Origin of the sequence: Exiguobacterium sp. H66 (assembly GCF_018618705.1) — a bacterium.
In the GTDB taxonomy this organism is placed as follows: domain Bacteria; phylum Bacillota; class Bacilli; order Exiguobacteriales; family Exiguobacteriaceae; genus Exiguobacterium_A; species Exiguobacterium_A oxidotolerans.
In genome coordinates this window covers 461,374-519,044 of sequence record NZ_JACSMQ010000002.1, presented here as the reverse complement: position 1 = coordinate 519,044, position 57,671 = coordinate 461,374, and the positions used below count along the sequence as shown (strand labels likewise).

Here is a 57,671-nt window from a genome sequence, read left to right as displayed (position 1 = left end):
GTACGAAAACAATGAAGCTGTCTTATTAAATCAGCTTGTGACAATCAATCCACCGAGTCCAGTCGAAAAGAACTGGAAAGGGCAATGGGTTTAAGGTGATATTTGTAAGAGTTAGTAAAGAGAGTGAAATCGCACTCTCTTTTTTCTATGTTACCGCTTACAATATGAAAATATGGAAAACTTTATGGAAATTAAGCATGTTGATGTGTTATCGTAATTTACATAAAGAATGGAATAATAATTATATTATGGAAATATGAAAATAGACCTTAGGAGTGAATTTAATGAAAAGAGTAAAAAAAGCAGTAATTCCAGCAGCAGGACTTGGGACACGTTTTTTACCGGCAACGAAAGCGATGCCGAAAGAAATGTTACCAATCGTCGATAAGCCGACTATTCAATACATAATTGAAGAAGCGATTGAATCGGGGATTGAAGATATCTTAATCATCACTGGAAAAGGAAAACGTGCGATTGAAGATCACTTTGATTCAGTACCAGAACTCGAAGCAAACTTGATTTCAAAAAATAAATCGGAATTATTGTATCTTGTCGAAGAAACAACAAACATCAACATCCATTTCATTCGTCAATCTAAACCGAAAGGACTAGGTGATGCGATTCTTCAAGCAAAAGCATTCATTGGAAATGAGCCATTCGTCGTGATGCTCGGGGATGACATCGTCCAAGCAGACGTTCCATGTACACGTCAGCTGATTGAACAATATGAAATCACGAACAGCTCGATTATTGGTGTGCAACCAGTTGCCGATAAAGATACGCATCGCTACGGCATCGTTGATCCAAGCACAAGTATCTCAGCGCAACTACATAAAGTAAAATCGTTTGTCGAAAAACCTGCACCTGGGACGGCACCATCAAATTTGGCGATCTTAGGACGGTACTTATTGACACCAGAAATCTTTAAATACCTCGAAACACAAGAAGTCGGATCAGGTGGCGAAATTCAATTGACGGACGCAATTACGCGCCTCAATGAGATGCAGCGTGTGTTTGCTTATGAATTTGATGGAAAACGTTACGACGTTGGAGAAAAATTAGGGTTTATTCGGACGACTTTAGAGTTTGCATTAGCTAGAAAAGATTTGGGAGAAGATGTTAAGTTGATTATGGAAGAGTTATTACAAAAACAAACTGTAGAGACCAAGTAATAGGAGGGTTCATAATTGAATCAAGTTGATGAGACTAGCGTAACTTTAATTACTGACATAGAAAATGAACAACACATTGGTAATGACTTATTCACTAATAAAGATAACTTATCTTATGTATTATCTAAGAGGATTTTTGATATTATATTTTCCCTTTTAGCCATAGTATTTTTAGGAATTGCTATTCTGTTAATATATTTATTACTAAAAGTAAGTGATCCAAAAGGAAAAGTATTTTTTTCACAAAGTAGATTCGGTTTGAACAGCAAAAGATTTAAAATGTTTAAGTTTCGTTCAATGGTCTCTGACGCAGAGCAAAGGTTGAAAAGTAATACAAAGTTATATGAAAAGTATCTTATGAATAATTATAAACTTGATCCAGAAGAAGATCCTAGAATGACAAATATGGGAAGGTTTTTGCGTAAATATAGTATCGATGAAATTCCACAATTCTTTAATGTTCTTAAGGGTGAAATGTCAATTGTAGGACCAAGACCCATTGTCGATGAAGAATTATTTAAAGAATATGGGAAAGATAGTTCGTTATTCTTGTCTGTAAAACCTGGTATTACTGGTTATTGGCAAGCTAACGGAAGAAGCAATGTTGGTTATCCAGAAAGAAAAGCAATGGAGTTATTTTACATTAAAAATAAGTCTATAAAGATGGATATATTGATTATTTTCAAAACAGTAAAAAGTATTTTGTTAAAAGAAGGAGCATATTAAAAATGAGTAAAGAAGTACACACAAAAAAATATGATTACTTAATTGTCGGTGCAGGTATATTTGGATCTATATTTGCATATGAAGCTAAAAAAAGAGGAAAAAAAAGCCTTGTGATTGACAAGAGAAATCATATTGCAGGAAATATGTATACAGAAAGTATTGAAGGGATAAATGTACATAAGTATGGCGCTCACATTTTCCATACAAATTCTAAAAATGTATGGGACTATATTAATCAGTTTGCGGAGTTCAATAGATATACTAATGCTCCAGTAGCAATATATAAAAATGAACTGTACAATTTACCTTTCAATATGAATACGTTTAATAAAATGTGGGGCGTAACTACTCCAGAACAAGCAAAATCAAAAATAGAACAAGAGAGAAAAAATTCAAAAATTGAAAAACCAAGTAATTTAGAGGAACAAGCCATTTCCTTAGTGGGAAAAGATATTTATGAAAAACTAATTAAAGGGTACACAGAAAAACAATGGGGTAGAGACGCGAAAGACTTACCATCATTTATTATTAATCGATTACCTGTTAGATTTACTTACGATAACAATTACTTCAATGATAAATATCAAGGAATTCCTATAGGTGGTTATACACAAATTATTGAAAAAATGTTATTAGATATAGAAGTAGAGTTAAATGTAAATTATTTCTCTAATCGTGAACATTACGATAATATTGCTGAAAAAATTGTATTTACTGGAATGATTGATGAATATTATGAATACGAATACGGTATTTTAGATTATCGTAGTTTGAAATTTGAACACGAAAAATTAAGTGTTTCAAACTACCAAGGAAATGCTGTTGTAAACTATACAGAACGAGAAATTCCGTATACGAGAATTATTGAGCATAAACACTTTGAGTATGGTGATCAAGAAAACACCGTAATTACTAAAGAATATCCGGCATCATGGAGTAAAGGTGACGAGCCGTATTATCCAATCAATAATGACAAAAACAATGAACTGTATCGAAAGTATAAAGAGCTTGCAGATCAAGAAAAAGCTGTTATTTTCGGTGGGAGATTAGCGGAATACAAATATTATGATATGCATCAAGTAATTGCAGCAGCTCTGACTAAAGTAAACAAGGAGTTTGAAGAATAAAATTATGAAAACAGAAATTTATGTAGCTACTCATAAACAATATCAAATGCCAAATGATAGTATATATATGCCCATTCATGTGGGTAAAAAGAATAGTCAAAAAGATTTTGGGTATCTTGGTGATGATACCAACTACAATATTTCTGAAAAAAACAGTAAATATTGCGAACTTACTGCTCTATATTGGCTTTGGAAAAATAGTGATGCGGACATAGTTGGTTTAGTGCACTATAGAAGACTTTTCGTTAATAAAAAAGGAAATATTTTGAGTGAGTCAGAAATTAATTCTTTTTTAAACAAAGCTGATATAATTGTAGCTAAAAAAAGAAATTATTATATAGAAACAGTTGAAAGTCATTATTCTAATGCACATTTTAAAAAAGATTTAATTTTACTGAGAGAAGTTTTGGAAAGTGAAGATCGAGTATATTTTGATAACTTAATGAAACAAAGAGAGTTGCATCTATATAATATGGTTATTTGCAAAAAAGACATATTAAATGAATACTGTGAATGGCTATTTCCTATACTAGAAAAACTAGAATTTAAAATAGATACTAAAAATTATGACTCGTATCAAAAAAGAGTAATCGGTTTTTTAGCAGAAAGATTATTTAATGTATGGCTTATGAAAAAGTCTGAAACAATCAACATTATTGAAAAAAAAGTAATTAACCTTGAAAAAGAAAACAAAATTAAAAAAGGATTTAACTTAGTATTGAGAAAATATAAAACTACTAAAGTAAAATAAAAGGGAATTTTAAATGTTAAAAAAAGTAAAAATGATTGATACATTATTGATATTTTTTACGATTGTAATGTTCGTATTTGTGGTGTTAAAAACAAGTTATTTCTTTCATACGTTGTTTTTATTCGCATATGTGTTTTACTTACTTTGGTTGTTTAGCAATTACAAAAAGTTTTTCTTTATCTTCATTTTTATGATTTTGTATATGACATCAAATATATTTGGTGTATATGTAATTGAGATTAATTCGAATATGTATTTAAGTGAAATTGCTAAATTCTCTTCAAACAATAATTCTTTATTTCTACTTATTATTTATCATGTTATATTTTCTGAAGTTTTAAGATTGTTATATTCAAAATCTGAATTTAAATATATCAAGGTAGATTCTAAAAGTGAAGATAATCCGTTTAGAGTCATAAGAATAGTATCGATACTTATTTTTATAATTGTGACAGTATTATATATCAATGTAATTCAAAAGCCATACTTTTTATTGGGAATAGATAGATTTTTATATGAAGAATACTATTTAAATAGTTACATTATAAAAATAAACAACTTCATTTTTTATTTTCTTCCGGTAATAACATGTCTAATTCTTTATAGAAAAAATAAATATGATTTATGGATTGGATATAGTACGATTGCCTTATTTTCTCTGTATTTAATCTGGATAGGACATAAGTTTTCTATGTTGCTGATCATAGGATATTTTGTGCTTCTAGGATTGAATTTTTTAATCAACGACAAAGCTATAAATAAGTATTTAGGACGATTTTTTTTAGTCGTTACATGTCTGTTAATACTAGTAATGGTTCAAAGTAACATTGTATATGGCAGAGATGAAGAAGAAAATTTAGATTACTTAAATGCTCGCTTAGCACAACAAGGACAGCTTTGGTGGGCTCTTTATGGAAAAGAAAACCAACAGGAAACATTAAATAAAAATATAAGTGACGAAACTAAGACGTTTTACAAATTAAAAGATAATGAAGATAATGTAATGAAATCTGGTATGTACAAAATTATGAGAGAAGTAACACCTGAGAATATTTTTTTACAAAAAGTTTTTGTTAAGAAGAGTAGATATGCTTATTCAACTCCAGCATCTCTATATTTTTACTTTGGGGCTATAGGGGCTTTAATTTTTTCAGCATTATCGGCAGTAGTTTATTTTGTTATAATAAAAACTTTAATGAATGCTGTTTTACGTCGTCAATTACTCACAATGATAGTAAGTGGAAGAATGTTGTTTATAAGTCATTTTGTTTTAATGCAATCGGATTTCAACAAATTATTTTCCATAGAAGTACTTTTTATAATATTATTCTTTTCTTTGAAGTATTTGATAAATCTAAGAAAAAAAATGATTTGGGGTAATATGAATGTCTAAGGTATTCAAAAGAAAGTTATATATGTGCTCAACACCTTATCATTTACTATATGCTCTTGTAAAAGAAATTAATCATCAAGATGAAACGTGTATTTACTTATCATCATATGATCATAAAATTATGGATTACTATGAAAAGGTTTTGAAAAGTACATCTTTTGAAAAGATTAACTTTTTTACAAGAAGAAGAAAAAAAATAGAAGACTATTTATTTTTAGGGTTTTTGAAGGATCGCTTAGAATACAAGAAGTTATTTTTGGGAAAGTCAGAAGATGAATTGCTTATCTTTCCTTGGAATATAAATACTTTATATATTCATGTTAACTATTTTTTTAAAAAGCATAGTAATATAAGCTTCATTGAAGATGGAATTACTGCTCATCAAATAAAATCTAAAAAAAAATATTTTACATTTTTAAAAAAATATATTTATCGAATTTCTGACTACAAAGATTATAAAAAAGTTAATAATGTATTTGTTAATGATATTTCTAAATATGACGAAAAAATATTTGGATTGTGTAAAATGCATGAGGAGTCTTTTGAAGGTATTTTTAATTCAATTTCTAATGAAGATAAAGAAAAAATCTTTAACTTGTTTAGTGGAGAAATTTCTTATGAGAAAGAAATAAAAAAAAATTTTAATGGGAAAAGTATAATTATATTAACACAGCCTCTTTCTGAAGATGGATATGAAAAAGAAAGTAGTAAAAAAGAAATTTATAATAAAATTGTTAATAAATACCTTTCTATGGACTATGTGGTATATCTAAAAAAACATCCTAGAGATTTAAGTGAATATGCTGTTGAAAACGATATAAGGGTGACTGTATTAGATAAATTTCTACCATCTGAATTGTTGGCTGTTAGCAATATAGAATTTGATATCGCTTTAGGTATATGTACAAGTGCAATTAATAACATAAATGCAATTGATAAGATAAATTTAAAGCCAGATTATTTTTATAATCGGTAAAAAGGGAGTTATTTTATGAAAAATGAAATAAATTTAAACAACTTAACTATAGGAATGAAGTATAACCCAGTTGTAATTGCTGAAATCGGCATCAATCATGAAGGTGACTTAAATGTAGCTAAACAAATGGTTGATGCAGCACATAAAGCAGGTGCTGAAATTGTAAAGCATCAAACACATGTTGTAGAAGACGAGATGAGTGCAGCCGCTAAAAAAGTAATTCCTGGAAACACAGATGTATCTATTTATGAAGTAATGGAGCGTTGTGCATTAAATGAGGAAGACGAAACAGAACTTAAGCGCTATGTGGAAGAAAAGGGAATGATTTTCATTAGTACGCCTTTTTCACGTGCTGCCGCTGATCGTTTAGAAAGAATGGGCGTTCTTGCGTATAAAATAGGTTCAGGAGAATGTAATAACTATCCTTTAATCGAGCATGTAGCTTCTTTTGGTAAACCGATGATTGTATCGACAGGAATGAATGATATTGAAAGTATTGAAAAAACAGTAGCAATTTTAGAAAAATATAACGTGGAATATGCATTATTACACTGTACCAATGTCTATCCTACGCCGCCACATCTAGTTCGTTTAGGTGGAATGCAAGAACTTCAAGAAAAATTCCCGAATGCAATTATCGGTCTTTCGGATCACACCGTTAATAATAACGCCTGCTTAGCAGCAGTAGCATTGGGTGCTTCAATTTTAGAGCGACATTTTACGGATTCGATGGATCGTCCTGGTCCGGATATCGTTTGTTCAATGGATCCTAATAGTTTGACGGAATTGATTGAAGGAAGTCGCGAAATTTTCCAAATGCGTGGTGGAAAAAAAGAGGCAGCAGCTGAAGAACAAGTAACAATCGACTTTGCTTTCTCTACGGTAGTGGCGATCGCTGATATTGAAGAAGGAGAAGCATTCACGAAAGATAATGTTTGGGTAAAACGACCTGGAACAGGAGAAATTAAGGCTGAACATTATAATGATGTTATCGGTAAAACATCAACTCGTAAAATCTTGAAAGAAGACCACATCAATTGGAATGATCTAAAATAATGAATTCCAAAAAGCTTTTAGCATCTGGAGCCATATACACAGTTAGTAATATTTTTGTTAAAGGTATTAATTTTTTAACAATACCTATTTTTGCGGCAATCATGACTCAAGAAGCATTTGGAGGATTCTCTCTTTACGCTTCTTGGGTTGCAATTTTTTCAATTGTAATAGGACTTCAAACAAACAGTGTAATAAACATAGGAAAGCGGGATTATCCTAATGAATATAATCGTTATTTAAATACTGCTCTATCTATCTCTACTATCTTTTTTGTTATAGTTTTTTGGTTAATCTTTATATTTAAAAATTATTTATCAATTATGTTAAATTTTTCTCCTAATATAATTCTAGTATTATTTATCCAAAGTTATTTGTCATATATCTTCGTTTTCATCAATTCCTATTTTGTATTCGAAGAAAAACCAAAATCTTATTCAGTGGTTGCATTTATATACACACTGTTAAATGTATTACTTTCACTGGTTTTAGTATTGAATTTCGAAAATGATCAAATTGTTGCTAGAATTTACGGAATGTTTATCCCTTCTGCTATCCTTGCAGTAATTTTTTATTTTACTATATACAGTAAAACAAGAATTTTATTAGAAAAAAAATTCGTTTCAGAAATTTTTATTTTATCATTTCCAATTATTTTGCATGGATTAGGAAATCAAATTTTGATGCAATTAGATCGAATCATGATTTCAAGCTTTTTAGGTTTAAAAGCAAATGCACTTTACAGTTTTGGTTATAATGTAGCATTAATATTAAATGTAGTTTGGTCTAGTTTAAATAGTGCTTGGGTACCATGGTATTTTGAACAAGATCGTTTAGGAAATTTCGAAAAGATTAAAGAATTTGCCAAGAACTATATTTATATTTTTACATTTATTACTGTAATATTTTTATTTGTTTCACCTGAAATTGTTCAATTGATGGGGAATGAAATATATGAAAAGAGTAAAAACTTTGTACCTTGGCTTATAGCATCGTACTTTTTAGTGTTCCTATACAGCTTTCCTGTTAACGTCGAATTTTTGAAGAAAAATACTAAATTGATTCCCATTGGAACTTTATTAGCAGGAATAAGTAATTATTTTTTAAATTTAATTATGATTCCTGCTTACGGAATTATGGGAGCTGCAATCGCCACTTTATTCTCATATATGCTGTTATTTGTATTTCATTACATATTGGTAAAGGTTATTTATAAATATAATGATGTACATTTTGGACTTCTTGGAGGAAGTTTTTTATTTATTAGTTGTAATACAGTTTTATGTGTTTATTTTATTGAAAATATCTTATTAAGATATATTTTTATTTTGGTATATTTATTATTAGCATTTATTAAATATAAAAAAAATGAAATTAAGGGGATATATAATTGAAAAAAATAGCCTTTTTAACAGGTACAAGAGCAGATTATGGAAAACTGAAGTCTCTCATGAAAAAAATCAAGCAACATAACAGCTATGAACTTAGTATTTTCGTGACAGGAATGCATATGCTCTCAAAATATGGATCAACTCACATAGAAATTGAGAAAGACGGTTTCTCAGACAGTACCTATAAATTTATCAACCAACATGAGGGCGTTGGAATGGATACAGTTTTAAGTAATACAATCATGGGTTTTGGTAATTATATAAAAGAAGTAAAACCGGATTTAATCATTATTCATGGAGATCGTGTAGAAGCATTGGCCGGTGCAACGGTTGGAGCATTAAACAATGTCAAAGTATTGCATATTGAGGGCGGGGAAGTATCTGGAACAATTGATGAGTCGATTCGACATGCGGTCACTAAATTTTCTCATTTTCACCTTGTGTCTAACGAACAAGCTAAAAATCGCGTGATTCAATTGGGTGAACCAGAAGAATCTATTCATATTTTCGGTTCACCTGATTTAGACGTTATGTTCTCAAATAATTTACCTGAATTAAAAGATGTAAAAGATCATTATGACATACCCTTTGAAGAATACGCTGTCGTGATGTATCATTCTGTCACAACTGAAGTTCACTTGCTAAGTGATAAGGTCAAAGAATTTGTAGACGCGCTAGTCGATTCTAATAAAAACTATATTGTTATTTATCCAAACAATGACGAAGGTAGTTCTATTATTTTAAATGAATATGCTCGTTTAAATAATAATAGTAAGTTTAAAGTATACCCTTCTATCCGTTTTGAGGCGTTTTTGACATTGTTAAAAAATGCAGAGTTTATTATTGGAAATTCTAGTGCAGGAATTCGTGAAGCGAGTGCATATGGAGTTCCCTCTATTGATGTAGGCACTCGTCAAAGTGGTAGATACAGCGATATTGGTACTATTATTTCAACACTTGAAGAAAAGAATATGTTGATTGACTCAATAAATAAAACATCAAAAATTGAAAGATTACCGATTTCACACTATGGAAACGGAAATAGTGCAGATATATTTATTGAAATTCTAGAAAATGGTCATATTTGGGAATCAGAACAACAGAAAAAATTCGTCACGATAGACCTATAAAGGAGAGAATTCAATGTATCAAGGAAAACGGATTTTAGCTGTGATTCCTGCTAGAGGTGGCAGCAAAGGGATTCCTAAAAAAAATCTAAAAATTGTTCAAGGAAAAAGGCTTATTGAGTATACATTGGAGGCTGCTATTACTTCAAAGTATATAGATCATATTTTTGTATCTACTGACGATTTAGAGATAGCTAAAGTTGCCACTTCCAATGGAATCAATGTTCCTGAACTCAGACCTGCGCACCTGGCAACGGATAAATCAAAAACGATTGATGCGATAATGCACACGATTGAATATCTTGATACCCATAAAAACGAGAAATTTGACTATGTTATTCTTCTACAACCCACACAACCATTAAGAACAAATCAGCATATTGATGAATCCATCGAATTGATTATAGATAAAAAATGGAACTCTTTAATAGGAGTATCTCCAGTGAAGGATCATCCTTCACTTATTAGAAGTATTTCTACTGACGTTTTAGAGCCTTTAATCAAACAAACAAGCACTATAAGAAGACAAGATTTTAAAGCTTATTTTAAAGTGAACGGTGCTATTTATATTAATAAAATCAATGGAGACTTTAATTCCAATACGAGTCTCAATGATAATAAACATGCCTATATTATGAGTGATTATGAGGATATCGATATTGATGAGATAAGAGATTTGGAATTATTTGATTTTGTATTAACAAAGAGTAAAAGGGATTAAAATAAGGAGGATTTTTTTTGATTTTAGTAGTCGGTGGAGCAGGTTATATCGGAAGTCATGTTGTAAAAAAACTTTTAGATAGCGGTAAAAATGTAGTTGTTTTAGATAATTTAACAACTGGTCATCGTAATTCAATAGATGCTAGAGCAAATTTTTTAGAAGGAGATATTGGTTCTAATCAAAAATTAGATGAGTTATTCTCAAAATATGAGATTGAATCTGTCATGCACTTTGCTGCAAGTAGTTTAGTAGGCGAATCAGTTGAAAATCCGGCTAAATATTATGAGAACAATGTATCCAATACTTTGACTTTATTGACCAAAATGATGGAGTATAATGTAAAAAAATTCATTTTCTCCTCTACTGCTGCTACTTATGGATTAACAGAAGATGAAATGATTACAGAGAAAACGACTTTAAATCCGATCAATCCTTATGGGCGTTCAAAATTAATGATAGAACAAATCGCTCAAGATTTTCATGAAGCCTATCAACTAAATTACGTAGTATTAAGATATTTCAATGCTGCTGGGGCTGATCCCTCAGGAATAATTGGTGAAAATCATGATCCAGAAACTCACTTAATTCCGCTAGTATTAAAAAATCTACTAGGTGAAAGAGAAAACATCACAATATTTGGAGAAGACTACGATACTTTCGATGGTACTTGTATTCGGGATTACATACATGTTAATGATTTAGCTGATGCACATATCTTATCTCTAGAAGCGCTTTTGGCTAACCACTTCGAAACAAAAGTGTACAATTTAGGGAATGGAAACGGGTATTCAGTTAAAGAGATTATAAATATGTGTGAAAAGGTATCTTCTAAAAAAGCCAATATATTAATTGGGGACAGAAGAGATGGTGATCCTTCTAAATTAGTTGCTGATGCTACGAAAATTAAAAAAGAACTAAATTGGAAACCTTTGTTTAATTTAGAAAAGATAGTTCAACACGCTTGGAACTATCATGTTGAAAAAAAACATTAAAGCAAGTCTCAAATAGTTGATACTTTACTAAAGTTCCTAGTTAGGCTTGTATGTATTTTGATATAGGCTTTCGTTCTTAGGCAATGTTATTAAATGCTGACCGGTGGTACTCCCACTTAAACAAGGTTATTTTCTTAGGATATTAGCGTTTCGAATCTATTTTGTGACAGAGAGTATTCGAATACGGAATAGATCGAAGTTAGAACGTCTATACATGAGACGTTTAATTGATTGATGCTACTTCTACGTATCCGTTATTTTCGACTGATATGCTGCGAAGATGACTGGAAGGCTTTTTTGAGACGGCGGACAAAACAAGCGAATCTTGAATGTGACATGACTTTGGGATTATTAATCAATCGTAGCAGTTCATCACCATCTCGCGCACGTTTTGCGTCTTGGAATCTTTGGATAAAGCAGAATAGGATTGAAAGATCCAAATTCGTAGAACAAGTCGGAACATCTGCGATATTCTTCTCGTTGAATAAAAAGAATACTTATGAATAAATGAATCAGATGACGAAAAGAGATCCAAGCGATAACCATCGCCTGGACCTCTTTTTGCGTTCGATGTTTCAATTCGTTGACCTGCCTCTGAAAAGTGACCGGTTTTGTTTTGTGCATCCTGTATAATTGTCTCATGCAGAAGCACTCAGAATTGGAATTGAGTAATCGGTTATGAGATTATATTCAAGTGGTTTAGAATTTATTGTAATTCAGCGTCTTGTTTGATTTTAAGTGAATGAACCCATTCTTTTTCGCGTACTTCGCACTTTTCGCACCTTGCTTAGAAGAAATCGTCAATGTCTTGATGTCTTCTTCTTCGTTCAACTCCTGAAGATCTGCCATCCGGTCTTTTGACCATTGGTCTTTTGCGACCGTCGAGTAGTTGAAGCTTTCCCACATGATGCCATCGATGTACGGGTACGTATGGTATTTTAATGTCCCGAAGCCCCAGTTTTGAATCAATGAGAGGTCCGCATGTTTCGTCTTGACGCTCTTCAAGAAGTTCGTCATCGCGACTTGCTGCTGCTCAAGGATCTTTGGTTGGTCGGCATGTTCGTTGTCGATGTCGCCGACTGTATCCAAGAAGACACCGTCGAGTCCTTTATTGACGACCTGCTTTTCGACTTCTTGCATGAGGACCGCTTGGTAATGCTTCGAGTTGATGTCCATTAAGTATGAATCCCACTCCGCGTAGTGGACACGTTGTCCATCACGGTGAAAGAAATCTGATTCCTTTAATTGTGCCATCAAGTCTGTGTTCCAGTTGTCGGCTTCCATCGTGTTGATGTAGCCATAGACTTTCGTGCCGTACTTTTGAATTTCTGCGATTTGTTTCGCCGAGTAAAAGACCGGTTCGATGATCATGACATCATACTTTTGCATCTTCTTGATTTTTGATTTCGTCGGTGCATCATAGTAGACCTTATACGAGCTGACGGAATCGAGTGGATTCGTTGATTGAGCTTTGCCCGTGATTGGTGTCATTAGTAACACTCCTAAAAAAAGAATGCACAAAAAAGACGTCACGCGTTTGAGTGAGATAATACCCATGGTTAGTAGCCTCCTGATTTTTTATCAGAGAGCGGCTGCGGCATTGCAGACTGGCGATCGGTATCCGAAGATCGACGACCCATGTCTTTGCGCCCTTACTTTTCAGTAAGTTTGCCCTTCTCGATATTTAGTTGTAATTGCCTGTTTGACTAAATCTTACCACTGCTAACAAAAATGTAAATAACTATTTTAAGGAGAGTGTGCCATGATTTACACACAGCATAGAAATACAGTCAAATGGATAGAAATGCTAGCTAGTATTTTACTTATCGGTATTTTTGACTATATGTTTAGCCTTTCGGTCTCGAATTGGGCAATTGATCCGTTAATCTTTTATATTTTATTGTTCGCCCTCCGCTATGGTCTGCTCGGGGCGTTCGTCAGTTTCACGATGACGATGCTGTACCACCTGTTTTTCCTGTCGGTCGAAGGATCAGACATTCTCTTATTTTTATACGACCGGACGGAGCTGAGCTGGATCATCTTCCACTTCCTCGTCGCGATGGTCTGCGGGATTTTCAGTACCTCGTTCCAGGAACGGTACTTGTCGTTACGGCTCCGCCACGAAGAAGTCGTCGAAGAAAACAACCACTTGCTCGAGACGGTCGAAAAGCTCCGGCTGTCGCAGTCGACGATGCAAAAGAAGGTCCTCGACTCGGATCATACATTAACGAAAATCTACCAAGTCGGACTCGAGCTCGACCAAACGGCGGCCGACATCGTCCGCGATCGCCTCGTCGATGTCTTGAAACGTTCGTTCAAGGCAGAGAATCTTGCCATCTATCACGTCGATGCGTCAAAACGGACGTTACGACTTCACGTCCGGTTCGGTGAGAAAGAGGTCTTGCCGCAAACACTATTCATCGATCCGTCGACCGGCATCTACCAACGGATGTTCAAGACGAATGCGATCTCAATCCGAACGATGGACGAGACGGACGTCCCGTTACTGATCGCACCGATCCGCTACGACGGGAAGATTCAGGAAGTCGTCGTCATCCAGGCGATCGACTTTAACCGCCTGACGAGTTACGAGATGAACATCATGCAGTTGATTCTCGACTGGACCGGGACACGAATCGAAAAAGCGTTGACGATGGAATGGAATGCATCGCGTGGTGATTTGATTGAAGGAACACGGATTTATCAAATCGAGCCATTCAATAAGAAGGTTGCACTCCAACAACACCGGGCTGAACATTACGATCAACCCTACAGTACGGTCGTCTTGCCGGTCGAACAGGTCCGACTGTCGTTGATTGAAATGGAATTAATCTTACGCCAGTCGATGCGGGAAATCGACATCATCGGCTATGACGAGACGAATCAAATGCTCCACTTCCTCTTACCGGGAACACCGCAAGAGAACGCTGAAGGATTCAAGCAACGGATTAAAGAGTTGTTCGCACGAAAAGGAGGGAATCTTGGATGATGATGTTCTTCGTCCTGTTATTTTTCCTGATTCATGCCGTCATCGTCTTCCTCGTCACGAAACTGATCACGGTACGGATGGATCCGGCACAGCGTGGTCTCGTCAAATGGATCGCGCTGATTTGTTATTTCGTCCCGCTGCTCGGTGAACTGTTCGGTCTCGTCAGTTGGCTGATCGCAAGACGATACGCGTCAGACAAGACGTTGCTCGACTACGATGACTACATCGAGTTCGACGTCGTCAACCTCGAAGGACTGCAACAACAGGCGGCCGACAACATCGATTTGGTGCCGATGGGCGAAGCGATGGCGATGGACGCGAAGGAACGGAAACAATCGATCGTCCGTTTGACGACGACATCGATTGCCGACTCCGGGAAGTACCTCCAGTTCGGGCTCGACCATGCCGACTCGGAGACGGTCCACTACGCGGCGACGGTCCGCAATACGTTATATGACCGGTACGAAGCGACGATTAAAAGTCGCGAGGAACAACTTAATCCGGGGCATGTCACGACGTATTACCACGTGATTGACGCCTTCGAAGCCTTCATCGAAAGTGGACTGCTCGACGACAGCATGCAAAAACGGATCTTTGATCGGTTCGGATCGTACTTACAAGACATGCGGATTCAGTATCCGACGGACGCGACGTGCTTGAAGGCGTGCGGCAAGCTCGCACTCGCAAAAGGCGACGTCGCGGACGGACTCGGCTACTATGAACGCTTGATCATGCACTACCCGGAGCAAGCGGACGGCTACATGCTGGCGATCGAATATCACTTCACGAGAGGGGACTGGACGAAGCTGGCCCCGCTCGTGACACAACTAAAAACACACGTCGCACCGGACGACATTCCGGACGACAAACGCTACATTTTGGACCGGCTGGAAGGAGTGGAACTATGAAAAAATCAATCACGACCTACGTCGTCGCCGTCTTTGCGATTCTGCTCGTCACGATCGGCGTCGTCCAGTTGTTACGTCTTGATTATGGACATCGCCTGATTCCGACCGAGGAGACGCAACAAAAGACGTTTCAGACGATGTCGGGCAAGGAGGGACAGATGGACGGACAACCGTTACAAGTCTATATCCATCAGGATAAAGGCGAGCTCTCAAAAAGTGTCTTGACGAACTTTAAATATGCACTGAAGTATGCGAAAGTTCCATATACGAATATCTCAATCAAAGAAATCGAACAATTGAAGCCGTCCGAGCGGACCGTGCTCGTTTTGTCCGGCGAACATTCGCGTGACTGGCCGTACGAGACGATTCGTCAATTCGTCAAAGACGGCGGGCGGCTCTACATCGCAGGACGCTTCATCAATCAGGACTGGGCGGAGCTCGTCGGGGTGAAACAGTTCGGTGATTTCAAAGACGACATCTACGGGTTGACCTTCAAAGAAGAGATCTTCCCGGGATTCATCGATTTACCGGACTCGACGAACTTGTTCTCCCACAGCATCGCCGACGTCGAGCTGCTACCAAAGGCTGACGTCAAAATCACGGCGTCCGGTGAACCGATTCTTTGGACATCAGCGTACGGCAAGGGAACAGTCCTGTTCTGGAACACGACGTCGCTTGCGGAGAAAAACTCACGCGGACTGATGCTTCAGACCTTAGCATTGATGTTCCCGTCGTTTGTCAGCCAACAAGTGGCAATCAAGGTCGCCCATCTGGACGACTTCCCGTCACCGGTCCCCGGCAATACGAACGCCGCAATCGAGAAGACCTACAACCGGACGATCAAGGAGTTCTTTAAAGAAATCTGGTGGCGTGACATGAAACGAATCGCCGACGAACAAGATGTCACCTATACCGGCTTTCTCATCGGCAGCTATAAGAATACGACAGAAGAGACGACGGACGACTTGTCGGAAAAAATCCGCACGCCGATGCTCAACTATGGGCGGGGCCTGCTGAAGATGGGCGGTGAAATCGGACTGCACGGCTTCAATCACCAGCCCCTCGTCGTCGCCGGTGAGACGCTTGATCCGAACCTCGGTTATGTCCCGTGGAAGAATCAGGACGAGATGGAGAGTGCGTTAAAGAAGGTCATCGGGACGCACGATTATTACTTCCCGAACGAGTCGATTCAAAGTTATGTCCCACCGTCGAACATCATCAACGAGACGGGTTTGACGGCACTCAATGATGTCTTTAAAGACAAGTTGATCGTCGCCTCGCTCTACTCAGGAGATCCGTCGATGGGCAGCTACATCCAAGAGTTCGGACCGGACCCGGTCCATCAAAATCTGTACAACTTCCCGCGAATCTCGAGCGGTTACAACGAGACGGCAGAAGATACGTTCGTCATGGCGGACGCCGTCGCGAACTTCGGTATGTTCAGCCACTTCATCCACCCGGATGACGTGCTCGACGAAGACCGGTCGAAAGGGAAGGGCTGGGCAGAAATGGAGAAGACGATGGAAGCGATGTTCCGCGACGTCAAGACGATGTATCCGTACCTCGAGAGCTTGACCCAGTACGAAGCGTATGAAAAATACGTCCAGTACCAACAGTCGGACATCAACGTCACCTATACGGACAAGACGATTGAAATCAACGGGACGAACATGTTGAATCCATCGGTCATGCTCGTCCGTATCGCTCCGGGGCACCACCTCAAGACGGGGACGTTCGATTTCGGAACGGTTCGCGCGCTTGCAGGCGAGACGTTGTATCAAGTCACGTTGACGAAAGCAACGGTCACGCTACCGATTGAGGAGGGGACAGAATGAAGATTGGTCTAGTCGTCGAAGGGAGCTACCCCTACGTCAGCGGCGGTGTCGCGAGCTGGGTCCACATGGTGATCCAGCAGATGCCGATGCATCAGTTCGAAATCATCGCCATCACACCGACGCAACTGACGGAAGCGGATTATAAATACAACTTACCGGACAACGTGGCGGGTGTGACGAACCTCTCACTCGATCTCAAATACGACCGTCCGAAACCGAAGCACGTCCTGTCGGCAGAACAAGGGCGATTGATTCAACAATGGATGACGTTCCAGCACGTCGAAGCACCGGTCTTCCCGATCTTCGAACAAGCGATCGGGACGTCGGAACACTTCTTCGCGAGCCGGCTCTTCTTCGAGCTCGTCAAGACGAGTTACGAGACGGAAAAACAATCCGGCTCCTTCATCGACTACCTCTGGATGTGGCGGAGCATGTATACGCCGGTCCTCGAGTTACTGCAGGCGGAGTTACCGCAAGTCGACTTGATTCACTCGGCGTCGACCGGATATGCCGGACTCGTCGCAAGTGCGATCAAACAACGCCAAGGCGTGCCGTACATCTTGACGGAGCACGGCATCTACTCGCGGGAGCGGGAAGAGGAGCTGTTGCAAGCGACGTGGATTCCGGTCGAATACCGGGCACACTGGATTCGCTTCTTCCACCATTTGTCGGCGGAAGCTTATCAGGAAGCGGATGACGTCATCACGCTGTTCGACCGCAACGGCGAACTGCAACAGGAACTCGGGGCACCTGCGGCGAAGCTGCGGATCATCCCGAACGGTATCGATGCCGTCCGTCTGTCGAGTTTACCGGTCGTCGAGAAGGGACCGATCCTGAAGATTGGTGCCATCGTCCGCGTCGTCCCGATCAAGGACATCAAGACGATGATTCATGCGGCGAAGGTCCTGCAAGAGATGGACGTCGCGTTCGAGCTGACGATCATGGGACCGCTCGACGAGGACGAGGAATATGCGACCGAGTGCCAACAGTTGATCGAGCAGTTCGAACTTGATCCGTATGTGACGCTCGCCGGCAAGGTCGACATCGCAGCCTACTTGCCGACGTTTGACGTCTGCTTGTTGACGAGCATCTCGGAAGGACAACCGCTCGCCGTCCTCGAAGGCATGGCAGCCGGTGTCCCGTGGATCGTGACCGATGTCGGAGCTTGCTCCGAATTGATTAACGGACGCGAAGACGACCCTTACGGACCAGCCGGTTTCGTCGTCCCGCCGGTCAATCCCGGACGGATCGCCGAGCGCTGTGCCTGGTTCGCTACGCATCGCGCGGATGCGAAAAAACTCGGGGAGAACGGCAAAAAACGGGCCTTGAAATACTATCAGACACATCAGTTCATCGCCGAGTATGTGGCACTTTATGAAGAAAGGGGGCTGGCATATGGCGGGCATCGGGTTTAAGCTCCAAAAGCTGTTCCAGGAAGATTATTTTTCAGCACGTCTGAAGGCGTACGCCTTCGCAGGGCTCGTCACATCCGGTCCCTGGTTGATCGTCATCGTCACGATCGCCTTGACGCAGTGGTTGACGACGTACTTATCGATTGCTTCGTTCGAGGAACGGACGACGTTCAACTTGACGATTTCCTACTGCTTCATCTTTTCACAAGTCATCCTCGGGATTCAGCAACTCGTCGTCACGCGGTATCTCGCCGATTGTTTTTATGAGAAGCGTTACAAGGAAATCTTCCCGACGTTCATCGGGATGACGAAGATGACGATCGCGATTGCCGCCGTCTTCTACGTGATTTTCCTGACGTTCTCCGAGTTGCCGTTCCTGTCGAACTTGTTAATTTTGATTCTCTTTTTGACGATCAACCTGATTTGGGTGCAGTTCTTATTCCTGAGTGCGGCGAAGTTTTATCAAGCCGTCGCCTACAGCTTTTTAGGGGGAGCGGCAGTGTCGATCATCTCCGTCCTCTTGATTGACCGCTTCTTAATGCCGTACTTGACGGCACCGTTCGCGACGAGCATGGCGTTGACGGCAGGCTTTACGCTCGGGATGCTCGTGACGTTGTTCGGTCTGTTCACGGCGATGTTATTGACATTCCCGAACCGGGAGACGAAAGATCCGTTTAGTTACCTCAGTTACTTCGACCGGCATCCGGCACTGTTTTGGACGAGCTTCCTCTACAACATCGGCGTCTGGGTCAGCAACTGGGTGATTTGGTTCTCGGAAGGCGGAGCCGTCCATCTCGGGACGTTCCGGTATCACCCCGTCTACGATACGGCGATCTTCCTCTCGTACTTGACGGTCATCCCGACGATGACGATCTTCGTCATCTCCGTCGAGACCCGTTTTTACGAGCGCTACCGTGTCTTTTACGGTTACGTCAATGAAGGCGGGACGCTCCAGCAAATCAATAAGGCGAAGGCGGCGATGTTGCTGATTTTACGGCAAGAGCTCCAGCGGCTCGTCCGCAATCAGGGACTGTTCACGCTGTTCGTCCTGATTTTTGCCTCGACCTTGCTCAGTAGTCTCGCCTTGTCGAAGGAGACGATCAGCATCTTCCAGATGACGACGATCGGTGCCTTCTCGAACGCGATGGTCCTCGTCTTGACGCTACTGTTGCTTTATTTCGAAGATCAGCGCGGGGCCTGTATCACGTCACTGCTGTTCTTCGCCGTCAACGGCGTCTTCGCGGTTGCGTTAGCACCGTTCGGATATGACGGATACGGTCTGAGCTTCGCGTTAGGGTCGACGGTGACGTTCGCCTACGCCTTGATCCGCTTGATTCAGTACGTCAATGAGATCGATTACCATACGTTTTGCCGCTATGAGCCGCGCCAGCGGTCAACCCGCTTCACCCGCGTCGGGGAACGGTTGAACCGGCGCTCGGCCTAAAAAAAATCCTGAATCCGAGTAGCGAGATGCTACTTCGGTTCAGGATTTTTTTGTGGACGGTCATCAGCGGCGGTTCATTTCACGCGGATAGCCTTCCGGGTTTTGTGACTGCCAGCGCCAAGCGTCCTGGCACATGTCATATAACGTTTTTTCAGCTTTCCAGCCGAGGAGGCGTTCGGCTTTTGACGCATCCGCGTAACAGGCGGCGACGTCACCCGGACGACGGTCGACGAACTTGCGTTTGACGTCGATGCCGGTCGCTGACTCGAACGTCGTCACTAAGTCGAGAACGCTTGAGCCGGTCCCTGTCCCGAGGTTAAACGCTTCGATGCCTTGGTGCTTATACTCGAGTGCTTTGAGGTGCCCTTTTGCGAGATCGACGACGTGGATGTAATCCCGAATCCCGGTTCCGTCCGGTGTCTCGTAATCCTGTCCGTAGACGCTGAGTTCATCCAAACGTCCGGCTGCGACTTGCGTGACGTACGGCATCAAGTTGTTCGGGATGCCGTTCGGGTCTTCTCCGATCAATCCACTGATATCGGCACCGATTGGATTGAAGTACCGTAACAGGGAAATCTCCCAGTCCGTGTCGGACGCCGCGACGTCTTCAAGCATCTGTTCAATCATCAATTTCGTCGCGCCGTACGGATTTGTCGTCGAGCGTGGCGCCGACTCGTCAATCGGTGTCGTTTCCGGCACACCATAGACGGTCGCGGATGAACTGAAGACGAGTTTTTTGACGTTGTGTCGCGCCATGACCTCAAACAAGACGAGTGAACTGACGAGATTGTTCTTATAGTACGACAGCGGTAAGGCGACAGACTCACCGACGGCTTTCAAACCGGCGAAGTGAATGACGGCTTCGATGTCATGCTGCGTAAAGATTTGTTCGAGCGCGTTCATGTCCATCACGTCGTTTTCATAAAACGTGACCGGTTTTCCCGCGAGCTGCTCGATTCGGTCGAGAGCGATTTTTTGACTGTTGCTCAAGTTGTCGATGACGACGACTTCATATCCTGCTTGGAGCAGTTCAAGACACGTGTGGCTACCGATATAACCGGCGCCTCCTGTTACTAAGATTTCCATAAAGATTCTCCTTTTTGTTACAATTATTGGATAAGCATAGCATGATGGGCGGATGTATTCTAGATATAATGACTATATCGTTAGACATACGGTATATAATCTAAAGAGTAAAGAGTGTCCCTACATCGGCACTCAATCTTGTTCAACTCGTAAGGTGTTTGTGAAGTCTATGCATTGACTGCCTATTTAAGGATACTTTTTAATTTTTTGTCATTAAAAAATGAAAATGATTAAAACAAATATTGACTATATTTTGCAAACGATAGGAAATGTATTTTGGCGGTTATGTAAAATTCAATATATGGTATTAAAACGATCTATAAAAAAATTAAACGACTTGATGGAGAAGGAGAAACGAGAGGCAATGATAAAAAGAGGATTTTTGTTTTGGATACTAATTTTATCTTTTTCGATAGGGATACCAATAATCGCAGAGGCAAAAGTAGTACCAACTTTACAGTCTTATCGAGTAGAAGATCAAATTATTAAAGGGAAAGCTGATGTGAATGAACAACTTTATCTATATATAAAGGGGGTTCTTCATTCCGTTCGTACAGATAATAACGGAGACTTCTCTTTAAAGCTATCTAATGCAATTGGTTCATCAAACGTTACTATATTTGTTAAGGATGAATGGGGATATGACGAAAGTCAAGTAACCTATTCACCGAAAAATATTCCGAGTCCGGTAGAGGAAAAAGAAAATATAACTGTGACTTATATTGGTCTAACAGCGGATGACGAATACTATTTGACAACAGCTGCTGATGCAACGATTTATGCACTTTATGAAGGGAAAACCTATTCAGGACAATTTGGTGTGGCAATTCCAAAAGGAACTTCTACAGAAATAAAGGCCTATGCCAAGCGGAACAATGGTGTAAATGGAGAAACGGTTCTATTATCGACGAAATCGACTAGATCAATTCAACTCAATCCATATGATTTTAAAAATAGAAAAATATCGGGTCATGCCTGGCCGTATGCACTTCTTGAGTTAAAAGACGATACTGGATGGACGGGGTTCACCGTCGCTGGAGAAGATGGTACTTTTACAAATGATAGAATATTTTCTGTCAGTGAGCTTCAAGAACAGCACACTATATCCGTCGAAAGTCCGTATGTCCCGATTAAGTCTGTAAGTACTATGATTATTGATAAATATAAACCGACGGAAGATATTCCTTTTTATTTAACTGTCGATACGGTTCATCAAGAAATTGACGGAATGACATTTGCTGAAACAGAGATACGAGTAGACGGTAAAAAATGTACGACTAGTGACAAGTCAGAAAGGTTCGCTTGTCCTATCCTAAATAAGAATGAACCAATCCGCGAAATTGAGTTTCTGAGAGATGGACATTCAATTGGAAAAACATTAGTGGAGCTTGACTCAACTATCGAAGAGTTTCCATTTCAACTCGAGCGACCAGTTACATCGGAGTATCCTATTTTATCAGGAAAAACACTTCCGAATCGTCAGTTTATCGTGACTTATGGGGTAATGACGTTGCCTTTGTCTTCTGACAGTAAAGGAACTTTTTCGTTAGCATTTCCGAAACAGTACACTGGGGAGTTCTCTGTTGCATTACGCTCGTTGAATAATCAGATGTATGATATGAAATCATGGACAATTTTGGATGAACGCTCATTGTTAAAACCTGAAATCTCTACATCTAACGGTTTTATGGTATTAACGAATCGGATGAAAGGTTTACCAGAAATGACTGGTGAAGTGCTGATCGAGCATGAAGATGGAAACATGGATATTCAGCAATTTACTTTCCCGAAACAAGAATATCTAGATAAAGAGCAAACGGTCTTTATTGAAGGTATCAAACCGAATGACCGTTATTATCTGATGCTAAAGACAAGAGAAGAAAAACCGCGAGAAGCACGTTTTGAGGGAGTCTTGCATCCAATTGTTGAGTTAAAACTGGATTCCTTTGGATTGTACGATCAACAACTGACTGGAACAGGGGAACCTGGAACGCATGTTCAGTTAGAAGTTCCACTTGTGTTTACGAATTCGACTATTAGACAGACTTCTATTTTTGAGGGGGATGTCACAGAAAGTGGAACCTTTATCTTAAAGCGTCAATATTCTGATACGTCCAAATCACGCGCCATTGATTACACAGGATGGATTCAAGTCAAAATCACTCGACCGAATTTATCAGATCAATTATCTTATCATATTCCTTTACAAGATGAGTCAAGACCGAATCTTAAAATCAATAAAATTCTCGATAGTGGTACGTATTTTACGTTTCGTTCTGATGATCGATTGACGGGGGTTGAAACGCGGTACTATCAACAAGAAAAGCTCGTCAAGACAGACAAAACTGAGTTTGGATGGAATGCATATTATGAGGTGGTGTGGGATAAGGAAAAGCGCACTACTTTTAAACAAGCAAACATAACACGTATCGAGATGCGGGGAATAAATAATTCTGGTCTTATTTCCGATTGGATATCTGTACCCGTACTAAGTACGAAGATTCCCTTATTAACTGCGAATGAAATCCTATATGGAGATAAAGAGCTTCGAGCAAAGACATCTCCGAATGTTAACGTCAAAGCAATTGTTGGTAACACGACATACGAAAAGCAATCTGATAAGTCAGGACTCGTCGTATTCAAATTAAAAAAGCCTGTTGCAAATGTTAGTAATTCAGTTACATTCGTGACAAAAAGTGAAGCAGGGACAACAAAGAATGTTTATAAAAGTCCGATTGGTTTTCCTGTCAAAGATGTTATCTTAAATGATAAAAAAGACAAACTTTGGTTTGTGACACAAGATTTACGTCTCCCTATAAAACGCTATGAATTGAAGTTGAACGGCACCCCAATCCAGTTAGAGGCAAAGAATTCGAGTTTGTACTCCGTTTATCCATTACCTAAAGCATGGAAGACGCCACTCAAGTTAGAATTAACATTGCGTAATACTGATGGTACAGTCAAATCGACATTCCGAAAAACAATTAAGACGACATATCAAAATAAGAAGGTATCAAGTGTTGTCACATCAACTAAGGCACGCACAATTCAGGGCATTGCACAACCGTATCACCAAATCGTGATTAATGATGAGAATAATTCGAACTTGGCGTATGTTGCTTTATATCAAGAAGGGAACTTTAAAGTGAAGGCATACCATCCGCTAAAAATCGGGAAGAAAATTATAGTTTATTCGAAAGATCCTTTCGGTCAAAAGTCTAGCACTAAAATAACGATTCGAGATGACATTCCACCGAAGACACCGACAATTTCTAAAGTGACAACACGCTCGACAGTGATCACGGGAAAAACTGAAGCAAAGGTGAATGTTTTGATTAAATTTAAGAAAAAAAGCCATTGGCTAAAAGCTGATACGAAAGGGAACTATCGTTTGAAGATATCATCACTCAAAGCAGGTGATACAATTATCGTGTATGCAAAAGATGATGCTGGAAATCAATCGAAGATAGTGAAAGTACACGTTCTGAAGTAATGAATAAGATTTTGGAACTGACAATAAGAATAGTGGAGTCGAAACAAAATGTCAGTTTTTCGAGGTGAGGTCAGGTAGGTTCAGAGAAGGAATATCTAGTGCTTTCTTGATGTACTTGTACCACCACTTATTTTCTCGCGATGGAATGATTCAAAGAACGGAAACAGGGAATCCTTCTACTACTACAACTAGAGGAGGACTATCCATGACCCATTTCGACTATCTCGAGCAGTACCTTAGCACGCACGCGACGTATTCGGCGCTGACGATCAAAGCCTACCGCAGTGATTTACGACAGCTGAAGAGGGCGTGTGTCGAGTGGTCGGTCAAGTCCCTCCAAACGTATTTTGATCATGTCATCGGACAGTATAAACCGGCGACGGCACTGCGGCGGTATCATGCGTTGATGGCACTCGGGAATGAGCTTGTCCGAGTGAAACGACTTAAGGTCAATCCAATGAAACAAGTTCGACCAATCGTCCATCAGCATGTCCGACAACGGGACGGTTATCCGTTGCTCGAAGCCATCGATGTCATCCGGCAAATCAAGCATCCGACGTACCGTCTCTTTTTTGAACTCATCAGCCAAACGGGCCTCCGCTTCATGGAGGCCCGTTTGTTGTCGATCGAGGACATTCAGTTTACGACAGCGACGTTACTCGTCCGGCACGGAAAAGGACGACGCTTGCGGACCGTACCGCTCGGGCGCCATTTGGTCACGAAGCTAAAAGCGTTCATTGGAGATCGCGTGACAGGGTACGTTTTTCGCTCCGTCCGTGGCAAGGCGATCCACGAACAAGGAGCGCGGGTTGCGTTACGCAACCAATCGCTCGCCCGGTCGGGTCATGTACTCCGTCCGCATGATTTACGTGTAGGCTACGCGACCTACCTGTACCAGACGGCAGGCTGTAAGTTACTCGAGATTCAACGCCTGCTCGGACATGCCCGGTCGGAGACGACGGAAGGCTATATCTTGAGCCGGGAGACAAGACTCAGACAAGTCGTCGATGCCTTGTCGGCGTAAGACGGTTGATCGACGAACGGGCGACTTCAGCCGACGGCAAGATGTACTGTTGCGTCGTCTTCGCGTCACTGTGACCAAGGAGCCGCATGACCGTCAGCAAGTCGGTCTGGTGTTCGCGGTAAAGGGTCGTCGCGAAGGTCACCCGGAGGTCGTGCGGACGTAACGTCCGTCCAAGCAACGCTTCGCTCGCCTGCCACAATTGTTTCCGCGTCGTGTCGGGACGTAACCGTCGCCCTTGATTGGTCAGGAACACGTACTCGCCGTCCGGTCGTTCCGTCTCAATGTACCGCAACAGGACGTCCGTCAATTCGTCGTTCAACGGGACGAAACGGGATTTGTCGCCTTTACCGTGGCGGACGAACAGGTGACGCTCCGTAAAATCGAGATCGGCACACGTCAATTGGTGGGCTTCACTGAACCGGAGTCCGGTATGGAGCAGTAAAAAGTAAAACGCATACGTCGCCTCATCGGTCAGCGTGTCGATGACACGACGGGCATCCGGATAGCTGAAGGCCGTCCGTAGTTTCGGACTCGGACGAGCCGGTTTCTTAATCTGCTTGAGAGGATTTTTCGCAAGTGACCGCTCCGCGACGAGGGCATCGAACAAGGTCGCTAAGGCATGAATCCGCCGGGCGACGGTCGTCGGGGCATAGGTCGTGTGAAGCAGTGTGATGTATCTTCGGAGTGACGGAATATCGAGGGCCGTCGCATGACGACAGAGGTGGCGGACGTCCGAACGATAGGCTTTTTTGGTCAGGCGACTGTAGGTGGGGGAAGCCTCAATCAAGGCGAGTAAGCGGTCGAGGTAGAACGTCATCATAGGAGGATACCTTCGACTTTCCGCTTCAAGTCTGACTTGAGGGAGCGCAGACGGGCGTCGGAGTAGCCGAGTGTTCCTTCCGTTCCAGCGATCATTGCCTGAAGGAAGGTGAATTCTTTCGGGGAGAGGGCGTGTTCGAGTTCGTTCAGCAAGTAAGGGAAGGAAACAGTTTGTTGACGAGGCAGTTCCGGCAGGGTTTCGACGGCGACTTCGGTCGTCAGTGTGCGAGTCCGTTTGGCGAGATAGTCGAGCATCGCGCCGCGCGCCCGAATGCGGACGAACGTGATTGATAATTCCTTGCCGGATTCGATGGATGTCCAGAGGCGGAGCAATGCTGCTTGTCGGCATTCATCGTGTTCGTTCGGGTGGATCGAGAGGCGGTGCAGGAGTGAATTAATCAGAGGGAGCCAGTGGTGTAAGGCTTCATTCATGGGAAGGATCCAATCTTTCGGATATGCATATCGAAGGGTATTCCGCGGTAGTTTTAGTATAAGTAGAGTTATCCTCTCTTTTCAAACCGTCTTTTTTGAATCATGCCAACGGTTTTCTGAGCTTTCAAAAGCCGTTCGTCTCGTTTTCCAACTAAATATCGACGATTAACCGAGGAAAAGCCTAGTCCTGTCGCCAGTCGCTTCAGGATAACTCTACTTATCCTCGGGGGTGTTCGGAAAAAAATAAGTTCATCTTTATTCGAAGTGACTTATGGTGAGCAACTAACAACCTACTGACTAATAACAGGATTATCAAAATGGGAAAAATCGTAATTTATGAATGGTTGTTTCAGAACGAGGGTAAAACATAACCATCTCTTAAGGAAACTAAAAAAACATGGAGGCGGAAAAAATGAAGCGACTTGACGGATTTCCAACATCATACTGGCGTACTTCGATTGAACATGAAACGTATCCGAAATTAGAAACAGACAGTACAACGGACATCGTCATCATCGGTGCCGGCATTGCAGGACTCGTCGCAGCGGTCCAGTTGATTGATTCCGGATATGCCGTGACACTGCTTGAAGCGGATCAAGTCGCGAGCGGGACGACCGGGTATACGACGGCAAAAGTCTCATCGCAACACGGTTTGATTTATGATCAATTGATTCAGACAATCGGCCAAGAGAAAGCGCGCCTCTATTTTCAGGCGAATGAAGAGGCGATTGAGTTTTTACGTGAGCAGGTCGAACGACTCGGCATCGACTGCGAGCTTGAGACGCAGGATGCGTACCTGTACGTCGCGTCCTCAAAAGAAAAGGCCAGTCAACTCGAAAAAGAAATCGAAGCCTATGCCCGACTCGGAATGGACGGGGGAGAGGCGACGGCGGAAGTGCAAGCGAAGTTGCCCTATCCGGTTGAAAAAGCAATCGTCTTACGTCATCAAGCCCAGTTCCATCCCGTCAAGTACTTACAAGGACTCGCCCGGTACTTCACGGCAAATGGCGGTAAGTTATATGAACAGACACGAGCCGTGTCGGTCGAGACAAAGCGGACGCCGACCGTCGTCGTTGAGAACGGACGTAAAATCGAAGCGAAAAAGGTCATCGTCGCCTCGCATTTCCCGTTCAATGATTTAAAAGGGCTCTATTTTTCAAAACTCGAAGTCCACCGGTCGTATATCGTCTCCGGCTTCGTCGATGCAACGTTTCCGGACGGTATGTTCATGAGTGCCGATCAACCGAGTCGCTCACTCCGGCATGCAAAGACGGCAGATGGACGAACGCTCGGTTTCTTCGGTGGTGAAAACCATTTGTCGGGACACGAGACGCATACGAAAGCCAATTATCAAACGTTGGCGCAGTTCGCGGAAATCGAGTTCGGGGTTGAAGCAATCGAACAGTTTTGGTCGGCGCAAGATTTGATTTCGCTCGATAAAGTCCCATATGTCGGTCAAATGACGAGTGACGATTCGAACCTGTTCGTCGCAACAGGATTCGCCAAGTGGGGAATGACGAACGGGATCGCGGCAGGTCGTCTCTTAGCCGATCTATTGACCGGGAAATCAAACCGCTACCGGTCCTTGTTCGATCCGAACCGGTCGAAGTTGAGCAAGCAGGATGCGAAACAGTTCGTCAAAAACAATGCCGATGTCGCGCTCGAACTCGTCAAAGGGAAAGTCGCACGTGGCGAGAAAGAGGCGGAAGCGTTAGCACGCGACGAAGGTGGACTTGTCCGCCACGAAGGGAAGACGGTCGGCGGGTACCGGGACGAGACGGGTGAACTGCATCTCGTCAAGACGACCTGTACGCATCTCGGTTGCGACGTCAAGTGGAACGACGGGGAACGGTCATGGGATTGTCCGTGTCATGGCTCGCGGTTCGATTACGAAGGAAATGTGCTCGAAGGGCCAGCCGTTAAGCCGCTGAAAAGAATGTAACGACAGCCACAAGGCTCACGATGCGTCGTGGGCTTTTTGGTCGTATCTTCATCAATTCGAGAATTCCTGCTTTATTTTTTATAACATGTGCTATAATTACCTGGTATAAAAAATATTTAAGCGTATAACTATATCGGTCGGGTCGAGTATCATGTGTATGTTACGAATTCACCGTCACGAACGCCGTTTCCTGGTTTCATTCAAGCACATCATTTCATTAGCGTCGTGAACGCTGTAACCGAATTCGAGGAGGAAGCAACACATGAGTAAAGAAAAAATCGCCCAGCTTCGTAAACATGTCTCGCCGTTTGAAAAGGCAGACATCAAAGCGAGTGTCAGGCAGATGATCAACACGATCCTGCCGTTGCTCGTCGCTTGGTTTCTCGCCTACCAAGCACTCAAAATCTCAGTCTGGCTTGCGGTTCCGCTTGCGATCATCGCAGCCGGGTTCGTCGTCCGGACATTTATCATCTTCCATGACTGTACGCACGGGTCATTCTTCAAAAACAAGAAAGCAAATGCGATCGTCGGGACGATCACAGGAATCTTGACGTTGTTCCCATATGAAAAATGGAAACGCGAGCATTCAATCCACCATGCGTCGAGTGGTAACCTCGATAAACGTGGCGTCGGTGACATTTGGGTCATGACGATCGAAGAGTATGTCGAAGCATCGAAATGGACACGGTTGAAGTATCGTCTCTACCGGAACCCGCTCGTCATGTTCGGTCTCGGACCATTGTTGTTGATTCTCGTCGTCAGCCGCTTCAATCGCAAGGACGCACGGAAAAAAGAACGCATCAACACACACGTCATCAATGCGTCACTCGTCGTCTTATATGCCGTCATGATTTATGTCGTCGGTTGGCAGGCCTTCTTGATCATTCAAGGAACAACGATGTTCACAGCGGGCGTGCTCGGGATTTGGTTGTTCTACGTCCAGCATACGTTCGAAGACTCGTATTTCGAGGATGAAAGCGAATGGGACTACGTCAAAGCGGCGATCGAAGGAAGCTCGTACTACGAGTTGCCGAAAGTCTTACAGTGGGTGACAGGAAACATCGGCTTCCACCACGTCCACCACTTAAGTCCGCGTGTGCCGAACTATCATCTCGAAAAAGCCCACACGGCGACACCCCCCCTTCAAAAAGCAACGACGATCGGCTTGTTCTCGAGTCTTAAGTCGCTTCGTTATAAACTATATGATGCTAAAAATAAAACGTTCGTGACGTTCCGCGAAGTCAAACATCTGTTGCGTGAACCGAAAACATCTATATCCTAAGCAAAGTGCTCACCTGTTAAACGGGTGAGCACTTTTTTGTCTCCGTCTTTAGGCGTAGGTTCCGAGTCGTTTTTCATGGTAAGCTATTCCGATAGTAGAAGGAGGGATGCTACATGCGCCGGATACCGATTGCCTATGTCACAGGAGGCGCCATCCTGTTAGCATTGTTTGGTTTTAGCTCGATGACCTATGAACAACAATCCTTGATTCCATTTTTGACGAACCATGTCCCGCTCGGCTGGGTCGATGCGTTTTCGTTCGTCTCGTTTCATTATGAAGTCCCGATCAGTGTCGCAGCACTCGGACCGGCCGCATTCGTCGAGTTCTTCATCCGCAAAGGGATGCACGCGGGTCTGTTTTTCGTCCTCGGTGTCAGTCTGGTCCACTTGTTGCGGATGCGACGTTATCGCCCGGTCCCCGCTGCCTTTTTTGCTTTTACGACAGCAATGACCGTCGGCGTGCTCGATGAGTTCCATCAACTCTTGACCGGTGGACGGACGCCGCTCGTCGGTGACGTTTTAATTGACGGGAGCGGGGCGTTCGTCGGAATCCTGCTTTACACGGGACTTCGACTTTTCCTGAAGGCGGACCGGATTGTCAAAACGGACTATCAACGAACGAGCTAACCAAAACATCCCCCGTTCCCTCAACAACAGTTGAGAAGACGGGGGATGTTTTGATTCAGTTAAAAGCGTTGGACCCACTCGATTTTGTATTGTGTCCGGCCGTACTCTTTTCGAAGCATGTTGTCTGCTTTTTTGCGGGCGGTCGTGTGATCACTCGCGCGGATGATTAGGCGATCGGTATCGACGATTTCTTCGCGTTCGATGACATGGTATTGGATGGTATATTCTTTGTTGAACAGATTCAGTAATCCCATGACATTCGCTCCCATATTCTTCATTATAGTAGTTATTATATGGTATTTACAAAAGAATGGCAATATAAAAGAGAGACTTTCGTCTCACCCTGTAATAAATAGTATATGGGTCGAATGGTTTATTGATTTTTTTGATTAGAATGACGATAAAGCGTGATGGAATGCGAGGTTGTTCTAAAAATTATTATTTTTGAATCTTTTTTGAAATGAAATCCTGAATCATTTGACTCATTCAGAAAGTTTCATAATCTAAGTGGAAGATATATTTAGATAGTTTGTTTAAGGATTAACAATAATTAACTTGGAATCCGTTTGGGATTATCGGTATGATAGGGAAGAGTGGTGAAGAGGCCATTCGTGAAGAAAGGGGTCGAAGACTGACCATGCACGATATCAATGAAACGAATCAATCAACCCGTCAAAAGGAACCGGTTGTAAGACGCGAGCATGTGTATTTTTGGTTGCTGCTCCTGACGTCAATCGTGACGGCATGCGGCATACTCGTTCTCGTCATCGAATTTCCGATGGTTGGACTGATGATAGTAAGTGGAGTGGTTGTAGTACTCGGACTGGTCGTGATGAGAAAGTGGATCCAGCTGACGGCGTTACGGAGTGAACAAGTTCGTGTGAGTGACGTCTTGTTTTACGATCTTCAATCCCGAGTCGCGCATCAGGCGAAAGAACTCGGACTTTGGCGGATGCCGGAGACCTATTTGATCGACCATCCACAGCTGACGACACCACGAATCGTCTATTTTTTGCAAAAGTATACGCTGTTGCTTCCGGCATCGTACCAGTCGCTTGACGATACCGGTGAATTTTTGATCATCCGAGAACTCGCGCACGTCAAACGGAATCATCTTGAAAAACGTCTTGTCCTCCTGCTCGGAGGCTGGGTGCCCTTTTTACGCGCGGCCTATGTACGTGCCTGTGAGGAAACGGTCGACCGGATGGCGCTTCGGCGGGTCCCGCGTGACGTTGCCGTACGTGGCATCATCAGTTCGACGGTCGGTCGGACGATGGTGGAAAATCTTGATATGAACGTCTACATAACAGAAAAACAAGCAAGGGCATCACTCGCGACAGAAATCGCACAACTGTTTCGGAAGCAACCGGACGTCTTACGGCGTCTACAAGCGACCGGAATCGATGCTGCACATCGGCAGACGATGCGTTGGGTCGTCCGAGGGCTCGTCATGAGCGGAACGCTGGTCGCGCTCTTCGGGCTTGCTGTCGTCGGTCGACAAGTCCCGCAACTGTTTGCTGACTTGACGACATTCGTCGAACAAGAAGCCGGAATCGAGCAGGACTTAGGTGAAACGGAACTGATGGCGGCGATTCAAAAGGGGACGCTCGAGGAAATCGAACAGCTGTTACCGACGAGTGATATGCAGGCCGTCGATGCTGACGGTGATACGGCCCTGCATTACCTCGGATACCGAAAGTCGAGTAAGGGGCTTGAAGGTGTGTTTGACGCCTTGATTAAAGCCGGCAGCGACGTCGATGCGATCAACGACTTCGGGGAGCGACCATTCATCACGGCCGTCTACAGTAACAATCAGGAACTCGTCGCCTTGTACTTGAAGCAAGGTGAGAAAATTGATCAGCAAGATGAGGACGGCTATACGCCGCTCCACCATGCCGTTGAAGGTGAAGGCAAGCAGACGGTCAAGCTGTTGCTTGAGAAAGGGGCCGACCCGACGATTAAGAACGAGGACGGCTATACACCGTTAATGCTTGCGGAAGAATATGAACTCGACGACATCATTCTTTTACTGAAACAAAATGTACCGCAAACGTTATGAAAAAAGACGCTCTCCCGGTAAAGGGAAAGCGTCTTTTCGTTGTGTCTTATCTCTTATTTGAGCATCGTTGCTGTATCGACGATGCGTCCTTCAATTTTGTAATCGACTTCTTTAAGTGATGCTGTGAAGTCGCGGAGGTTCTCCCAATCCAAGAGACCGAGATCCGTGACGCGTCCATCTGCATAAGCAGTTGCGAATGGTGTGAGACCGTCGCCGCCCTTCGCAGTGAAAGCGTTCGTCGCGATGACGTACGTCTTCGCAGGATCGATTGCTTCAAGTGTCCCGTTGTTGTCGATCTCCATCTTCGTGACACGTTCACCCTTAACATTTTTGCTGTTGTATTCGAATTTCATACCCGATACATGGAGGAATCCACCGTTTTCGACTGGAGCGACGCCGACGCTGATTTCAAGGAGGTCCTTGATTTCTGCGCCTGTCATTTTCGCAGTCGCGAGTGTGTTACCGAACGGGAGCGTCGTTAAGACTTCACCGACTGTGAGTGGTCCGGCATTGATCGCTGCCCGGATACCACCACCGTTTTGCATCGCGATGACAGCATCTTTGTTGTATTCTTTGGCTTTTTTGAGCATGCCGTCTGTGATCAAGTTACCGAGTGCCGTTTCGCTGTTACGGACACTGACTTCGCCACGCGGGTTGACGAGTTCGTTGACGATGTTCGCCCCGACTTCTTCGTTTTTCAGTTCAGCGATTTGATCCGCATATGGTTTGAGGATTTCGGCAGCTTTCGCGTCTTCTGCTGCTTTAGAGACGTCGATCAGCGAACCACTGTACTCTGTTAATTTCCCTTTGTAGTCGAACGTCAAATCGAGATTTCCGAGGAAATCACCGTATTGATACGCTTGTGCGATGATTGTCGGTTCTGTTTTACCTGGAACGTCTTTTCCGTCGACGACGACTGGCGCTTCAAGTTTCGTATGCGAGTGTCCTCCGACGATGACGTCGATGCCGTCAACGTTACGCGCGAGCAACTGGTCGTTATCGACCGCTTCGTTGTCATCGAAACCGATATGTGTCAACGCGACGATTTTATTGACGCCACGGTCTTCGAATTTTTTGACGGCGGCTTGTGCACTCGCGATGTAGTTCGCGAAAGCGACCGTACCCGGGCTTGAGATTTCAGCTGTTTCTTCTGTCGTTAAGCCGAAGAAACCGATTTTTTGTCCTTTGTATTCTTTAATCACGCCTTGGTAGATATGTCCTTTAGCAGGACTTGTTGTGATCGTCTTCGATTGAAGTCCGGCAAGCAGTTCGTTTTTGCTGAAATCGACGTTCGCCGAGATGAACGGGAACTTCGCGTTCGTGACGAAATCTTTCAGTGCTTGGTGGTTGTCTTGATCTCCGAGATCGAACTCATGGTTACCGAACGTCATCAAGTCGTATTTCATATAGTTCATCAATTCGAGGTCAGCTTGACCACGGAATTTATTGAAGTAGAGCGAGCCTGAGAAGACATCTCCTGCGTCAAGTAAGAGTGATGGTTTACCGTCTGCTTTGTAGCTTGCACGAAGTTCCTTGATGACAGTCGAACGTTTCGCTGCTTTGTCGAGATTTGCGTGAGTATCGTTCGTGTGGAGTAAGCCGATTGAGAAATCGTCCTTATTCATGTCGAGGACATTGATTTTTGCTTTAAGCGTAATCGTTTTACCAAGACGTTTGTATGTTGCGACCGCATATTTAACACCTGACTCATCAGTATCCACTTTCGTCCAGTGGACCGGTTTGTCGTAAACGCGACCTGTTGCATAAAGGACAGCCAGTTTTTTCGGAAGAACCGGTTTTTCACCGACATAGATCGTCTGTTCTTTCACATGATCGACGAACTTGACGGCGTAGTTTTGGACGTGGATTTTCACTTCGATTGGTGATTTTTTCTTACCGTACGTACCTTTGACGGTTTGATAACGATTGAAGATGTGTGTGTCATACTTTTTCCACGTGATTTTGTTGCCCTTGTATGTAGCGGGTAATTTGACCGGGGCACCTTTCGTGAAGACGAGTGACTTGAGTTTGACCGTTTTGACTTTAACATGCGTTGCAGCAGAGACAGTTGTTTGCGCAACCGGCACGATTGCCGATGTCGTCAAGGCGACAGCAACGGCTGCCGCGTAAAGCGGTTTTGATTTGTACATACGTAGAAATCCTCCTTCAAAGTGGGTGTATGAATGCAAGGTCAAAATGCGATCGTTGACCTCTTCTTCTACTATAAGTGTTTTGTAAAACGTTTTGTCGTAAATGTTTTGAAAAATTCGTAAATTCTTAGGTCAGACGATGGGACAACCCATTGGAGAGGTTTACTTGTTAGACTGCAGACACTGAAAATTGACTGAAAAATAAATGATAACGCTTTCATTATATGTCCAATTGATTCAAAAGGGAATAAAAAACTGCGAGAAGTTTATGGCGCATTCCCATTTTTTGATAATTTGTGTCTAGTTTTTAGTGGGTGTCTTTAGTATCATGTAAGGTAATGGACTAACGTGTGAAAGGGTGATCAACTAAAAATGAATGAAGCGATTCGAGGAAGTTTAGTCGTTTTGATCCTCTGTTTGATGATTGCCTTACTCGGATGGGGATTATCTTCACCTCCGACGACGATCGGTAGTATGAATGTAATTGATTTTGAGCTGTCTCCGTTACGTGTCCCAGGGCATCGATGAGGGCAGTTTTTTTGTTGTTTAGAAAGCTACAGTTTAGTGTCGGTTTCCTCAATACATTGACACGATTTTTAACGATGGCTAGAATTGACTAAGTGTATGGTCGTTATCGACGACTTTTAATATGAAAGATTTGTTCAAGCAGAGAGGGGGAATAATCGAATCGGGCAGGCGAGAGGCACTGCTAACGGATCGCATTCGTTTGAAACGATCGCGAATCGAATCCGTCATTTTTGACTGGAAGTAACTGAACTAAAATACATGTACCTCTACGGATCGGAAGGAACTTAACTTATGTTGAAAGAAATGAAAAACATCATCCGCGAACAAGTGGAGAATTTTCCACTGATTCGGCGCCTGGCACGGTACGAAATCAAATCGGCGCACGCGGAGCAACGGCTCGGTCTGTTGTGGGAGCTGCTCAATCCCGGATTACAAATCTTTATTTACTGGTTCGTGTTTGGTGTCGGTCTGAAAGGCAACAAGAACGTTGATGGCGACACGCCGTTCATTGTCTGGCTTCTTTGCGGGATCGTCGTCTGGTTCTTCATCAATGACGCGTTACTCCGGGGTTCGAACTCGATCAACAACCGGCTCGCGATGGTGACGAAGATGCGTTTCCCGATGAGTGCGATTCCGTCGTATGTCATCTTGTCGCGGATGTACCAGCATTTCGCGATGTTATTGATTGTCTTCGTCGTCATCTTGCTTAACGGAATCCCGATGACGTGGAAGCTGCTCCAGTTGCCGTACTACATGGCGGCGACGTACATCTTCGTTTATGCGTTCTCACTTTGTTTCTCGACATTGATTACGCTCGTCAAAGACATTCAACTCTTTTTACAATCGATGATGCGGATGCTCTTTTATTTAACACCGATTCTGTGGAACATTGAACGATTCCCGGACGTCTTACATGGTCTGCTTCGTCTCAACCCGGTCTTCTACCTAGTCGAAGGCTACCGGTCGAGTTTACTGGGCGGCGCCTGGGTCTGGCAGGAATGGCCGACGGGACTTTACTTCTGGAGCGTGACGCTTCTATTGTTCACAGCCGGAACTTACTTACACATTAAGTTCCGTAAATCATTCACCGAGCTTGTTTAAGGGAAGGAAATCGCTATGTCTATGATAAAACTCGAACATGTCACGAAACGGTTTGACATGGTTACGACGACGAAAGAAAAATTTAAGTTGTTATTCAAAAGTAAAAGCAAGAGCGTGAAGACGTTCACGGCACTCCGTGACGTCACGCTCGACATCGGATCAGGAGAAGTCGTCGGTCTCGTCGGCATCAATGGTTCCGGTAAGTCGACGCTATCGAACTTAATCTCCGGTATCATCTATGCGAACGAAGGTGACGTCGAAATCAATGGTGAAGTCGCGATCATCGCTGTCTCGCAAGGACTGAAGAGTGTCTTGACGGGGCGTGAGAACATCCGGCTCAAATGTTTGATGCTCGGGATGGACGACGCGGAAATCGACCGCCGGATGCCCGGCATCATCGATTTTGCGGACATCGGGGACTTCATCGACCAACCGATTAAAAAATATTCGAGCGGGATGAAGTCGCGTCTCGGCTTCGCGATCGCCGTCAACGTCGATGCCGATATCTTGATCGTCGATGAAGCGTTATCGGTCGGGGACCAAACGTTCTATAACCGGTGTATCGATAAGATGAATGAATTCAAGGACGAAGGCAAAACAATCATCTTCGTCAGCCACTCATTGTCACAGATTCGCAACTTCTGTGAACGCGTCATCTGGCTCGAGTACGGTCAAGTCAAACTCGACGGGACGACGAAAGAAGTCGTGCCACAGTATAAGCAGTTTTTGACGTCATACAAGAAACTGTCGAAAGACGAGCAACACCAGTACCGCAAAGATCGCTTAAAGGAACAAGCAGAAAACGCGACACCGCGTAAGCAGAACGTCGATGCTGAAGATACGGTCAAACATCCAGGCTGGATTTTGTCCGGACTCGGGCTGCTCGTACTCGCAGCCGGGAGTGTGATGGTCATCGATGAAACGCCATCATTTGCATCACTGACTGACGCAATCGCCAACCTATTTTAAACACCGACGACCAGTGATACGTTTTGTGTCACTGGTCTTTTTTGACGAGGAAACAGGGAAACGCGAATCAAAAAAAGAAGTAGTACAACGGACAGTACAGCGTAAGACGATTCAGCATAAGGGAGGGCGCGGGATGCAGAAGATTCGAAAAGCCATCATTCCGGCAGCGGGACTCGGAACACGTTTCCTGCCGGCGACGAAAGCGATGCCAAAAGAAATGCTTCCGATTTTGACGAAGCCGACGATTCAGTACATCGTCGAGGAGGCCGTTGCTTCAGGAATCGAACAAATCATCATCGTCTCGGGACGAAACAAACGGGCAATCGAAGACCACTTCGATCATGCACCGGAACTCGAAAACATATTACGGCAAAAAGGGAAGCTCGAGCTATTGAAAGAAGTCGACGCCTCGACGACGATGGCAGAAATCCATTATATCCGGCAAAAGGAACCTAAAGGTCTTGGACATGCGATTTGGAGTGCCCGTCATTTCATTGGGAATGAACCATTCGCCGTCTTACTCGGTGATGATTTGATCGTCGCAGAACGTCCTGGTCTCAAACAATTGATTGATCAGTATGAGACGACAGCGTCCTCCGTCATCGGCGTCCAACAAGTCGCACCGGAGCATACACATCGCTACGGGATCATTGATCCGATTGAACAAATCGGGAATCGGTACCACGTCCGGCAATTCGTCGAAAAACCGCCGCAAGGTACGGCGCCGTCGAACATGGCGATCATCGGGCGATACATTTTGACACCGGCGATCTTTACGTACTTGGAGACGCAACAGGCGGGTTCAGGGGGCGAGATTCAATTGACGGATGCGATTGAACGCTTGAATGGAATTGAGGACGTCTATGCGTATGACATCAAAGGAGAACGGTTTGATGTCGGCGAAAAGATGGGGTACGTCGAGACGACGCTTGCCTTCGCGTTGAAGGACGAAGAGATTCAAGAGGATGTCAAAGCATTACTGAAGAAGTATGTCGCAGAGTGGGAAACTTAAAAAAAGAGGGGGAGCCCCTCTTTTAAACAGTGATTAAGATTGTTTACGTTTGATCCGTATTCAAGTAGGACTTGACGTGAGGGGCTTCGTATTGACGAAAACGCTCGAGTAAGGCTTCAGGTGTCGACTCGACGAGCAGTATCGCTGCATGCTCGGGGATGATGAATCCTTGGGTTTCCATCTGCTTGAACAACGCGATGAGGGGATCGTAGTACCCGTCGATGTTCAAGATGCCGCACGGTTTTTCATGGAGACCGAGCTGGGCCCACGTGAAGACTTCGAAAAATTCTTCCATCGTTCCGGGACCGCCTGGTAAGATGATAAACCCGTCCGCAAGTTCCGCCATCTTTGCTTTTCGGTCATGCATCGAGTCGACGAGGTGGAGTTCTGTCAGGTTCGGATGAGCGATTTCTTTTTCCTGTAAAAAGTGTGGTAACACACCGATGGCTTGTCCGTTCGCGGATAAAATGGCATCTGCGACGGCACCCATCGTTCCGACACGCGAACCACCATACACGAGTCCGTAATCCTGTTTCGCAAGCACCGTGCCGAGCGTCGCGGCGGCTTCCTTAAAAAGCGGTGATGCTCCATCTTTTGAGCCACAAAACACAGCGAGTTTTTTCATGACAATCGTTCCTCCTTCAAGACTGGTCTTTTCTCAACATACCATATCGCCGCGGGAAATTGAAAAGCGACCTCGTCTTCTTAGCGGGAACTTTACATTGATGACGCCATTAGAATGGAGGGGACGACAATGAGACCTAAAACAATTGTCTGGCTTGTACTGATCATTGCCGCAATTAATTTACTGCTCGGCATTTTTATACCGGAATCACCGACACGGACGACAATCAGTACGATTTTATTAGGCGTGATTCTGCTGTTAGGGGTAGGATATTTCATTACACTGCGTCGATCTTCTAAATGAACAAGCGATCTCCCTGGCTGGATGTTTCAGTCAGGGAGACCGCTTTTTTTGATGGATCAAGAACACAATAGGTATGAAGGAATATTCTAAAAAATCTATTTTTATACATATTTCCGACACAAAGGTGGATTAAATGTAAAAATTGCACAACTTTCGGGACGTATGACCCGCGACTAAAGTAATGAGAAGTGTAAATAATGTGCAAAATACGCATAATATTCGTATTCGAATATTTGGAGGGGGTCTAAGGTTATATGATGATATCAATAAGCCATATAAAAATATTAGGAGGTCATTAATCATGAACTTGAAAAATAAATTAGGTCTTGTTGTTGGCGCACTTACTTTAACTGCTTCAATCGGATTAGGATCGATTGGAACTCATAATTCAACTGACGTAGCAGGCAACGGACTTCCGTTAGAATATTCAGTGAAGCGTGACGTAGCAGGCAACGGACTTCCGTTAGAATATTCAGTGAAGCGTGACGTAGCAGGCAACGGACTTCCATTAGAATATTCAGTGAAGCGTGACGTAGCAGGCAACGGACTTCCGTTAGAATATTCAGTGAAGCGTGACGTAGCAGGCAACGGACTTCCATTAGAATATTCAGTAAAACGAGTTTAAGTTTTAGAAACGATATATTCTGCTTTTGCAGTTTTTATAATTTTTTTATATTCGTCCATATTCAATAAATCAAACAAGAAATAAGCTTTTTCATAAGTTTCGGATATGGTTTGTATATCAGAATTTAACTGTTCTAAACAAGCTCCTTTTTGTGAAAATAATTGACCTAGTAATGACATGTCCTTAAAGTTTAGACTTTGGTCAATAGCATCCTCTATTAGTTTTAAAGCTTGTTTAGGTCTTTTGAAATCTAACAATATTTTTGAAAAATTATATGAAATTCTTATTTTATCTATTAATAAGTCATCACTGTCAAAATTAAGATTCATAATTTCTTCATAGACATTAATACTATGTTGATAGCTTTTGTTTTCAGAGTATAGGTTAGCGATAGCTGACTTTATTCTGATTAACATAGTAGGTGAATAATGAATGGTCGAGTATTTATCAGATAATATTTGTAACTCTACTATACAGGTTCTATAGTCAATTTTATCTACTCTATAAGCACATAAGTAATGATAGTACTTATAGAGTAGAGTTGACTCTAGATCAACGTTATTTTTTCTAGAAAGAAGTATATGTTTACTTTCTTGATAAATGTTATTAAATTCTTGGTTTCTGAATTTTGAAAGCAAGTACTCGTCTAACAGACGAAGAGAGTTTTGCTGCTCTGTATGGTCTAAAAAAACGGCTATCGGAACTTGTAATCTCCGAGATAACGCAAACAACAAATCAACCGTCGGTGAATGTGTGCCGCTCTCAATCTTACTGATCTCCGCTTGGCTACAAATCCCGTTCGCTAGATCCTTCTGCGTCAAGTTATGCTTCTTGCGAAGACGGCGAAGGGCGAGGCCAATCTGGGGTGACGTGAATTGATCCATGGGTTCGGTCCTTTCTATCAAGTGGATTCGACTACGTGTCTATCTCCTTATTATAGAAGTGATGCCCGGACAAAACCAACTTTTTACTGTGATAATTCGTCAACGATTTTGATTATCCATTCTAAACGGAAGAAAGGGGTATTTCCTATGAATCTCATTTTTAAAGAATCGCGACGTACGATTTCATCTTGTGGCTGGTGTTTAAACGCTTCTACGGTTACGGTCGCACCCTTGGCTAGTCGGGAGATGGAACGCGTCAAACCGGTGACGAAACGTCGCACTAAAACATCTTAAAAAACGTCCATTAACGGCGTGGCTTCATTCCGTTCGTTACGGTTTGAAGCCATTTTTTTACACACTCAGATGAAAGGAGAATGAACATGATTGGACTTACTGTACTCGCTGAGAGTGAAGGCTGGCTCCACCAGCTTGAACCGACAGCGGACTTCATCGCTTTTTGTCAGTCGCATCGTTTTTCGTTCGATCATTACGATTACAATGTGCACACGTTTCTTGATTTACTGGATTATATGGATTTTCAAGAATTTGAACACTATTTGTTCATTCTTCGGGGGACCGGCGAACGGACGATGCGACTCGTCGCCTATCTTCAACAACGGATGCTGCATGTCCAGTTTCATTTGATTAATGACCGGGGGGACGTTTTGTTTGGGGATCCGTATTTTTTAGACGGCATCACGGTACCGTTCGAAGAACCGCTCGCTGACTCACAACCGATTGCCTTACAAGATGCCTTGATGTCTTTATTCACAGGTGTCTATCCGGACGCGACGTCCCGTCATCCGCAACCACTCCGGCATATTTACGCAGAAGAGACGAGTCTACTGAATTCCATCAATCCGGCACTATTCGATCAGATGACGATCAACAGCTTACTGTACATCGACCAACCGACACGGCACGATTTACCGGTCATTGAACTGATGAGCCGCGTTCCGGTCTTGGTCGCCTTCTCGGATACCCTGTCGTTCGACATCAAGGCACACCTTGCCGTCGTCAGTCGAACGGCAATAGAAGCTGCCTTCGAAACGTGGCAGACGACGAGCCGCGTACCGAACCCGGGACACTATATGGGGATTCTCGATTATGCGACACTCACCGGGATGACCGTGTCTCATCGGCTATTTATTTTTAAAGACGGCGTCTGTGCAGATTACGGAAAACAAATCTGCTTGAGCGAGCTTGAAGAGATTGATATTTTCCAGTTGCGTCATCGTCAACGGGAGACATTCGCACCGATCGCGCCGCACCTTCAACTCGCGTTGTATCCTTTACTGTATCAGCTGGCATCGGCCTTCTTGACCGAAAGTCAGTTTGTCACTCCATACACCCAGTTGGATTTACCTCGGACGGCCGGAAAGCTCGGTCCCTTGACGATGATTGGCATTCAAAATCGCGAAGGGGCATTCGTGTTCGAACTGACGACGAACCAGCTGTTTGAAACAGATGAAGTCTTTTTATGGATTTTAGAAGCCGATCAAAAAGACCGGTTCGATGTATTGCCGGAACGCCTCGGTTCTGATTATGAAACAGCCATTCAAGCCTATAAGGAGTTGATGTATCATGGGTGACGTACCACTCTTTGGACCATTTTCACGAAAAGGAAGTTATTCGAGAGTGACCGTGCTCGATGATTTCAACGCAGATAACCGTTTCATGCGTCTGCATCAGGAAACGATGCAACTGGCAGAAATCGATGAATTGACATTTTATCGCCGGTATTTAAATCGGAATGACCGTGTCCTCGTTTATGGAACGTTTGACCCGGGCTTGTTCAACACGTTATCTGAGGAAGGATATGACTTGTATCTCGTCGAACCGGAAGCCAGCCGATTGAACGGAATTTCTTCACGGTTTATGCATAAGGTATACGGTCTTAGTTATGATTTAATCGACGCTGTTGGGTATGAAGCATTTGAGAAGCTGATTTTGCCTGGGACGACGGTTGCCCGGTATTCACGCGGCGAATTACTGTTGTTTTTCCGAAACATCCGCCAGCTTCTGACGACAGATGGTCAACTGTTAGTGAATGTTCATAATGCCAAGCATTTAAAGCAACAGACGCAACCAATCGCTTCGAAACGTGTGAAGGACTGTGCTCTGTTCTATGGACAGAAGGTGGAAGGGGAGCGGTTGATACTAAATCTTTACCTGAAATCTGATCAGGATGAGAAAGTCAGTTATGCCGTCGAGCATCTCTATGAACCAACCACTCTCTTTGAATTCGCGAAACTGTCGAAATATGCAGGACGTACACTATATGCAGGGAAAACCGTACACATCTTAGAATTTGATAAATTAGGATGAATTTCAACAGGGGGCAGATTAATAATCTGCTCCCTTGTTTTTGTTTAAGGATTAAAGTACAGATTAGACTTTTTAGTAAAGAATGATTAAAAAAATATTTTAAATATTAGTTTGAATGGGTCTAAAGTCAGGGTATTATTTAAATTAGTTCATCACCTAAGGGCAGCCATCATGAAATTCGGAGGATTAATACGTCATGGATAAAAAAATGGCACAATCACGGACTATGCAAGCCAGCTGTTTTGAATTCATCTCTACCTTATTTCCGGAAGAAACGTTTCAATTCATGGAAGAGCAAACCGTTCCAGATGCATTCGGTCAAATCGGCACATATTTGACGTTTAAATCGAAAGAGCGGGAACTAAAATTTAGCTTCGTTGAACAAGCCCACCAAAAGTTCGAACGGGTTTTTCTTGCAGAAAAGAGTAAAGAGTCTTCTTTTTTTAGTCGGTTGCTAGAAGCCACATATGAAGAGGGAACGTTGTACATTCATCATATCGTCAAGCCGGATTGAACTAAAAAAACACGATGAGAAGTGCACGGGAATGGCTCCTGTCTACTTCTCATCGTGTTTTTTAGACTTCGATTGATTCGAGACCTTGCTGTAGAGCTTGATTGACAGAGGCAGCCATCTCTTCACGGACTTCATGTGATAGTAACCGACCGTTAAAGTAAACTTCGTTCGAGAGTGTGAGGTGGACGAGTATATCTTCGAGGACAAACTTAAAGTCGATTGGTTTCGATGATTCGAGCGATTGGCTCATAAAATCACTAAGGGTCGGATGCTGGACGTGTTCTGGATCAATCAAATCAATCACAGTCGTGTTGAGGGCGATGGCGAGCCGTTCAAGTGATTGTGTGCTTGGCATCCGTTGCCCGCGTTCATAGGCAGAAATCGAGGTCGTCGATTCACCGCATCGCTCAGCGAGATACTTTTGTGTATACTTGTGCTGTTTTCGTAGTTGCATGATTTTTTTCCCGAGAGCTCGGTTCATGTTATAGGTTGTCAGACGCTCAAGACGTTAGTCAGGAGAGGGACATCCTTCACCTCCTTTTTTTAGGATGTAATCGATTTATCGAACGAGTAGCTAGGAAGTGGGTAGGAATTATATATGTTTATCTGTGAATCACAATTCCTACTTCTCATAGCACTGCTATAGTACTAAATAACCACTTCTAGTATATCGCAAACCTATCAAATGTAAAAAAAAGTTTTTTAGTAATTCAAATTACATAATTATGTAACTAAAAGGATGTCTAAACAGTATGTGTTCCATTGATTCACTGAGAAATTCAAGAAGAACTCATGGTATTCTAGAAGCGTGTTGAATAAGGAGGACGAGTTATATGCGTAAAATCCCTTGGTCCGGTTACATCACCTTGGCTATTCTGATTATTTTATTTATTTCGAGTTCGATGCCGTATGAAGAACAATCGTTAAAGCCCGGGCTGTCCCGTTATTTTAATTTGGATTTTGTGGAGGCGTTTCGCTTCATCTCATTTGATTATCACGGAGAAGTCAGTGTTGAAGCGCTTGGTGCATCCGGTTTTGTCGAATTCTTTATTCGAAAAGCAGCACACTTATCGATTTTCATTGTACTCGGGTTTGCCTTGGTCGACTTGACCGTTCGCTTGTTGCGTCCCTATGTATTGGCGGGTTTATTCGCCTATACGTTGGCAATCACGATTGCTGTCTTTGATGAATTCCATCAAATTGTAACAGGCGGACGAACCGGGTTGATTCAGGATGTCTTATTAGATGGTACAGGTGCGTTAATTGGTATTGTATTGTATCGATTCATTCGGAGAAAACGTCGAGCGGAGCAACTGATTAGACTGTCTTGAGACTTTTGTCGCAGTTCAACGTTTTTTTTTAGAAGGAATCTTGTCTAGCAAAAGCGAATCCTTTAGGAACATCATACAAAAAGGAGCGGACAACATGAAGAGACCTCATCTGTTGATTACGAGTGCCGGTCGTCGTGCGAAGCTGGTCGAATACTTCGTTCAGGAGTTTCAGGAGGGGGCGGTCAGCGTCGCAGACTGTAATCCACTTGCACCGGCACTCTATATGGCACCGAATCACCATATCGTCCCGAAGATTGATCAGCCGGATTACATCGATCATTTATTGGAACTGTGTCAACGCGAGCAGGTGACGGCCCTGTTGTCGTTAATCGACCCTGAACTCGAGTTGCTCGCGACAGCGACGGAACGGTTTGCAGCAATCGGTGTCACGGTCATCGTTTCTCCGCCATCGTCGTGTCTGCTTTGTTTTGATAAGTACGCGATGTTCGAGCACTGTACCTTGCAAGGCATCCCGCATGCAAAAACGTATCATGCCCTCACGTCGTTTCGTGAAGCGGTCGCACTCAAGGAAGTTGGTTTTCCGGTCTTCGTCAAGCCACGCAATGGGAGTGCGAGTATCGCCGTAAGACGCGTCGAGACATTAGAAGAAGTCGAACGATTATTTGAACAGAGCCCCGGCTTGATCGTGCAGGAATTTCTTGACGGGCCTGAACTCGGCGTCGATGTCTACGTCGATCTACTGTCTCATGAAGTCACGTCCATCTTCATCAAAGAAAAATTGGCGATGCGAGCCGGAGAGACGGATAAAAGTCGCTCCGTCCTCCGGACCGTTGTATTCGAACTCGTCGAGCACGTCCTCGCCGGTTCTGGACTGGTCGGTCCGCTCGATTTCGATATTTTCGATGTCGACGGAACGCTCTATTTATCTGAGATCAATCCCCGCTTCGGCGGCGGGTATCCCCATGCCTATGCATGTGGTGTCAACTTCCCCGCTCAAGTCTGGCGTAATCTATGCGGGCTCGTCAATCAACCGCATATCGGTCACTATCAGGAAAACCTCTACATGATGAAGCACGATACGCTGACGCTCGTATCGGCGGCACAGTTTGAACAAACGAAATACTAAAAAAACGGAGGATGGCTCCTACGTCGTTCCGAAATCTTAGTGATGGAAGCGTGAACATGCTGAAAGCGAAGCTTTGAGCTGTGCCGTAGGGAAGAAAATTCATGCAGATATTTAAACGCGTGTTCCGTCCCGCATATAAAATAAAACGCCGATGTTTCCGTTTTTTCTACGGAGCCATCGGCGTTTTCGATTTGTCTTTTTCTCGTTCCTGATGTCTTGATACGTCTCTACGTTATACATACGAAAGCTTTGATCTCTTTTGATCCAGCCCCGTTTTTAAATGGAATTATGAGAGCGAGACACGGGAACGCTTGAGGCATTGAACAGCGGACGTCCAGCTTCCGAAGAGGGCATTGATCGTCGAAGTGCTCGGGACAGATTTTCCTTCAGCCCACTTCCGGTAATGGATGATGCTGAAGGAAGGAAGTTCAGCTTGCGCTTGTTTTAAGGCGTTGAGCACATCTTCTTCGACCCATTTCCGGCGGGGAGGCGCGATATCGAGGCACGCGAGGGCATCGACCCACGAGCCGTATTTTCGGGCAATCGTCGCGACCGTCGGATGCCCATTTTCTTGCGCCCAAATCGAATAGGTTTGGGTCGTCAGACGCGGGAGGACGTCCGATGCTTCGAGGAGCGCATTGATGATGCGTTCTTCCGTCATGCAGACGGAGCGTGTCATCTCGATATGTGCTTCCTCAAGGGCCCGTGACCATGACCCGAAACGAAGGTTGATTAACGTTAAGGAAGGACCCTGTTTCGCTTTCGCCCATTCACGATAACTGTTGCTATGAAACGGATGAAGGCGGTTCGAGGCTTCTTTGATGAACGTCAAGATTTCTTCATCGGAAAAGTAGGGACGAATCGATGAAAGTCCTGCTGCATGCAATGCTTCGCGCCATGAACCGAAGACGTTGATGATCGTCGTGATCGAAGGTACTTCTTTAGTACTGGACCAGCGGGCATATGTTTTAGCGTCTAACGCAGGTGAGGCAAGACTTGCCTCGACCAAACTATCGATCACTTGTTGTTCTGTCCATTTCTTCATGATGTCATACCCCTTTCGTGTAGGTGTTCGTCTAGGTGTGGGTACTGTCTGTTGGTGTGTCGCGACGGAATGTCGCGTATGCGAGTAGACTGAGCCAGATGAAATAAAAGCCGCCCGGTCGAATCAGGATGCTTTCTGTAAACTGAAGCAACAACAACCAGAAGATGAGCAGTAGTAGTGTGAGCGACTCGACGTCATCAAAACGATAATTCCGAATTAAACGAAATAAGATGAAACTAAAACATAACACGTAGAGGAGTAACCCGATGATGCCGAACTCATAGAGGAAAACGATCGGCGTACTGTGAAACGTGTAAAGGGTCTCTTCTCCCAATTGCTCAGATAAGCCGGTCGTTGCGGCGCCAAAACCATGACCGACCCAAAAGCGATCTGCTGAAGCTGCGAGTCCCGCCTGCCAAAGATCGAGGCGACCATTCAAACTGACTAAACGGAGGAGGAGTCCCGGCTTTAGCGCCAGGGCAGCAAGCACAATTGCGATTCCGATGATGTAACAGGCGCTGACCTGAAGACGTAGTCGCCGCGAAGGTAACAATAGAACGGTCGTCAACAAAGTGAGTAGAAAAAAAGAATAGATGCCCGTTTGCGAAGCACTTGTTAACAGCCCTCCGCATATCAATGCCAGCGAAACGCTGGAGAAGAAGAGACGGCGCCAGGCACTCGTCGTGATGGAACGGAGGACCGCAATCCAAGCAATCAATCCACCAGGAACAAGCCAAGCAGCAAATGCGTTCGGATTGTTCGTCAAGCTAGCTAAGCGTAGAAAGCTACCTTGCTCCCCGACATAGAGTTGTGGAAGCGCAATCGGACCAATCCGTAACCACTGCAAATTATCGATTGGGATGTAGGATTGTCCAAACGAGACGAGCAGGGCGTAACTGGCTAAGAATAGCGCTTGATAAAAGAGAATGAGAAATAAGAAACGGTGCCAGTGAGTGAAAAGCGGAGAAGAGAGTGATAGGACGATGATCAGAAACATCCATGTCGTCAAAAGAAAGAAGAGTGAAAAAGGTGCATCCGTCGCAGGACGAGAGAAAAAAAAGACAGTGTGTAACGTCAAATAACTCAAAAAGACGAGGATGAGTCGATGCGAACGAGACCGGAACGGAAAGTATAACGGACGGGACACGATATAAAAAATGAGAAAGAGTAACGGGTATAAAAAGACGGTCACGACGTTCCAATGCTCCGGTAAGACTTCATCCGTAAAGCGTAACGGACGCGTCCACAAATCAATCGTCACAAATAGCAATAGGATGAATAAGACAATCGATTCAGGTATATTGACGGATTTTAACATCATTTCTAAAGTCTATCCACCCTTCATATAGGACTTATTACCGATTATGCGACTTTTTAATCATCAAATTGGTATTTACCCGTAAATAAACGATATTTATGCGGATAAGATGAATGTTTTTGAAGAAACGACGATTATTTTTCTGTGAATCGTCTTTTTTTCGTGAAACGATATTTTTCGATGATGTAATGATACGCATGCACAACGACTACTGAAAAAAAACTAATCATTTCCACCAAGCTCTAATTGTTTTGGTAGTCGTTTGGAAATAAGGTGAAGTCATAACCAATGACCCTCCGACGTTCAAGGTAAGAAAGGGGTGAACCATGTGAATACCATGCATCAAAAAAGAACATTCGCAGACCACTTGATGACATTGAAAAAGGGCTGGTGGATCCTCATCGTCTGTGCCATCTTGTTTGCGGGTGCCGGTTACCTGATCAGCACGTACGTCATTAAACCTACGTATGAAGCAACAGCTTACATCCTCGTCGTACCGCAAAAGAGTAGTGACACGACTTCCTCGACGTCACTCGTCAGTACCTATCAAGATATTCTTCGGAGTCCGGAAGTCGTCGATCAAGTCGCCCAAAAGATGGGTGTGACCGATAAACGGCTATTCGATTTAACCGATCGCTTGACGGTGTCGAGTAACCTTGATTCTCAAGTCATCGCCTTATCGATTACAGATGGATCAGCTGAACAAGCTGCCATCCAAGCGAACACGATGACAGAAGTGTTCCAAGATTACCTGCCTCAGTTGATTGATACGAGCAGTACGGAAGTTTTCTCGACGGCACGGATTCCGACGAAACCGATGTCTCCGAACATCTTGATGAACACGGCGATCGGCGGTGTACTCGGGTTGATGTTCGGCTTACTAATCGTCTATTCCCGTGTACTAGGAAAGAAGTCAGCAACTGAATCAACGAAAGATGATGCATCCTATCCACAAGCCGTCAGCCGTCCACACTCATGATTCGGGGAAGGAGGAGCAGTCATGCAAGCACCACCATTGCATCAGTATCGTCGCCATATGAAAATCGGACTTTTACGCGGGGTCGACGCACTGATTATCGCCGCCGCAACCGTCGTCACCTTCTACTTCTTCAATCCCCTTCACCTGACCGTTCAGTTCGATTTACGGAATGCGATTGAAATCGCATTGATTCAATGGGTCGCCCTAACACTCGTCGCCCACTGGATGCGTTTTTATCAAATCGTTTGGCGTTATGCGAGTCTGAGGGATTTAGGTGTCCTCCTGTTTGTCGTCGTCGCCAGCAGCTTTGTCTTACTCGGACTCGAGTATGCCTTGTTCGACTTCGCCGTCGAGCGCGCCGTCTTCCTGCAAACGGGACTTGTCCTGAACGGTATCTTATTTGTCCGCTTAGCGATTCGCGGACGGACGCTTCAACTGAAACGGGACCGGACGCTCGGTAAACGCACGTTAATCATCGGGGCCGGAGCTTCCGGACAGATGATTACGAAAGAGTTAAAGCAGAAAAAAGCGCACATCTTGAACGTCGTTGGTTTACTCGACGACCTCGCAGAACTCAAAGGGATGCGCATCCACGGCGTCCCCGTCATCGGAACGATCGAGCAACTTGAATTCATCATCGAAGAACAGAAAATCGAAGCGGTCGTGCTCGCGATTCCTTCCTTATCCTACACGGAGCGGGTCGCTTTACTCAATCGCATCAAACAGACGAAGGTCGAAGCCCACACGTTACCGATGCTCGTCGAACTGGCGTCAGGAAAAGTATCAATCAATCAAATCCGCGAAGTCTCGATCGCTGACTTGCTCGGTCGTGAACCGGTCGAACTCGACATCACGGAAATCGAACGAAGCGTCAGCGGGGCGACCGTCCTCGTGACTGGAGCCGGTGGATCGATTGGCTCAGAGATTTGTCGTCAGTTGATTAAATTTAAGCCCGACCGACTCATCCTCCTCGGACATGGCGAGAACAGCATCTACTTGATTCGCCGGGAGCTCGAATGTATGACCGATGGTACGGTCCTTCATTCCGTTATCGCGGACGTTCAGGATTTAGAACGACTGAATGAAGTCATGGGACGGTTCGAACCGGATCTCGTCTATCATGCGGCAGCCCATAAGCACGTCCCGTTGATGGAAGATAATCCACGCGAAGCCGTCAAAAATAATATTTACGGGACACGCAACGTCGCGCTTGCGGCGGAAGCAGCACACGTCAAACGATTCGTCATGATCTCGACTGATAAGGCCGTCAATCCGACGAGCGTGATGGGGGCGACGAAACGGATTGCCGAGATGGTCATCCAGCAAATCGCCCGCAACAGTGAAACGACGTTCGCCGTCGTCCGTTTCGGAAACGTACTCGGCAGCCGTGGTTCCGTCATCCCGCTCTTCAAGGAACAAATCGCAAAAGGCGGACCGATCACCGTGACGGACCCGGCGATGACGCGGTACTTCATGACGATTCCGGAAGCGAGTCGGCTCGTCATCCAAGCAAGCGTCCTCGCAAGCGGAGGAGAGGTCTTCGTCCTTGACATGGGAAAACCGGTCAACATCACGACGCTTGCAAAAAATTTGATTCACTTGAGCGGTTTTACGGAAGAACAGATTCCGATCGTCTACAGCGGCATTCGAAAAGGCGAGAAGCTTTATGAGGAGTTACTCGCAGAAGAAGAAGTCCATGAGGAACGGGTTTTCGAGAAAATTCTAGTTGGGAAGACCCGGCCCTTCGGCTCCGTCGAACCGTATCTTCGGGAAATCAATCGTTGCCTCGACGATGAAGAGGCGCTTCGGACGTACCTGCTCGGTGCGACGAATGACAGCCGCCCGGTCGCGATGCCAGAAGTCGTCCGGATCGCGCGAGAATGAGAGGTGAGATAAATGAAAGCACCGCGGCAGTTATCACGCTTTAACTTGATCTTCATTGCCGATACGGCCTATTCCTTACACCAATGGATGATTTTGACGCTCTTAATCAAATGGAGCACGCCACTCAACATCGGTTATTTCAATTACGCTCTCGCCTTGACGGCCCCGATCGTCATGTTTTGTTGGCTCAATGCCAGCACGATTTTGACGGCGGAACGGGCCGGGCTGAAGAACTTCACCCTTTTCATCAAAACACGGTTCTTCCTCTTGACGCTCGGCGTGTTCGTCTTACTGATCGTCTATTATTTCTTCGGTGAAGCGGATATCTTACTGTTGACGTTACTCGTTTATCTCAATAAATACATGGAATCGTTCGCCGATCTCTCGTACGGCTTCCTCCAAGGACACATGGCGTTCAAAGAAGTCGCGTTATCGAAGATTTTCAGAAGTCTGATTAACGTCTCGGGTGCAGCCTTGATCCTCTTTACGACCCATTCGATTCACGGATTCGTCCTCGCGATGATTGCTGGGAACTTAATCATGCTGATCATCTACGATTTACCGACCGTCTGCCGGATTGGACAAGGGTTTGAAAATATCACGATGAGCGATCGCTACCAAACGGGCCGGCAATTGTTTTTCAAGGCCGTCCCGCTCGGATTTGTTGCCTTACTCGTTGCCTTGAATGCCAACATCCCGCGTCTCTTCGTCGGTCAAACAATTGGGACGGAAGAACTCGGTTACTACGCGAGTATCGCTTACTTACTCGTTTTAGGTAGCTTGTTCATCCACTCGCTCGTCGCCGTGCTCTTACCGAATTTTTCGTCAGAGACGGGCGAACGACAAAGCCTTCCGGCACTCCGGAAGCTGACACGCTCGATGCTGCTGATGACAAACGCGGTCGGTGTCCTGTTGATCATCGGGGCCATCTTCTTCGGAAAATGGGGGTTGACGATTTTCTACAATGCTTCATTCGTGCAGTACCATACGATTTTCGTCTTGATGATGGTCGCTTCGCTCTTTTTCTATAATTCGACCGTCATCCAAGCGTTACTAACGGGATTCCAGCAATTTCGTATCCAGACGCTTGCGATTTTCGGAAGTGTCGCCGTCAATCTGATTGCCTGCAGTTTCTTGATTCCACTGTATGGGTTATACGGTGCGACGACAGCTTATGCGTTATGCGCCGTCACGCAAATCGTCTTGTTGGTGCCAGCGCTCTACCGGGCGCTCTATCCGCGGAACTTGCCGCTCGCGATTGAACAAAGTAGCTAAAGGAGGGAAAAAGATGTGGCCAATCCTCATTCTACTGATCATCGAAGCATTGCTCAGTCAACTGTTGCGGCCGCTCTTTTCGACACCGGAAAGTTATATCACGTTGATGCTAGTCGGCAATTCCATCTTGATGCTCTGGTATTTGCTCAAAAACTCGGAGACGACGCCATTATTTCTCGTCTTCGTCACCGCCTTCATCGTGCGTCTCGGGTTGATGTTCGTCGATTTTGAGCTGTTTCGGCTCCCGCCACACAGTGGGGATGATACGGAGGCGTTCCATCTCGAAGGGCTGCAAATCTATCTTGATCCAGCGATGTTCAACGAAGTCGTTCGCGGGAGTTACTCGAAGTTCCTCGGCATCTTCTATCTTGCATTCGGACCTGAACGGATCTTGGCACAATACTTTAACGTCATCCTCGGCGTCGTCGCCGTCGTCATTCTCGCGAAAACGCTTCGGCTGCTCGGTCTGCCGATGCGAGTCGTGTTTCTGTCGACGCTGTTATTTGCCTTCTTCGCCCAAGGATTGCTGCTTTCGCCGATCCTGTTACGCGATCAACTCGTCGCACTCGGTATTGTCTATACGCTCTATTACATGGTGCGCTGGACGATTGATAAGTCGGGTGCTTCCTTGGCACTGGCCTACCTCGCTTACTTCGTCAGTACGATTTTCCATTCCGGTCTCGCGATTGGAATCGTCGTCTTATTGGTTTATTTCTCCTTTTATAATTATGCGACCGGTCGGATGGATTTCGAAGCTTCCAAAGTACAGCGGTTGGTCATGCAAGTCCTGATCGTCGGCTTCATCGTCTACAGTTTTCAGGATGTCTTGTTCGCAAAATTCACACACGTCTCGGAAAACGGTCAATTGTTTAGCGGGATGAGTTATGACCGTGGTGGATCGGCTTACTTGAACGGGTTGACTGTCACGGGACCACTTGACATGATTCTCTATTCACCGCTTCGGATGATTTATTTCCTCTTCTCACCGTTCCCGTGGCAATGGTCCAGTGTGACGAACATCGCCATCTTCTTCTTCGATGCCGCCGTTTATCTCCTGCTGTTCGCACTGACAATCCGGCACTTCCGCTATTTGAAACACCATCCTTACGCTGCTGTTTTATTGTTCATGTTGCTCCTCTTCATCGTCAATGCACTCATCTTTGGTCTTGGGACAGGAAACGTCGGAACGGCAATCCGTCACCGCTACAAATTGTTTCCGATGCTCCTGATCGTCTACACATCGATTCATTATATTCGCTACCAGGCGCTTCACCACTTTGAGGAGGTCGAACAACGTGCAGAATAAAACGATTTTAATCACCGGTATCGCAGGGTTTATCGGGTTTCATGCCGCTCGTCGATTTTTAGCGGAAGGGTACCGTGTCATCGGACTTGACGAAGTCAACGATTACTACGACCCGGCGTTGAAAGAGGCGCGCTTAGTCGAACTCGATCCGAGACGCTATACCTTTTATCGTGTATCGCTCGAGGATACAGCAGCCGTCGACGCCATCTTCGCGAAGGAACAGATTGATCTCGTGCTTCATCTCGCAGCACAAGCGGGTGTCCGCTACAGCATCGATCGACCGGACGTCTATATCACATCGAACATCGTCGGCTTCCTGTCGATTCTCGAAGCCTGTCGCCATCATCCGGTCGAACAACTTGTCTATGCTTCTTCCAGTTCCGTTTACGGCTCGAACACGAAGATGCCGTTCGTTGTTACGGACGCCGTCGACCATCCGCTCAGTCTCTATGCCGCTTCCAAAAAAGCGAACGAATTGATGGCCCACACCTACAGCAGTCTATACGGCATCAAAACGACGGGGCTTCGATTCTTCAGCGTCTATGGTCCGTGGGGACGCCCGGATATGGCGTTGTTCAAATTCACGGAAGCGATCGCGAACGGTCAACCGATTGATTTATACAACTACGGTGAGATGGGACGCGACTTCACCTATGTCGACGACATCATTGAGAGCATCTATCGGTTGTTACAGACAGAGCCGGTCGCTGATCCGTCCTTTGATAAAGCAGCGCCACAGCCAGACCGGAGCTTCGTTCCATACCGGGTCTTCAACATCGGCAGTCACAGTCCGATCCGCCTGAACGAATTCGTCGCCTTGATCGAACGGCGTCTCGGGAAGACGGCGATCAAACATGGTATGCCACTCCAGGCAGGAGACGTCCCGGAAAGCTTCGCTGACGTCACGTCGTTATTCGAGACGATCGGTTACCGGCCACGGACGACGGTCGAAGCTGGCGTCAATGCATTCATCGATTGGTATGAAAGCCATTACCAGCTGAAGGAGGAGGTCCAAGATGGCGCTTAAGGAAGACCTTTATTATAAGTCTCCGATATTTATTCAGAATATTTTGACATCCATTTACGGCAAAAAGCTGATGCATGAGCGGTACGGGGCCCGTTATGAACAAAAACTGATGCAATTACGTGAAAAAGACCGGTCGCTTGACTATCGCGTCGAACAACTTGAACGTTTGAATGCGTTTCTCTTGTTCGTGCAACAGCATACCCCGTACTACCGGGAGCTGTTTCGACAGCTCGACATGAAACTTCCGCTGACGTCACTCGATCAGTTGGCGCTGATTCCGGTCCTTGAAAAAGAAACGTTACGGCAGCAAAACGACGAATTCATGTCAGAAGTCGACGCGCCGGTCCGGGGGCGGACGGGCGGGACGAGCGGGAAGTCACTCCAGGTTGCTTTCATGCGCGAGGACATTCAAGAACGAATGGCACATCTCGATTACTTTAAGGAACAGCATGGGTTTTACGGCGGGATGCCACGGGCGAGTTTCACAGGACGGACCTTGACGGCAGTCGATCAGAAAAAGCCGATCTTTTGGCGGATGAATCGTCCGCTCAATCAATTGCTGCTCTCGATTTTTCATATGAAAGAAGAAAACTTTCCCGCCTATATCGAGGAATTGAATCGTTTCCGACCAGTCGCATTAGACGGGACACCGACGGCGATGGTCGAAATCGCCCGTTATTTACTAAAAAATAAGATTCAACTCGACTTTAAAATCGTTGCCATCTTCCCGACGTCAGAAACGGTGACAGAAGAAATGCGATCGATTCTCGAGGAGGCATTCGTCGCACCGGTCTTCGATCAATACGGTTCGTCAGAAGGCGCTCCGATCATTTCTGAATGTACGCACCGGAAGCTGCACCTGCACCATGAGACCGGCATCATCGAACCATACGGACCGGATGGTGAAGTCGTCGTGACGTGTTTTACGACACGGGGGACCCCGCTGATCCGTTACCGGATTGGTGACCGCATGACCCTCAGTCATGAGACGTGTGGATGTGGATTGAACGGACCGGTCATCGCCTCGATTGACGGACGGGGGACGAGTTTCATCGTCAGTGAGAAGCGGGGCAAGGTCTTTGAAGGTGATATCACGACGATTGCCCGCGAATTACCAAACTCGGTCTTACGACTTCAAGTCGAACAATACGCACTCAATCGTGTCACACTGCGTTACATTCCGGACAATCAGCGTTTCCAACCGAAACATGAAAAGATTTTATTGAACGAGATGCGCAAATTGCTTGGACCGGATATGTTGATTACGCTCGAGCCCGTCGAACAAGTCAAACAAGAACCGAATGGAAAAACATTGATCGTCAAACAGTCGATGAAATAGGAGGAATCCATCATGAATAAGGCAGTCAAACACATCACAGATACGACAGCAGCCGAAACACGATCACTTCCCATCGCCAACCGTTCGATTGCCGTCGTCGGCCTCGGCTACGTCGGTCTCCCGGTCGCCATCGCCTTCGGTGAAAAGACTGGTGTCGTCGGTTTTGACATCAAAGAACAACGGATCAATGAATTACGTGAAGGGGTCGATGCGACGCTCGAACTGACACCGTTCACTTTAAAAAATGCGGACGTCAATTATGTAACGGATGCAGCAGCACTTCAAGCGAGTGACTTCATCATCGTCGCCGTACCGACACCGATTAATGCGCAAAATCAACCGGACTTGACGCCGCTCTTACGGGCGTCACAACTTGTCGGACGCCAGCTGAATAAAGGCGACATCGTCGTCTACGAGTCGACTGTCTATCCGGGGGCGACGGAAGAAGATTGTATCCCGGTCCTTGAGGAATCTTCGGGTCTTCAAGCAGGCGTCGACTTCTTCGTCGGTTACTCACCGGAACGGATCAATCCCGGTGATCATGAACATACGTTCAAGACGATAAAAAAAATCGTTTCAGCACAGGATAAAAAAACGCTCGATGTTGTCGCAGAAGTGTACGAAGCCGTCGTCGAGGCCGGTGTCCACCGGGCATCATCGATCAAAGTCGCAGAAGCGGCAAAAATCATCGAAAATACGCAGCGTGACTTAAACATCGCCTTGATGAACGAACTCGCCATCATCTTCGACCGGATGGACATCGATACGCTCGAGGTCCTCGAAGCGGCAGGGACGAAGTGGAACTTCCTTCCGTTTCGACCAGGACTCGTCGGAGGACACTGCATCGGGGTCGATCCCTTCTACTTGACGATGAAGGCGGAATCGCTCGGATATCATCCGGAAGTCATCCTTGCCGGACGACGCATCAACGATACGATGGGGCGCTTCATCGCGACGTCACTCGTCAAAAATCTAATTAAACAAAACATGCCGGTCCTCGGCGCACGCGTCACGGTCCTCGGTCTTTCATTCAAGGAAAACGTCAGTGACATCCGAAATTCGAAAGTCGCGAACTTAATCAAGGAGATTGAAGAATTCGGAATCGAAGTCCAAGTGACCGATCGCCTTGTCGAAAAAGATGAAGCGAAACGCGAATACGGAATCAACCTGCTCGACATGACAGAGCTTAAACCAGCCGACGTCGTCATCTTCGCCGTCAGTCATGAAGAGTACGTCGAAGGAAACTGGCTACTCGCGAAAC

General features: G+C 44.5%; 53 protein-coding genes and 1 riboswitch (2 of these 54 only partly in view). Of the genes, 42 read left to right on the top strand and 11 right to left on the bottom strand.

The features are described 5' to 3' along the window. The 12 genes from KNP88_RS05865 to galE (KNP88_RS05810) all read left to right on the top strand — a co-directional run. Positions 1 to 94: the 3' portion of a tyrosine-protein phosphatase gene (locus KNP88_RS05865; protein WP_214892786.1), read on the top strand. It extends 671 nt beyond the left edge of the window; 94 of the gene's 765 nt are visible here — the last part of the coding sequence; its start codon lies off the left edge, out of view; it ends in the stop codon at positions 92 to 94. Positions 95 to 284: 190 nt separating this feature from the next. After that, a complete protein-coding gene (gene galU / locus KNP88_RS05860) occupies positions 285 to 1,172 on the top strand; it encodes a UTP--glucose-1-phosphate uridylyltransferase GalU (protein ID WP_214766968.1) in 888 nt (295 codons plus the stop codon). 57 nt (positions 1,173 to 1,229) lie between these two features. Next, the gene (locus KNP88_RS05855) at positions 1,230 to 1,898 is read left to right on the top strand and encodes a sugar transferase (protein WP_483297875.1); all 669 of its coding nucleotides are present in this window, start codon (positions 1,230 to 1,232) and stop codon (positions 1,896 to 1,898) included. A gap of 2 nt (positions 1,899 to 1,900) precedes the next feature. Further along, the gene (glf, locus tag KNP88_RS05850) at positions 1,901 to 3,025 is read left to right on the top strand and encodes a UDP-galactopyranose mutase (RefSeq protein ID WP_214892784.1); all 1,125 of its coding nucleotides are present in this window, start codon (positions 1,901 to 1,903) and stop codon (positions 3,023 to 3,025) included. A gap of 4 nt (positions 3,026 to 3,029) precedes the next feature. Further along, the gene (locus KNP88_RS05845) at positions 3,030 to 3,776 is read left to right on the top strand and encodes a DUF4422 domain-containing protein (RefSeq protein WP_214803665.1); all 747 of its coding nucleotides are present in this window, start codon (positions 3,030 to 3,032) and stop codon (positions 3,774 to 3,776) included. A gap of 13 nt (positions 3,777 to 3,789) precedes the next feature. Beyond that, entirely contained in the window at positions 3,790 to 5,169 is a 1,380-nt protein-coding gene (locus KNP88_RS05840) for a DUF6418 domain-containing protein (protein ID WP_214803663.1), read from the top strand. After that, positions 5,162 to 6,145, top strand: a complete 984-nt coding sequence (locus tag KNP88_RS05835; RefSeq protein ID WP_214803660.1) for a glycosyltransferase family 52 — start codon at positions 5,162 to 5,164, stop codon at positions 6,143 to 6,145. The genes KNP88_RS05840 and KNP88_RS05835 overlap by 8 nt, the downstream gene beginning before the upstream one ends. A gap of 15 nt (positions 6,146 to 6,160) precedes the next feature. Beyond that, the gene (neuB, locus tag KNP88_RS05830; RefSeq protein WP_214892781.1) at positions 6,161 to 7,201 is read left to right on the top strand and encodes an N-acetylneuraminate synthase; all 1,041 of its coding nucleotides are present in this window, start codon (positions 6,161 to 6,163) and stop codon (positions 7,199 to 7,201) included. Next, positions 7,201 to 8,592 (top strand): lipopolysaccharide biosynthesis protein, encoded by a 1,392-nt coding sequence (locus tag KNP88_RS05825; RefSeq protein ID WP_214892779.1) that lies wholly within the window; start codon positions 7,201 to 7,203, stop codon positions 8,590 to 8,592. Before neuB ends, KNP88_RS05825 begins: the two co-directional genes overlap by 1 nt. Beyond that, positions 8,589 to 9,719, top strand: a complete 1,131-nt coding sequence (gene neuC / locus KNP88_RS05820) for a UDP-N-acetylglucosamine 2-epimerase (RefSeq protein ID WP_214892777.1) — start codon at positions 8,589 to 8,591, stop codon at positions 9,717 to 9,719. Before KNP88_RS05825 ends, neuC begins: the two co-directional genes overlap by 4 nt. A gap of 13 nt (positions 9,720 to 9,732) precedes the next feature. Continuing rightward, entirely contained in the window at positions 9,733 to 10,437 is a 705-nt protein-coding gene (locus KNP88_RS05815; protein ID WP_214892775.1) for an acylneuraminate cytidylyltransferase family protein, read from the top strand. Positions 10,438 to 10,454: 17 nt separating this feature from the next. Beyond that, positions 10,455 to 11,429 carry a UDP-glucose 4-epimerase GalE gene (galE, locus tag KNP88_RS05810; RefSeq protein ID WP_214892773.1) on the top strand — a complete coding sequence of 325 codons (975 nt, stop codon included), beginning with the start codon at positions 10,455 to 10,457 and terminating at the stop codon, positions 11,427 to 11,429. 699 nt (positions 11,430 to 12,128) lie between these two features. Here galE (KNP88_RS05810) and KNP88_RS05805 read toward each other — a convergent pair. Then, positions 12,129 to 12,920 carry a glycoside hydrolase family 191 protein gene (locus KNP88_RS05805; protein ID WP_251132214.1) on the bottom strand — a complete coding sequence of 264 codons (792 nt, stop codon included), beginning with the start codon at positions 12,918 to 12,920 and terminating at the stop codon, positions 12,129 to 12,131. A 107-nt stretch (positions 12,921 to 13,027) separates the two neighbouring features. Continuing rightward, a riboswitch (cyclic di-GMP riboswitch) is annotated at positions 13,028 to 13,112 on the bottom strand. 79 nt (positions 13,113 to 13,191) lie between these two features. On the opposite strand from KNP88_RS05805, the gene KNP88_RS05800 reads away from it, so the two are divergent. Genes KNP88_RS05800 through pelG form a run of 5 tightly spaced genes read left to right on the top strand, consistent with a single transcriptional unit; the run spans position 13,192 to position 20,017 of the window. Next, entirely contained in the window at positions 13,192 to 14,418 is a 1,227-nt protein-coding gene (locus tag KNP88_RS05800) for a hypothetical protein (protein ID WP_214846242.1), read from the top strand. Then, positions 14,415 to 15,326, top strand: coding sequence for a hypothetical protein (locus tag KNP88_RS05795; RefSeq protein ID WP_214892771.1), 912 nt, complete (start codon positions 14,415 to 14,417; stop codon positions 15,324 to 15,326). Before KNP88_RS05800 ends, KNP88_RS05795 begins: the two co-directional genes overlap by 4 nt. After that, positions 15,323 to 17,161: a DUF2194 domain-containing protein gene (locus KNP88_RS05790; protein WP_214892769.1), complete on the top strand. Its 1,839-nt coding sequence runs from the start codon at positions 15,323 to 15,325 to the stop codon at positions 17,159 to 17,161. The genes KNP88_RS05795 and KNP88_RS05790 overlap by 4 nt, the downstream gene beginning before the upstream one ends. After that, positions 17,158 to 18,576 (top strand): GT4 family glycosyltransferase PelF, encoded by a 1,419-nt coding sequence (pelF, locus tag KNP88_RS05785; RefSeq protein WP_214892767.1) that lies wholly within the window; start codon positions 17,158 to 17,160, stop codon positions 18,574 to 18,576. Before KNP88_RS05790 ends, pelF begins: the two co-directional genes overlap by 4 nt. Further along, positions 18,557 to 20,017, top strand: coding sequence for an exopolysaccharide Pel transporter PelG (gene pelG / locus KNP88_RS05780; protein WP_214846234.1), 1,461 nt, complete (start codon positions 18,557 to 18,559; stop codon positions 20,015 to 20,017). The genes pelF and pelG overlap by 20 nt, the downstream gene beginning before the upstream one ends. Before the next feature lie 63 nt (positions 20,018 to 20,080). Here the strand turns inward: pelG and galE (KNP88_RS05775) are convergent, their stop codons facing one another. Continuing rightward, positions 20,081 to 21,103 (bottom strand): UDP-glucose 4-epimerase GalE, encoded by a 1,023-nt coding sequence (gene galE, locus KNP88_RS05775; protein WP_088837912.1) that lies wholly within the window; start codon positions 21,101 to 21,103, stop codon positions 20,081 to 20,083. Between the two features lie 220 nt (positions 21,104 to 21,323). On the opposite strand from galE (KNP88_RS05775), the gene KNP88_RS05770 reads away from it, so the two are divergent. Next, complete coding sequence (locus tag KNP88_RS05770) at positions 21,324 to 24,596, top strand: Ig-like domain-containing protein (RefSeq protein WP_214892765.1); 3,273 nt, start codon at positions 21,324 to 21,326, stop codon at positions 24,594 to 24,596. A 205-nt stretch (positions 24,597 to 24,801) separates the two neighbouring features. Beyond that, positions 24,802 to 25,620: a tyrosine-type recombinase/integrase gene (locus KNP88_RS05765; protein WP_214892763.1), complete on the top strand. Its 819-nt coding sequence runs from the start codon at positions 24,802 to 24,804 to the stop codon at positions 25,618 to 25,620. Here the strand turns inward: KNP88_RS05765 and KNP88_RS05760 are convergent. After that, on the bottom strand, positions 25,589 to 26,440 hold the full coding sequence (locus tag KNP88_RS05760; RefSeq protein WP_214892761.1) for a tyrosine-type recombinase/integrase: 852 nt from the start codon (positions 26,438 to 26,440) through the stop codon (positions 25,589 to 25,591). The two genes, KNP88_RS05765 and KNP88_RS05760, sit on opposite strands and share 32 nt — an antisense overlap. After that, complete coding sequence (locus tag KNP88_RS05755) at positions 26,437 to 26,871, bottom strand: sigma factor (protein ID WP_029331656.1); 435 nt, start codon at positions 26,869 to 26,871, stop codon at positions 26,437 to 26,439. The genes KNP88_RS05760 and KNP88_RS05755 overlap by 4 nt, the downstream gene beginning before the upstream one ends. A 412-nt stretch (positions 26,872 to 27,283) precedes the next feature. On the opposite strand from KNP88_RS05755, the gene KNP88_RS05750 reads away from it, so the two are divergent. The 3 genes from KNP88_RS05750 to KNP88_RS05740 all read left to right on the top strand — a co-directional run bounded on the left by KNP88_RS05750 (position 27,284) and on the right by KNP88_RS05740 (position 30,721). Beyond that, entirely contained in the window at positions 27,284 to 28,813 is a 1,530-nt protein-coding gene (locus tag KNP88_RS05750; protein ID WP_214892759.1) for an FAD-dependent oxidoreductase, read from the top strand. A 262-nt stretch (positions 28,814 to 29,075) separates the two neighbouring features. Then, positions 29,076 to 30,095: a Delta(5) desaturase DesA gene (gene desA / locus KNP88_RS05745; protein ID WP_214892757.1), complete on the top strand. Its 1,020-nt coding sequence runs from the start codon at positions 29,076 to 29,078 to the stop codon at positions 30,093 to 30,095. A 113-nt stretch (positions 30,096 to 30,208) separates the two neighbouring features. Then, positions 30,209 to 30,721, top strand: coding sequence for a VanZ family protein (locus KNP88_RS05740; protein ID WP_214846223.1), 513 nt, complete (start codon positions 30,209 to 30,211; stop codon positions 30,719 to 30,721). A 59-nt stretch (positions 30,722 to 30,780) separates the two neighbouring features. Here KNP88_RS05740 and KNP88_RS05735 read toward each other — a convergent pair whose 3' ends face one another. Beyond that, on the bottom strand, positions 30,781 to 30,975 hold the full coding sequence (locus KNP88_RS05735; RefSeq protein ID WP_214846221.1) for a hypothetical protein: 195 nt from the start codon (positions 30,973 to 30,975) through the stop codon (positions 30,781 to 30,783). Positions 30,976 to 31,358: 383 nt separating this feature from the next. Between KNP88_RS05735 and KNP88_RS05730 the strand changes: the two genes are divergently transcribed. After that, the gene (locus KNP88_RS05730) at positions 31,359 to 32,780 is read left to right on the top strand and encodes an ankyrin repeat domain-containing protein (protein WP_251137136.1); all 1,422 of its coding nucleotides are present in this window, start codon (positions 31,359 to 31,361) and stop codon (positions 32,778 to 32,780) included. Positions 32,781 to 32,833: 53 nt separating this feature from the next. On the opposite strand, the gene KNP88_RS05725 is transcribed toward KNP88_RS05730, so the two are convergent. After that, positions 32,834 to 34,930 (bottom strand): 5'-nucleotidase C-terminal domain-containing protein, encoded by a 2,097-nt coding sequence (locus KNP88_RS05725; protein WP_214892755.1) that lies wholly within the window; start codon positions 34,928 to 34,930, stop codon positions 32,834 to 32,836. A gap of 372 nt (positions 34,931 to 35,302) precedes the next feature. Between KNP88_RS05725 and KNP88_RS05720 the strand changes: the two genes are divergently transcribed. The 4 genes from KNP88_RS05720 (at position 35,303) to galU (KNP88_RS05705) (ending at position 38,540) form a co-directional block, all read left to right on the top strand. Continuing rightward, a complete protein-coding gene (locus tag KNP88_RS05720; protein WP_214892753.1) occupies positions 35,303 to 35,458 on the top strand; it encodes a hypothetical protein in 156 nt (51 codons plus the stop codon). Between the two features lie 291 nt (positions 35,459 to 35,749). Then, entirely contained in the window at positions 35,750 to 36,559 is an 810-nt protein-coding gene (locus KNP88_RS05715) for an ABC transporter permease (protein WP_088837901.1), read from the top strand. A gap of 15 nt (positions 36,560 to 36,574) precedes the next feature. Further along, positions 36,575 to 37,528, top strand: coding sequence for an ABC transporter ATP-binding protein (locus KNP88_RS05710; protein ID WP_159172348.1), 954 nt, complete (start codon positions 36,575 to 36,577; stop codon positions 37,526 to 37,528). 133 nt (positions 37,529 to 37,661) lie between these two features. Beyond that, complete coding sequence (galU, locus tag KNP88_RS05705; protein WP_088837899.1) at positions 37,662 to 38,540, top strand: UTP--glucose-1-phosphate uridylyltransferase GalU; 879 nt, start codon at positions 37,662 to 37,664, stop codon at positions 38,538 to 38,540. 43 nt (positions 38,541 to 38,583) lie between these two features. Here galU (KNP88_RS05705) and KNP88_RS05700 read toward each other — a convergent pair whose 3' ends face one another. Then, complete coding sequence (locus tag KNP88_RS05700; protein WP_214892751.1) at positions 38,584 to 39,165, bottom strand: LOG family protein; 582 nt, start codon at positions 39,163 to 39,165, stop codon at positions 38,584 to 38,586. A 129-nt stretch (positions 39,166 to 39,294) separates the two neighbouring features. Between KNP88_RS05700 and KNP88_RS05695 the strand changes: the two genes are divergently transcribed. Further along, positions 39,295 to 39,468, top strand: a complete 174-nt coding sequence (locus KNP88_RS05695; protein ID WP_167331091.1) for a hypothetical protein — start codon at positions 39,295 to 39,297, stop codon at positions 39,466 to 39,468. A 301-nt stretch (positions 39,469 to 39,769) separates the two neighbouring features. Next, positions 39,770 to 40,093 carry a hypothetical protein gene (locus tag KNP88_RS05690; RefSeq protein WP_214892749.1) on the top strand — a complete coding sequence of 108 codons (324 nt, stop codon included), beginning with the start codon at positions 39,770 to 39,772 and terminating at the stop codon, positions 40,091 to 40,093. Here KNP88_RS05690 and KNP88_RS05685 read toward each other — a convergent pair. Beyond that, on the bottom strand, positions 40,090 to 40,977 hold the full coding sequence (locus tag KNP88_RS05685) for a helix-turn-helix domain-containing protein (RefSeq protein ID WP_214892747.1): 888 nt from the start codon (positions 40,975 to 40,977) through the stop codon (positions 40,090 to 40,092). The two genes, KNP88_RS05690 and KNP88_RS05685, sit on opposite strands and share 4 nt — an antisense overlap. 147 nt (positions 40,978 to 41,124) lie before the next feature. Between KNP88_RS05685 and KNP88_RS05680 the strand changes: the two genes are divergently transcribed. From KNP88_RS05680 to KNP88_RS05665, 4 genes are all read left to right on the top strand, one after another. Continuing rightward, entirely contained in the window at positions 41,125 to 41,271 is a 147-nt protein-coding gene (locus tag KNP88_RS05680) for a hypothetical protein (RefSeq protein WP_157898498.1), read from the top strand. Positions 41,272 to 41,357: 86 nt separating this feature from the next. Beyond that, positions 41,358 to 42,569 (top strand): hypothetical protein, encoded by a 1,212-nt coding sequence (locus tag KNP88_RS05675; protein WP_214892745.1) that lies wholly within the window; start codon positions 41,358 to 41,360, stop codon positions 42,567 to 42,569. After that, positions 42,562 to 43,305 carry a hypothetical protein gene (locus KNP88_RS05670; RefSeq protein WP_214892744.1) on the top strand — a complete coding sequence of 248 codons (744 nt, stop codon included), beginning with the start codon at positions 42,562 to 42,564 and terminating at the stop codon, positions 43,303 to 43,305. Before KNP88_RS05675 ends, KNP88_RS05670 begins: the two co-directional genes overlap by 8 nt. A 196-nt stretch (positions 43,306 to 43,501) precedes the next feature. Beyond that, complete coding sequence (locus KNP88_RS05665; RefSeq protein ID WP_214892742.1) at positions 43,502 to 43,819, top strand: hypothetical protein; 318 nt, start codon at positions 43,502 to 43,504, stop codon at positions 43,817 to 43,819. A 61-nt stretch (positions 43,820 to 43,880) separates the two neighbouring features. On the opposite strand, the gene KNP88_RS05660 is transcribed toward KNP88_RS05665, so the two are convergent. Beyond that, positions 43,881 to 44,300, bottom strand: coding sequence for a helix-turn-helix domain-containing protein (locus KNP88_RS05660; protein ID WP_214892740.1), 420 nt, complete (start codon positions 44,298 to 44,300; stop codon positions 43,881 to 43,883). Between the two features lie 352 nt (positions 44,301 to 44,652). Between KNP88_RS05660 and KNP88_RS05655 the strand changes: the two genes are divergently transcribed. Together KNP88_RS05655 and KNP88_RS05650 are read left to right on the top strand one after the other, a co-directional pair. Beyond that, positions 44,653 to 45,150 (top strand): VanZ family protein, encoded by a 498-nt coding sequence (locus KNP88_RS05655; RefSeq protein WP_088837891.1) that lies wholly within the window; start codon positions 44,653 to 44,655, stop codon positions 45,148 to 45,150. A 94-nt stretch (positions 45,151 to 45,244) separates the two neighbouring features. Next, positions 45,245 to 46,237: an ATP-grasp domain-containing protein gene (locus tag KNP88_RS05650; RefSeq protein ID WP_214892738.1), complete on the top strand. Its 993-nt coding sequence runs from the start codon at positions 45,245 to 45,247 to the stop codon at positions 46,235 to 46,237. A gap of 286 nt (positions 46,238 to 46,523) precedes the next feature. Here the strand turns inward: KNP88_RS05650 and KNP88_RS05645 are convergent, their stop codons facing one another. Both KNP88_RS05645 and KNP88_RS05640 read right to left on the bottom strand, forming a co-directional pair. Beyond that, positions 46,524 to 47,282: a homing endonuclease associated repeat-containing protein gene (locus KNP88_RS05645; protein WP_029331624.1), complete on the bottom strand. Its 759-nt coding sequence runs from the start codon at positions 47,280 to 47,282 to the stop codon at positions 46,524 to 46,526. A 31-nt stretch (positions 47,283 to 47,313) separates the two neighbouring features. Then, positions 47,314 to 48,603 (bottom strand): O-antigen ligase family protein, encoded by a 1,290-nt coding sequence (locus KNP88_RS05640; protein WP_251137134.1) that lies wholly within the window; start codon positions 48,601 to 48,603, stop codon positions 47,314 to 47,316. Positions 48,604 to 48,937: 334 nt separating this feature from the next. On the opposite strand from KNP88_RS05640, the gene KNP88_RS05635 reads away from it, so the two are divergent. The 7 genes in view from KNP88_RS05635 to KNP88_RS05605 are tightly spaced (at most 21 nt apart) and all read left to right on the top strand, a layout consistent with a single transcriptional unit that may run on beyond the window. Continuing rightward, positions 48,938 to 49,579: a YveK family protein gene (locus tag KNP88_RS05635; protein ID WP_251132218.1), complete on the top strand. Its 642-nt coding sequence runs from the start codon at positions 48,938 to 48,940 to the stop codon at positions 49,577 to 49,579. 21 nt (positions 49,580 to 49,600) lie between these two features. Next, on the top strand, positions 49,601 to 51,463 hold the full coding sequence (locus KNP88_RS05630) for a polysaccharide biosynthesis protein (protein ID WP_088837887.1): 1,863 nt from the start codon (positions 49,601 to 49,603) through the stop codon (positions 51,461 to 51,463). A 12-nt stretch (positions 51,464 to 51,475) separates the two neighbouring features. Further along, entirely contained in the window at positions 51,476 to 52,738 is a 1,263-nt protein-coding gene (locus KNP88_RS05625) for an oligosaccharide flippase family protein (RefSeq protein ID WP_214892736.1), read from the top strand. A gap of 13 nt (positions 52,739 to 52,751) precedes the next feature. After that, positions 52,752 to 54,044 carry a hypothetical protein gene (locus KNP88_RS05620; RefSeq protein WP_214892734.1) on the top strand — a complete coding sequence of 431 codons (1,293 nt, stop codon included), beginning with the start codon at positions 52,752 to 52,754 and terminating at the stop codon, positions 54,042 to 54,044. Then, positions 54,034 to 55,071 carry an NAD-dependent epimerase gene (locus KNP88_RS05615; RefSeq protein WP_214892731.1) on the top strand — a complete coding sequence of 346 codons (1,038 nt, stop codon included), beginning with the start codon at positions 54,034 to 54,036 and terminating at the stop codon, positions 55,069 to 55,071. Before KNP88_RS05620 ends, KNP88_RS05615 begins: the two co-directional genes overlap by 11 nt. Then, entirely contained in the window at positions 55,061 to 56,410 is a 1,350-nt protein-coding gene (locus KNP88_RS05610; RefSeq protein WP_214892728.1) for a phenylacetate--CoA ligase family protein, read from the top strand. The genes KNP88_RS05615 and KNP88_RS05610 overlap by 11 nt, the downstream gene beginning before the upstream one ends. 12 nt (positions 56,411 to 56,422) lie before the next feature. Beyond that, positions 56,423 to 57,671 carry the 5' portion of a nucleotide sugar dehydrogenase gene (locus KNP88_RS05605; protein ID WP_251137133.1) on the top strand. The gene runs 95 nt beyond the window's last position, so the window shows 1,249 of its 1,344 coding nt (coding positions 1-1,249); it begins with the start codon at positions 56,423 to 56,425; the stop codon falls past the right edge of the window.

Coding starts and splice junctions, on each gene's coding strand:
- galU (WP_214766968.1), top strand. CDS start 285: ATGAAAAGAGTAAAAAAAGCAGTAATTCCAGCAGCAGGACTTGGGACA.
- glf (WP_214892784.1), top strand. CDS start 1,901: ATGAGTAAAGAAGTACACACAAAAAAATATGATTACTTAATTGTCGGT.
- KNP88_RS05845 (WP_214803665.1), top strand. CDS start 3,030: ATGAAAACAGAAATTTATGTAGCTACTCATAAACAATATCAAATGCCA.
- KNP88_RS05840 (WP_214803663.1), top strand. CDS start 3,790: ATGTTAAAAAAAGTAAAAATGATTGATACATTATTGATATTTTTTACG.
- KNP88_RS05835 (WP_214803660.1), top strand. CDS start 5,162: ATGTCTAAGGTATTCAAAAGAAAGTTATATATGTGCTCAACACCTTAT.
- neuB (WP_214892781.1), top strand. CDS start 6,161: ATGAAAAATGAAATAAATTTAAACAACTTAACTATAGGAATGAAGTAT.
- KNP88_RS05825 (WP_214892779.1), top strand. CDS start 7,201: ATGAATTCCAAAAAGCTTTTAGCATCTGGAGCCATATACACAGTTAGT.
- KNP88_RS05815 (WP_214892775.1), top strand. CDS start 9,733: ATGTATCAAGGAAAACGGATTTTAGCTGTGATTCCTGCTAGAGGTGGC.
- KNP88_RS05805 (WP_251132214.1), bottom strand. CDS start 12,920: ATGACACCAATCACGGGCAAAGCTCAATCAACGAATCCACTCGATTCC.
- KNP88_RS05800 (WP_214846242.1), top strand. CDS start 13,192: ATGATTTACACACAGCATAGAAATACAGTCAAATGGATAGAAATGCTA.
- KNP88_RS05795 (WP_214892771.1), top strand. CDS start 14,415: ATGATGATGTTCTTCGTCCTGTTATTTTTCCTGATTCATGCCGTCATC.
- KNP88_RS05790 (WP_214892769.1), top strand. CDS start 15,323: ATGAAAAAATCAATCACGACCTACGTCGTCGCCGTCTTTGCGATTCTG.
- pelF (WP_214892767.1), top strand. CDS start 17,158: ATGAAGATTGGTCTAGTCGTCGAAGGGAGCTACCCCTACGTCAGCGGC.
- pelG (WP_214846234.1), top strand. CDS start 18,557: ATGGCGGGCATCGGGTTTAAGCTCCAAAAGCTGTTCCAGGAAGATTAT.
- galE (WP_088837912.1), bottom strand. CDS start 21,103: ATGGAAATCTTAGTAACAGGAGGCGCCGGTTATATCGGTAGCCACACG.
- KNP88_RS05770 (WP_214892765.1), top strand. CDS start 21,324: ATGAAAATGATTAAAACAAATATTGACTATATTTTGCAAACGATAGGA.
- KNP88_RS05765 (WP_214892763.1), top strand. CDS start 24,802: ATGACCCATTTCGACTATCTCGAGCAGTACCTTAGCACGCACGCGACG.
- KNP88_RS05760 (WP_214892761.1), bottom strand. CDS start 26,440: ATGATGACGTTCTACCTCGACCGCTTACTCGCCTTGATTGAGGCTTCC.
- KNP88_RS05755 (WP_029331656.1), bottom strand. CDS start 26,871: ATGAATGAAGCCTTACACCACTGGCTCCCTCTGATTAATTCACTCCTG.
- KNP88_RS05750 (WP_214892759.1), top strand. CDS start 27,284: ATGAAGCGACTTGACGGATTTCCAACATCATACTGGCGTACTTCGATT.
- desA (WP_214892757.1), top strand. CDS start 29,076: ATGAGTAAAGAAAAAATCGCCCAGCTTCGTAAACATGTCTCGCCGTTT.
- KNP88_RS05740 (WP_214846223.1), top strand. CDS start 30,209: ATGCGCCGGATACCGATTGCCTATGTCACAGGAGGCGCCATCCTGTTA.
- KNP88_RS05735 (WP_214846221.1), bottom strand. CDS start 30,975: ATGGGATTACTGAATCTGTTCAACAAAGAATATACCATCCAATACCAT.
- KNP88_RS05730 (WP_251137136.1), top strand. CDS start 31,359: ATGCACGATATCAATGAAACGAATCAATCAACCCGTCAAAAGGAACCG.
- KNP88_RS05725 (WP_214892755.1), bottom strand. CDS start 34,930: ATGTACAAATCAAAACCGCTTTACGCGGCAGCCGTTGCTGTCGCCTTG.
- KNP88_RS05720 (WP_214892753.1), top strand. CDS start 35,303: ATGAATGAAGCGATTCGAGGAAGTTTAGTCGTTTTGATCCTCTGTTTG.
- KNP88_RS05715 (WP_088837901.1), top strand. CDS start 35,750: ATGTTGAAAGAAATGAAAAACATCATCCGCGAACAAGTGGAGAATTTT.
- KNP88_RS05710 (WP_159172348.1), top strand. CDS start 36,575: ATGTCTATGATAAAACTCGAACATGTCACGAAACGGTTTGACATGGTT.
- galU (WP_088837899.1), top strand. CDS start 37,662: ATGCAGAAGATTCGAAAAGCCATCATTCCGGCAGCGGGACTCGGAACA.
- KNP88_RS05700 (WP_214892751.1), bottom strand. CDS start 39,165: ATGAAAAAACTCGCTGTGTTTTGTGGCTCAAAAGATGGAGCATCACCG.
- KNP88_RS05695 (WP_167331091.1), top strand. CDS start 39,295: ATGAGACCTAAAACAATTGTCTGGCTTGTACTGATCATTGCCGCAATT.
- KNP88_RS05690 (WP_214892749.1), top strand. CDS start 39,770: ATGAACTTGAAAAATAAATTAGGTCTTGTTGTTGGCGCACTTACTTTA.
- KNP88_RS05685 (WP_214892747.1), bottom strand. CDS start 40,977: ATGGATCAATTCACGTCACCCCAGATTGGCCTCGCCCTTCGCCGTCTT.
- KNP88_RS05680 (WP_157898498.1), top strand. CDS start 41,125: ATGAATCTCATTTTTAAAGAATCGCGACGTACGATTTCATCTTGTGGC.
- KNP88_RS05675 (WP_214892745.1), top strand. CDS start 41,358: ATGATTGGACTTACTGTACTCGCTGAGAGTGAAGGCTGGCTCCACCAG.
- KNP88_RS05670 (WP_214892744.1), top strand. CDS start 42,562: ATGGGTGACGTACCACTCTTTGGACCATTTTCACGAAAAGGAAGTTAT.
- KNP88_RS05665 (WP_214892742.1), top strand. CDS start 43,502: ATGGATAAAAAAATGGCACAATCACGGACTATGCAAGCCAGCTGTTTT.
- KNP88_RS05660 (WP_214892740.1), bottom strand. CDS start 44,300: ATGAACCGAGCTCTCGGGAAAAAAATCATGCAACTACGAAAACAGCAC.
- KNP88_RS05655 (WP_088837891.1), top strand. CDS start 44,653: ATGCGTAAAATCCCTTGGTCCGGTTACATCACCTTGGCTATTCTGATT.
- KNP88_RS05650 (WP_214892738.1), top strand. CDS start 45,245: ATGAAGAGACCTCATCTGTTGATTACGAGTGCCGGTCGTCGTGCGAAG.
- KNP88_RS05645 (WP_029331624.1), bottom strand. CDS start 47,282: ATGAAGAAATGGACAGAACAACAAGTGATCGATAGTTTGGTCGAGGCA.
- KNP88_RS05640 (WP_251137134.1), bottom strand. CDS start 48,603: ATGATGTTAAAATCCGTCAATATACCTGAATCGATTGTCTTATTCATC.
- KNP88_RS05635 (WP_251132218.1), top strand. CDS start 48,938: ATGCATCAAAAAAGAACATTCGCAGACCACTTGATGACATTGAAAAAG.
- KNP88_RS05630 (WP_088837887.1), top strand. CDS start 49,601: ATGCAAGCACCACCATTGCATCAGTATCGTCGCCATATGAAAATCGGA.
- KNP88_RS05625 (WP_214892736.1), top strand. CDS start 51,476: ATGAAAGCACCGCGGCAGTTATCACGCTTTAACTTGATCTTCATTGCC.
- KNP88_RS05620 (WP_214892734.1), top strand. CDS start 52,752: ATGTGGCCAATCCTCATTCTACTGATCATCGAAGCATTGCTCAGTCAA.
- KNP88_RS05610 (WP_214892728.1), top strand. CDS start 55,061: ATGGCGCTTAAGGAAGACCTTTATTATAAGTCTCCGATATTTATTCAG.